General features: G+C 70.2%; 51 protein-coding genes (1 of these 51 only partly in view). 29 read left to right on the forward strand and 22 right to left on the reverse strand.

Annotation, left to right across the window (positions count from 1 at the left end):
- The first annotated feature begins 112 nt into the window (after positions 1-112).
- Genes MFF64_RS03970 through MFF64_RS03985 form a run of 4 tightly spaced genes read left to right on the forward strand, consistent with a single transcriptional unit; the run spans position 113 to position 4,741 of the window.
- Positions 113-259 carry a hypothetical protein gene (locus MFF64_RS03970; protein WP_238189726.1) on the forward strand — a complete coding sequence of 49 codons (147 nt, stop codon included), beginning with the start codon at positions 113-115 and terminating at the stop codon, positions 257-259.
- 52 nt (positions 260-311) lie between these two features.
- Positions 312-1,256 (forward strand): LpxL/LpxP family acyltransferase, encoded by a 945-nt coding sequence (locus MFF64_RS03975; RefSeq protein ID WP_099900061.1) that lies wholly within the window; start codon positions 312-314, stop codon positions 1,254-1,256.
- Positions 1,257-1,277: 21 nt separating this feature from the next.
- Positions 1,278-2,555: an HlyD family secretion protein gene (locus tag MFF64_RS03980; RefSeq protein WP_099900063.1), complete on the forward strand. Its 1,278-nt coding sequence runs from the start codon at positions 1,278-1,280 to the stop codon at positions 2,553-2,555.
- 32 nt (positions 2,556-2,587) lie between these two features.
- A complete protein-coding gene (locus tag MFF64_RS03985; protein ID WP_099900065.1) occupies positions 2,588-4,741 on the forward strand; it encodes a peptidase domain-containing ABC transporter in 2,154 nt (717 codons plus the stop codon).
- Positions 4,742-5,033: 292 nt separating this feature from the next.
- Here the strand turns inward: MFF64_RS03985 and MFF64_RS03990 are convergent, their stop codons facing one another.
- The 3 genes from MFF64_RS03990 to ndk form a co-directional block, all read right to left on the reverse strand.
- The gene (locus MFF64_RS03990) at positions 5,034-5,390 is read right to left on the reverse strand and encodes a hypothetical protein (RefSeq protein WP_099900067.1); all 357 of its coding nucleotides are present in this window, start codon (positions 5,388-5,390) and stop codon (positions 5,034-5,036) included.
- 112 nt (positions 5,391-5,502) lie between these two features.
- Positions 5,503-7,593, reverse strand: a complete 2,091-nt coding sequence (locus tag MFF64_RS03995; protein ID WP_238189728.1) for a molybdopterin-containing oxidoreductase family protein — start codon at positions 7,591-7,593, stop codon at positions 5,503-5,505.
- Positions 7,594-7,677: 84 nt separating this feature from the next.
- Complete coding sequence (gene ndk, locus MFF64_RS04000; protein ID WP_099902765.1) at positions 7,678-8,100, reverse strand: nucleoside-diphosphate kinase; 423 nt, start codon at positions 8,098-8,100, stop codon at positions 7,678-7,680.
- Positions 8,101-8,450: 350 nt separating this feature from the next.
- Here ndk and MFF64_RS04005 point away from each other — a divergent pair, with 350 nt between their 5' ends.
- A complete protein-coding gene (locus MFF64_RS04005) occupies positions 8,451-8,975 on the forward strand; it encodes a DUF2147 domain-containing protein (protein WP_099902767.1) in 525 nt (174 codons plus the stop codon).
- Positions 8,976-8,978: 3 nt separating this feature from the next.
- Here the strand turns inward: MFF64_RS04005 and MFF64_RS04010 are convergent, their stop codons facing one another.
- A complete protein-coding gene (locus MFF64_RS04010) occupies positions 8,979-9,650 on the reverse strand; it encodes a glutathione S-transferase family protein (RefSeq protein WP_238189730.1) in 672 nt (223 codons plus the stop codon).
- Positions 9,651-9,933: 283 nt separating this feature from the next.
- Between MFF64_RS04010 and MFF64_RS04015 the strand changes: the two genes are divergently transcribed.
- Positions 9,934-10,194, forward strand: a complete 261-nt coding sequence (locus tag MFF64_RS04015; protein WP_099901967.1) for a hypothetical protein — start codon at positions 9,934-9,936, stop codon at positions 10,192-10,194.
- Positions 10,195-10,547: 353 nt separating this feature from the next.
- Here the strand turns inward: MFF64_RS04015 and MFF64_RS04020 are convergent, their stop codons facing one another.
- On the reverse strand, positions 10,548-12,194 hold the full coding sequence (locus MFF64_RS04020) for a porin (RefSeq protein WP_238189732.1): 1,647 nt from the start codon (positions 12,192-12,194) through the stop codon (positions 10,548-10,550).
- 1,310 nt (positions 12,195-13,504) lie between these two features.
- On the opposite strand from MFF64_RS04020, the gene MFF64_RS04025 reads away from it, so the two are divergent.
- The 5 genes from MFF64_RS04025 to MFF64_RS04045 all read left to right on the forward strand — a co-directional run bounded on the left by MFF64_RS04025 (position 13,505) and on the right by MFF64_RS04045 (position 18,923).
- Positions 13,505-13,714: a hypothetical protein gene (locus tag MFF64_RS04025; protein WP_099904399.1), complete on the forward strand. Its 210-nt coding sequence runs from the start codon at positions 13,505-13,507 to the stop codon at positions 13,712-13,714.
- A 188-nt stretch (positions 13,715-13,902) separates the two neighbouring features.
- Entirely contained in the window at positions 13,903-14,325 is a 423-nt protein-coding gene (locus MFF64_RS04030) for a hypothetical protein (RefSeq protein ID WP_133123570.1), read from the forward strand.
- 43 nt (positions 14,326-14,368) lie between these two features.
- A complete protein-coding gene (locus MFF64_RS04035) occupies positions 14,369-14,629 on the forward strand; it encodes a hypothetical protein (protein ID WP_099904395.1) in 261 nt (86 codons plus the stop codon).
- A gap of 77 nt (positions 14,630-14,706) precedes the next feature.
- Entirely contained in the window at positions 14,707-17,106 is a 2,400-nt protein-coding gene (locus MFF64_RS04040) for a sensor histidine kinase (protein ID WP_099904393.1), read from the forward strand.
- Between the two features lie 74 nt (positions 17,107-17,180).
- Positions 17,181-18,923, forward strand: a complete 1,743-nt coding sequence (locus tag MFF64_RS04045; protein WP_238189734.1) for an ABC transporter substrate-binding protein — start codon at positions 17,181-17,183, stop codon at positions 18,921-18,923.
- On the opposite strand, the gene MFF64_RS04050 is transcribed toward MFF64_RS04045, so the two are convergent.
- Complete coding sequence (locus tag MFF64_RS04050) at positions 18,896-20,329, reverse strand: protein adenylyltransferase SelO (protein ID WP_099899624.1); 1,434 nt, start codon at positions 20,327-20,329, stop codon at positions 18,896-18,898. The genes MFF64_RS04045 and MFF64_RS04050 overlap by 28 nt on opposite strands.
- 417 nt (positions 20,330-20,746) lie before the next feature.
- On the opposite strand from MFF64_RS04050, the gene MFF64_RS04055 reads away from it, so the two are divergent.
- The 4 genes from MFF64_RS04055 (at position 20,747) to MFF64_RS04070 (ending at position 23,030) form a co-directional block, all read left to right on the forward strand.
- Positions 20,747-21,517: a cold-shock protein gene (locus MFF64_RS04055; protein WP_099899622.1), complete on the forward strand. Its 771-nt coding sequence runs from the start codon at positions 20,747-20,749 to the stop codon at positions 21,515-21,517.
- Between the two features lie 54 nt (positions 21,518-21,571).
- Complete coding sequence (locus MFF64_RS04060) at positions 21,572-21,847, forward strand: hypothetical protein (protein WP_238189736.1); 276 nt, start codon at positions 21,572-21,574, stop codon at positions 21,845-21,847.
- Positions 21,848-22,414: 567 nt separating this feature from the next.
- Positions 22,415-22,615 carry a hypothetical protein gene (locus MFF64_RS04065; RefSeq protein ID WP_099899627.1) on the forward strand — a complete coding sequence of 67 codons (201 nt, stop codon included), beginning with the start codon at positions 22,415-22,417 and terminating at the stop codon, positions 22,613-22,615.
- Positions 22,616-22,766: 151 nt separating this feature from the next.
- The gene (locus MFF64_RS04070; protein WP_099899621.1) at positions 22,767-23,030 is read left to right on the forward strand and encodes a YARHG domain-containing protein; all 264 of its coding nucleotides are present in this window, start codon (positions 22,767-22,769) and stop codon (positions 23,028-23,030) included.
- A gap of 270 nt (positions 23,031-23,300) precedes the next feature.
- Here MFF64_RS04070 and ppa read toward each other — a convergent pair whose 3' ends face one another.
- Together ppa and MFF64_RS04080 are read right to left on the reverse strand one after the other, a co-directional pair.
- Positions 23,301-23,834, reverse strand: a complete 534-nt coding sequence (ppa, locus tag MFF64_RS04075; RefSeq protein WP_048462359.1) for an inorganic diphosphatase — start codon at positions 23,832-23,834, stop codon at positions 23,301-23,303.
- 252 nt (positions 23,835-24,086) lie between these two features.
- Positions 24,087-24,593: a GNAT family N-acetyltransferase gene (locus MFF64_RS04080; protein WP_099899619.1), complete on the reverse strand. Its 507-nt coding sequence runs from the start codon at positions 24,591-24,593 to the stop codon at positions 24,087-24,089.
- Positions 24,594-24,788: 195 nt separating this feature from the next.
- On the opposite strand from MFF64_RS04080, the gene MFF64_RS04085 reads away from it, so the two are divergent.
- Entirely contained in the window at positions 24,789-25,514 is a 726-nt protein-coding gene (locus MFF64_RS04085) for a fused DSP-PTPase phosphatase/NAD kinase-like protein (protein WP_099899617.1), read from the forward strand.
- A gap of 3 nt (positions 25,515-25,517) precedes the next feature.
- Here MFF64_RS04085 and MFF64_RS04090 read toward each other — a convergent pair whose 3' ends face one another.
- Both MFF64_RS04090 and MFF64_RS04095 read right to left on the reverse strand, forming a co-directional pair.
- A complete protein-coding gene (locus tag MFF64_RS04090; protein WP_238189738.1) occupies positions 25,518-26,423 on the reverse strand; it encodes a DMT family transporter in 906 nt (301 codons plus the stop codon).
- Positions 26,420-28,207, reverse strand: coding sequence for an ABC transporter ATP-binding protein (locus MFF64_RS04095; RefSeq protein WP_207767869.1), 1,788 nt, complete (start codon positions 28,205-28,207; stop codon positions 26,420-26,422). The genes MFF64_RS04090 and MFF64_RS04095 overlap by 4 nt, the downstream gene beginning before the upstream one ends.
- Before the next feature lie 194 nt (positions 28,208-28,401).
- On the opposite strand from MFF64_RS04095, the gene MFF64_RS04100 reads away from it, so the two are divergent.
- The gene (locus MFF64_RS04100) at positions 28,402-29,931 is read left to right on the forward strand and encodes a serine protease (RefSeq protein ID WP_238189740.1); all 1,530 of its coding nucleotides are present in this window, start codon (positions 28,402-28,404) and stop codon (positions 29,929-29,931) included.
- A gap of 12 nt (positions 29,932-29,943) precedes the next feature.
- Here MFF64_RS04100 and MFF64_RS04105 read toward each other — a convergent pair whose 3' ends face one another.
- The 3 genes from MFF64_RS04105 to dapA all read right to left on the reverse strand — a co-directional run bounded on the left by MFF64_RS04105 (position 29,944) and on the right by dapA (position 31,672).
- Positions 29,944-30,150, reverse strand: a complete 207-nt coding sequence (locus MFF64_RS04105) for a hypothetical protein (RefSeq protein ID WP_238189742.1) — start codon at positions 30,148-30,150, stop codon at positions 29,944-29,946.
- A 74-nt stretch (positions 30,151-30,224) separates the two neighbouring features.
- Positions 30,225-30,698 (reverse strand): SsrA-binding protein SmpB, encoded by a 474-nt coding sequence (gene smpB, locus MFF64_RS04110; RefSeq protein WP_048428442.1) that lies wholly within the window; start codon positions 30,696-30,698, stop codon positions 30,225-30,227.
- Positions 30,699-30,769: 71 nt separating this feature from the next.
- Complete coding sequence (gene dapA, locus MFF64_RS04115) at positions 30,770-31,672, reverse strand: 4-hydroxy-tetrahydrodipicolinate synthase (RefSeq protein WP_238189745.1); 903 nt, start codon at positions 31,670-31,672, stop codon at positions 30,770-30,772.
- 312 nt (positions 31,673-31,984) lie between these two features.
- Here dapA and MFF64_RS04120 point away from each other — a divergent pair, with 312 nt between their 5' ends.
- A complete protein-coding gene (locus MFF64_RS04120) occupies positions 31,985-34,246 on the forward strand; it encodes a lytic transglycosylase domain-containing protein (protein ID WP_238189747.1) in 2,262 nt (753 codons plus the stop codon).
- A 31-nt stretch (positions 34,247-34,277) separates the two neighbouring features.
- Here MFF64_RS04120 and MFF64_RS04125 read toward each other — a convergent pair whose 3' ends face one another.
- Both MFF64_RS04125 and MFF64_RS04130 read right to left on the reverse strand, forming a co-directional pair.
- Positions 34,278-35,015 carry a Crp/Fnr family transcriptional regulator gene (locus MFF64_RS04125; RefSeq protein WP_099903223.1) on the reverse strand — a complete coding sequence of 246 codons (738 nt, stop codon included), beginning with the start codon at positions 35,013-35,015 and terminating at the stop codon, positions 34,278-34,280.
- Positions 35,016-35,363: 348 nt separating this feature from the next.
- Entirely contained in the window at positions 35,364-36,140 is a 777-nt protein-coding gene (locus MFF64_RS04130; RefSeq protein WP_238189749.1) for an IclR family transcriptional regulator, read from the reverse strand.
- Positions 36,141-36,309: 169 nt separating this feature from the next.
- On the opposite strand from MFF64_RS04130, the gene MFF64_RS04135 reads away from it, so the two are divergent.
- Both MFF64_RS04135 and MFF64_RS04140 read left to right on the forward strand, forming a co-directional pair.
- On the forward strand, positions 36,310-37,170 hold the full coding sequence (locus MFF64_RS04135) for a 2,4-didehydro-3-deoxy-L-rhamnonate hydrolase (RefSeq protein WP_099903270.1): 861 nt from the start codon (positions 36,310-36,312) through the stop codon (positions 37,168-37,170).
- Between the two features lie 3 nt (positions 37,171-37,173).
- Complete coding sequence (locus MFF64_RS04140; RefSeq protein ID WP_099903273.1) at positions 37,174-37,923, forward strand: SDR family NAD(P)-dependent oxidoreductase; 750 nt, start codon at positions 37,174-37,176, stop codon at positions 37,921-37,923.
- Between the two features lie 135 nt (positions 37,924-38,058).
- On the opposite strand, the gene MFF64_RS04145 is transcribed toward MFF64_RS04140, so the two are convergent.
- The 5 genes from MFF64_RS04145 to MFF64_RS04165 form a co-directional block, all read right to left on the reverse strand.
- Positions 38,059-38,808, reverse strand: coding sequence for a proteasome-type protease (locus tag MFF64_RS04145; RefSeq protein WP_099903276.1), 750 nt, complete (start codon positions 38,806-38,808; stop codon positions 38,059-38,061).
- A gap of 170 nt (positions 38,809-38,978) precedes the next feature.
- Positions 38,979-39,845 carry a transglutaminase family protein gene (locus tag MFF64_RS04150; RefSeq protein WP_099900130.1) on the reverse strand — a complete coding sequence of 289 codons (867 nt, stop codon included), beginning with the start codon at positions 39,843-39,845 and terminating at the stop codon, positions 38,979-38,981.
- Positions 39,846-39,974: 129 nt separating this feature from the next.
- Positions 39,975-40,919, reverse strand: a complete 945-nt coding sequence (locus tag MFF64_RS04155) for an alpha-E domain-containing protein (protein ID WP_238189751.1) — start codon at positions 40,917-40,919, stop codon at positions 39,975-39,977.
- An 86-nt stretch (positions 40,920-41,005) separates the two neighbouring features.
- Entirely contained in the window at positions 41,006-42,445 is a 1,440-nt protein-coding gene (locus MFF64_RS04160) for a circularly permuted type 2 ATP-grasp protein (RefSeq protein ID WP_099900132.1), read from the reverse strand.
- A gap of 189 nt (positions 42,446-42,634) precedes the next feature.
- The gene (locus MFF64_RS04165) at positions 42,635-44,440 is read right to left on the reverse strand and encodes an ABC transporter transmembrane domain-containing protein (protein WP_099900134.1); all 1,806 of its coding nucleotides are present in this window, start codon (positions 44,438-44,440) and stop codon (positions 42,635-42,637) included.
- Between the two features lie 213 nt (positions 44,441-44,653).
- Here MFF64_RS04165 and rpmE point away from each other — a divergent pair, with 213 nt between their 5' ends.
- Positions 44,654-44,893, forward strand: coding sequence for a 50S ribosomal protein L31 (gene rpmE / locus MFF64_RS04170; RefSeq protein ID WP_238189917.1), 240 nt, complete (start codon positions 44,654-44,656; stop codon positions 44,891-44,893).
- 108 nt (positions 44,894-45,001) lie between these two features.
- Here rpmE and rcdA read toward each other — a convergent pair whose 3' ends face one another.
- Both rcdA and MFF64_RS04180 read right to left on the reverse strand, forming a co-directional pair.
- A complete protein-coding gene (gene rcdA / locus MFF64_RS04175) occupies positions 45,002-45,526 on the reverse strand; it encodes a protease adaptor protein RcdA (protein ID WP_238189753.1) in 525 nt (174 codons plus the stop codon).
- Between the two features lie 690 nt (positions 45,527-46,216).
- Positions 46,217-46,408, reverse strand: coding sequence for a DUF1192 domain-containing protein (locus tag MFF64_RS04180; RefSeq protein ID WP_099901836.1), 192 nt, complete (start codon positions 46,406-46,408; stop codon positions 46,217-46,219).
- A gap of 210 nt (positions 46,409-46,618) precedes the next feature.
- On the opposite strand from MFF64_RS04180, the gene rpmH reads away from it, so the two are divergent.
- The 8 genes from rpmH to zwf all read left to right on the forward strand — a co-directional run.
- Complete coding sequence (rpmH, locus tag MFF64_RS04185; RefSeq protein ID WP_010300405.1) at positions 46,619-46,753, forward strand: 50S ribosomal protein L34; 135 nt, start codon at positions 46,619-46,621, stop codon at positions 46,751-46,753.
- 46 nt (positions 46,754-46,799) lie between these two features.
- Entirely contained in the window at positions 46,800-47,288 is a 489-nt protein-coding gene (locus tag MFF64_RS04190; protein ID WP_238189755.1) for a ribonuclease P protein component, read from the forward strand.
- 113 nt (positions 47,289-47,401) lie between these two features.
- A complete protein-coding gene (yidC, locus tag MFF64_RS04195) occupies positions 47,402-49,234 on the forward strand; it encodes a membrane protein insertase YidC (protein WP_099899306.1) in 1,833 nt (610 codons plus the stop codon).
- Positions 49,234-49,902 (forward strand): ribosome biogenesis GTP-binding protein YihA/YsxC, encoded by a 669-nt coding sequence (yihA, locus tag MFF64_RS04200; RefSeq protein WP_099899308.1) that lies wholly within the window; start codon positions 49,234-49,236, stop codon positions 49,900-49,902. The genes yidC and yihA overlap by 1 nt, the downstream gene beginning before the upstream one ends.
- Positions 49,899-50,291, forward strand: coding sequence for a DUF423 domain-containing protein (locus MFF64_RS04205; RefSeq protein ID WP_425324291.1), 393 nt, complete (start codon positions 49,899-49,901; stop codon positions 50,289-50,291). Before yihA ends, MFF64_RS04205 begins: the two co-directional genes overlap by 4 nt.
- A gap of 113 nt (positions 50,292-50,404) precedes the next feature.
- Positions 50,405-53,236: a bifunctional transaldolase/phosoglucose isomerase gene (locus MFF64_RS04210; protein WP_099899310.1), complete on the forward strand. Its 2,832-nt coding sequence runs from the start codon at positions 50,405-50,407 to the stop codon at positions 53,234-53,236.
- Positions 53,237-53,347: 111 nt separating this feature from the next.
- Complete coding sequence (gene gnd / locus MFF64_RS04215; RefSeq protein WP_238189758.1) at positions 53,348-54,322, forward strand: phosphogluconate dehydrogenase (NAD(+)-dependent, decarboxylating); 975 nt, start codon at positions 53,348-53,350, stop codon at positions 54,320-54,322.
- Positions 54,319-55,820 carry the 5' portion of a glucose-6-phosphate dehydrogenase gene (gene zwf, locus MFF64_RS04220; protein WP_099899314.1) on the forward strand. It continues 31 nt past the right edge of the window, so 1,502 of the gene's 1,533 nt are visible here — the first part of the coding sequence; its start codon is at positions 54,319-54,321; its stop codon lies beyond the right edge, outside the window. Before gnd ends, zwf begins: the two co-directional genes overlap by 4 nt.

The following is a 55,820-nucleotide window of genomic DNA, read 5'->3' on the forward strand; positions in this document are numbered from 1 at the left end:
GGTCTGCCCGCCCCCGGCCCCGTCCTGCGGCAGCTCCAAGTCCAAGAAGTGCTGATCGTCTCGGCCGCAGCCTGGCCTCGACGACAACACGAACACAGACAGGAGAGACACCATGAAGAAACTCGACATCGCCACCCTCGGCACCGTCGCCGGCGGCACGATCTGCGCCCCCTGCTGCCCGCCGCCGTGCCCCCCGCCGGCTCCGGTCTGCCCGCCCCCGGCCCCGTCCTGCGGCAGCTCCAAGTCCAAGAAGTGCTGAGCCGCCACTAGCGGATCCGTGCGGGGCCGTATCTGAGAGGGCCTGAGTTCTGATGAGTACGACCCCGCACATCCCCTGGACCTACGCGCGCCTGGCGAGCCTGCCGCTGGCTTGGCGCCGGCGCGCCCTGCGCGCCCTCGTTACGGGACGCCGCCTCCTGGCCAGGGACGGGGGCGAACGCTTCGCGGCGACCTTCGAGAGCGTCCTGCGCCTGCCGCGCCGCGAGGCCCTGCGCCTGTCACGCGCGGCCGCCCACCACGACGTCGCCTCCGAGATCGAGTGGTGCGCCCTGCACAAGCGTCCGGTCGACGCGATCCAGCGCGACATCGAGCGGGTGCAGGTCGCCGATCCGGCGGTGATGGAGCGGATCGCCGCCACCGGCCGGCCGGTGATCCTGGCCCCCCTCCACATGGGTGCCTACGTGCTCTGCCTCGCCACCCTGATGGTGCGCCACTTCCCCGGCCGGCCGATGCTGGTCCTGCGCCAGCGCGACGATATGGGGATGGAGACGGAGGTCATCGAGCGGCTGCGCGAGGTCGACGTCGACGTGCGCTTCCTGAATGTCAGCCAGCGGGCCGACTTCCTGTCCGCGGTGCGCTTCGCCCAGAAGGGCGCGGTGATCGTGGTGTTCTGCGATCTGGACCCGTCTTACGGCGCCCCGGCCGAGATGCCGATGTTCGGGCTGCCGTTCCGCTTCGCCTTCGGCACCGACACCCTGGCGCGGCTCACCGGGGCGACCGTGGTGCCGATCGCCACCACCATGGACGACAACGGCGACACGGTCGGCCTCGGCCAGCCCTTCGAGGTGCGCGGGCAAGCGGCCGAGGAGCGGGCTAAAGGAGCCGACATCATGCGCCGGCACATCCAGGCCGCGATCGCAGCCCGGCCGGAGCAGTGGCATCTCTGGCCGATGCTCGCCGATTATTTACCCTCGTCCGCCAGGGTGCAGGACAACTCTCCGGCAGGCGGGGAGACGCCGCACGATCTCGCGGCGTAAGGTCTCGCGAGCGGATGGTCGATGAGCGAACCCGCGGCGCCTTCCTCTGGGGAGGCCAGTTTCCAGCGCCGGCGGATCAGCGGCACCGTCCACCTCCAGCACGACCGCGGCAGCGTCTGGATGGCGTTGTTCTTCGGCGCCATCATCGTGGTCGTCATCGCCGCCCTGTTCCTCGGCCGGCTCGCCCGCTCCGAGTCGGTGCGCGGCTACGTCTCGGCCGCCTCCGGCCTCACCCGCCTCGACGCCCAGGCCGCCGGCATCGTCCGGGAGATCACCGTCAGGCAGGGTGACACCGTCACCCGCGGCCAGCGCCTGATGCAGGTGCAATTGCGCGAGCAGACGACGGGTGGCGTCTCGACCGTCGGCGCCACCCTGCGCAGCCTGCAGGAGCGGCGCACCAGCCTCGCCGCCGAGGAGGCGCGCCTCTCGGCCTATCTCGCGTCGACCCGCGGCGACCGCGACGAGACCGAGCGCAACGTCGCGGCCGTGGTCCGCGCCCTCGACGAGCAGGAGCGCACCCTGAAGGAGGGCCTGGCGCAGCAGGAGGAGATGGTCGCCCGCGTCGAGGCCTACCTCAAGCAGGGCTACGCCACCCGCGAGACCCTCAACGGCCAGCGCCGCGCCGCCCTCGACTATGCCCGACAGCTCGCCGAATTGCGCGCCCGCCGGGCCGAGCTGCGGCAGGGCACCTCCGAGCGCCTGCGCGCCCAGCGCACCGGCGACACCGAGAAGGCGGCCCAGCTCGCCACCACTCGCAACGAGTTGAGCGCCATCGAGGCGCAGATCACCGCGCTCGGCGCCCAGTCGCGCATCGACGTGGTGGCGCCCACCGAAGGCCAGGTCGCCGGCCTCTACGTCCAGCCCGGCGATTCGGTGACCGCCGACCAGGTGGTGGCGATCCTCGGCGACACCCGGGCCGATCCCCTGATCGTGCTCGAAGTGCCGGCCCGGGCGATCGGCCTCGCCAAGGTCGGCCAGGAGGTGGTGCTGAAATACGACGCCTTCCCGTTCAAGACTTTCGGCATCGCCAAGGGCACGATCACGGTGATCTCCGGCACGCCGCTGCGCAACCCGATGCTGGCCTCCGCCGAGGAGGGCGGGGGCGATGCGGCGGCCGCGGCGGCGCGCCAATCGGTCTACCGGGTCGAGGTGCGGCCCGACTCCCGCACCATGCGCGCCTACGGTGCCGACGAGCCGATCCGCATCGGCTCGACGCTCTCGGCCGACATCGTGGTCGAGCGGCGGCGACTGATCGACTGGATGCTCGATCCGATCCGGGCCATGCGCGGCCGGGGATGAGCGGCCGAGGATGAGCGGCAAGGAATGATCCGATGACCGACTGGCTCAAGCGCGCGCTCAGCAAGCGGCGGCGGGTGCGCTCGATCCTGCAGAACGAGGCCAACGAGTGCGGGCTCGCCGCCCTCGCGATGGTGGCGAACTATCACCGCCACGACATCGACCTCGCCTACCTGCGGGCGCTGTTCCCGCTCTCGCGCAACGGCATGACGCTTGCCAGCATCGTGGCGCTCGCCGACAGCCTCGACCTCGACGCCAGCGGCTACGCCCTCGACGGCGTGACCGAGCTGGAGCAGGTGGCGTTGCCGGCGATCCTGCACTGGCGCGGCAACCACTTCGTGGTGCTGGAGACGATCGCACGCGGCAGGTATCACGTCCACGATCCCGAATTCGGCCTGCGCATCTACGAGCGGGCCGATGTCGAGCGGCTGTTCGGCGGCGTCGTGCTCGAATTCGCCCCCCGGATGGATTTCCGGGCGATCAAGGTCGGCGACCGGCTCAAGCTGTTCGACATCCTGCGCAGCGCCCGGGGCCTCGGCGGCACGGTGTGGCAGATCACGCTCGTGTCGGTGGCGATCTCGCTGCTGGGCCTCACCACCCCGGTGCTGCTCCAGATCGCGCTCGACGTGGTGATCCCGCAGGTCGACCTCGACCTGATGCAGATGCTGGCCGCCGGTCTGATCCTGATGATGCTGTTCGAGGCGTTCGGACAGTGGCTGCGCGGCTACATCGCCTTGCGCGCCTCGACGCTGCTGCAACTCCAGTTCACCCGCAACGTCGTCGGCCACGCCCTGCGGCTGCCGCTGAGCTACTTCGAGTTGCGCCATCCGGGCGATTTCGTCACCCGGATCCAGTCGATCGATACGATCCGGACCTTCATGGTCGGGGGCTTGGTCACGTCCTTCGCCGATATCGGTACGTCGTTCCTGCTCGTCGGGCTGATGTACTATTACTCGCCCGTGATGGCGTCGATCACGCTGGCGACGCTCGCCGCCGTGCTGGCGATGCGCTTCGTCACCTTCCCGACGCTGGACCGCGCCACCGCCGGCTCGCTCGAGGCCCGCTCGCAGGAGCAGGCGAGCCTGATCGACGGGCTGCAGCGCATCGGCAGCCTGAAGGCGCATAACAGCACCGAACTCTTCGCCATGAACTGGTTCGAGAGCTTCGCGCGCTTCGCCAATCTCGATTTCCGGGCGAAGAAGGCCGGGCTCGATGCCGAGTTCCTGATGCACGTCGTCATCGCGATCAGCACCGTGGCAACCTTGTATCTCGGCATCACCGGCGTCATCAAGAACACGCTGACGATCGGCACGCTCTACGCCTTCATCGCGCTGCGCACCGACTTCTTCGACCGCGTGAACCACCTCACCTCGAGCCTGCTCCAGCTCGCCGCCCTCAAGGTCCACGTCGCGCGCCTCGACGACGTGATCGGCCAGGCGCCGGAGGAGGGCCTGCACGAGGCGACCTTCCACCGGGCGATCCGCAAGGAGGTCCGGGTCGAGGACGTCACCATCCGGTTCGGCCGGGGCGACGAGCCGATCCTCACCGGCGCCTCCCTGACCATCGATGTCGGCCGCTGCGAGACCATCGCGATCGTCGGCGCCTCTGGCTCGGGCAAGTCCTCGCTGATGCGGATCCTCGCGAGCCTCACCGAGCCCGCCGCCGGCTCCGTCACGATCGACGGCGCCCCCTTGAGCCAGTTCGGCAAGCGCGAGTACCGGGCCAATCTCGGCGTCGTCTTCGCCGATGACGGGCTCTTCGCCGGCACGGTGGCCGACAACCTGTCGCTGTTCGATCCCGCCGTGTCCCACGCCGAGATGGAGGCGGCCCTGATCCGGGTCTCGCTCCGAGAGGAGATCGAGCGGTTGCCGCAGGGCTACGCCACCCATGTCTCGGAGGAGGGGAGCGTGCTCTCCACCGGCCAGCGCCGCCGCCTGCTGCTCGCCCGCGCCCTCTGTCGCCGGCCGCGGCTGATGCTCCTCGACGAGGTGACGGCGAACCTCGACCCGGCGACCGAGACTGCGCTCGTCGAGAGCCTGAAGGGCGTGAAGGCCGCCAAGGTCTTCATCACCCACAGCGAGCGCCTGCTCGACCAGGTCGACCGCGTCTTCCGCATCGAGAACGGCCGCCTCACCGAGGATCCGCGCCCGCCGGCGAAGCCCGGGGCGCCGGTGCCGGAGGCGGCGTGAGCGCCGCTCCTCGGCAGAAGACGGACGATGAAGCAAGAAGTTGTTTTGTTTTCCCCGTCGGCACTGACACGCACCCTGTCATTCCGGTGCCGCGCAGCGGAGCCCGGAATCCAGAACCGCAGATGGTTCAGGAAAGAGCGGATAGTGTGCCGCTTTATCCTGTGCCGACCTAAGCGTCTGGATTCCAGGCTCCGCTGCGTGGCCCCGGAATGACAGGGTGGGTGTCGACTGCATCGAGAGTACGACGACGCTTGAGACGCCGCGAACGCCGTCGTCCGCAGCGCCACGCCGCTCAGACCGGACGCTGCAGCTTGCAGCTGTCGATGGCGCCGAGCGCCTTGGCGCGGGCCGAATCGTTGAAGTAGCCGGTGGTGCGGTAGGACTCGATCTCGGATGCGTTCAGGGCGCGCAGGGTCGTGCGGGCGTAGCAGCCGCAGGGGCGCTCGAAGCTGGTCTCGGCGGTGTTCTGCATCCTGGCCTGGACGACGGCGCAGGCGCGGCGCACCCGGGTCTCGAGCTCCGACGTCGGCGCGGTGCGCAGGGACGGATCGGGCTGGTAGGCCTCGAGCTGCGACGAGGACGCGCCGGCGAGAGCCGCAGTGGCGCCGAGCGCGAGGAGACCGGCGGCGAGGAAGGTGCGGAGACGCATGGCAATGAGGTCCGTTGGGCTGCTTGTCGTCAAGCTCGACCGTTGGACGCCGAAACTCCCCGCCCGCACAAGGGCGGGCGGGCCACACCGAGGATGAAAGACGCGGCGACTGCTACTGCGGCAGGGCCGCGATGGCGACCCGGTTGTCGTGGAAGGCGGCGCCGCCGAACGGGGCCGGGGCGTCGGCCCCCGTCAGGGTGTTGATGCCGCGCCCGTCCGGATAGGCATCGTTGGGCCAGATCGACTCGGCGATCAGCACGCCGCGACGCAGGCCGGAGAACAACGTCGCCCGCAAGGTCACGGCGCCGCGCTCGTTGGAGAGGCGCACCCAGGCCCCTTCTCCGATCCCGAGCGGCCCGGCATCCTCCGGGTGGATCATCACCGTCGGGTGGCGCTCCTTGGCGAGCGAGGTCGGGGTCTCGGTGAAGCTCGAATTGAGGAAGTTGCGCGCGGGACTGGTGGCGAGGCGGAAGGGATGGTCGATCGTCGCGCCCATCAGCGGCGCGTCCCAATGGTCGGGGAGCGGTGGCATCGCCGGCCCGCGCGGCCCGTCCTGCGCCACCGGCACCTTGCTCCAGTCCGGCCGGAAGCGGAAGAGCCGGTCCGGATAGGCGAAGCCGTCGAGGAAGTGGGCCCGCTCGAAGACGGGCTGCACGTCGAGGAAGCCGTCCTCCTCCAGCTCCGCCAGGCTGCCGCGGCGCGAGGCCTTGAGGGTGGCGTCGATCAGCTCGCGCGGGCTCATGGCGAAGCCCGGATGCTCGGCGCCGAGGCGCTGGCCCAAGGCCACGATCACCTCGTGGTTCGAGCGGCACAGGGACGGCGGCTCGATCCGCTTGAGGCCGAGCTGGATGTGCTGCTGGCCGCCGCCGGTATAGAGGTCGTCGTGCTCCAGGAACATCGTGGCGGGCAGGACGAGATCGGCCATCCGGGCGGTCTCGGTCATGAACTGCTCGTGGACGCAGACGAACAGGTCGTCGCGGGCGAATCCCCGCTTCACCAGTTCCTGCTCGGGGGCGACCGAGACCGGATTGGTGTTCTGGATCAGCATCGCGGTCACCGGCGGGCCGTGGCGCAGTGCTTCCGGGTCCCCGGTGAGCACCCGGCCGATCTGCGACTGGTCGAGCATGCGGGTGCCGGGGCGGACGACGTCGAGCCCCTCGATCAGGCGCTTGTTGAGGCCGAACACCCCGCTGTTCGAGTGGAAGGCGCCGCCGCCGCGGTGCTGCCAGGCGCCGGTGACGGCCGGGATGCAGAGCGCGGCGTGCATGTTGGCGGCGCCGTTGCGGCTGCGGGCGAAACCGTAGCCGAGGCGGAAGAACGTGTTCCTGGTACGCCCGACGAGGTGGGCGAAGCGCTCGATCTCCTCCACCGTGAGCCCGGTGATGGCGGCGGCCCAGGCCGGATCGCGGCTCTTCAGGTGGTCCTCCAGCGCCTCCGGACAGTCGGTGTAGCGGGCCATGTAATCGCGATCGGCGAGGCCGTCGCGAAACAGCACGTGCATCACCGCGCAGGCGAGCGCCCCGTCGGTGCCCGGCCGCAGCAGCAGCGCGAGATCCGCTTGGCGCATGGTCGGGTTGTCGTAGATGTCGACGACGACCACTGTGGCGCCCCGGGTCTTGCGGGCGGCCTGGACGTGGGTCATCAGATTGACCTGGGTGTGCACCGGGTTGGTGCCCCAGATCACCACGCAGTCGCTCTCGGCGATCTCGCGCGGATCGACCCCGCCGAGGCGGCCGGTGCCGGCGATGTAGCCCGACCAGGCGAGCGTGGTGCAGATGGTCGAGAACTGGCCCGAATAGCCCTTGGCGTGGCGCAGGCGGTTGATGCCGTCGCGCATCACCAGCCCCATCGTGCCGGCATAGTAGTAGGGCCACACAGCTTCCGGCCCGTGCGCGGCCTCCGCCGCCCGGAACGCCTCGGCCACGCGGTCCAGCGCCTCGTCCCAGCCGATCGGCGCGAACTCCCCCGAGCCCTTCGGGCCGGTGCGGATGAGGGGCTGCATCAGCCGGTCGGGATGGTGGATGCGCTCGGCGTAGCGGGCGACCTTGGCGCAGACGACGCCCGCCGTGTAGCTGTGGCGCGGACTGCCGCGCACCCGGCCGATCGTGGCGCCGTCGATCACCTCGACCTCGAGGGCGCAGACCGACGGGCAGTCGTGCGGGCAGGTGGAGGTCGTCCGCTCGATCCGTGGCTGCGCCGTCACCGCTTCGTCCCCCCATCGAAAAAACCCCCGCCGCGTGGCGGCGAGGGCTGTCAGCCTATCGGCGTTTTCCGGTCGGGGAAACCGTCAGCCGACGATGTCCTTCTCGTCGAAGAACTGCTTGATCTCGATGCCGGCATTCTCGAGGCTGTCCGAGCCGTGGACGGTGTTCTCGCCGACCGACTTGGCGAACTTCTGGCGGATGGTGCCCTCGGCGGCCTGCGCCGGGTTGGTGGCGCCCATCACCTCGCGGTACTTGGCGACGGCGTTCTCGCCCTCGAGCACCTGCACCACGACCGGACCCGAGGTCATGAACTCGACGAGCTCGCCGTAGAACGGGCGCTCGGCATGGACCTCGTAGAACTTCTTGGCCTGGGCGTCGGACATGCGGATGCGGCGCTGGGCGACGATGCGCAGGCCCGCCTCCTCGATCACGGCATTGACCGCGCCGGTGAGGTTCCGGGCGGTGGCATCGGGCTTCAGGATGGAGAAGGTGCGCTCGGTGGCCATGGGAGGTCCGTCAAGAAAGCGGTGGCGTGGGCGGCGGGATGCCGCGCGGGACCGGACCTCGGGGTCCGGCAGCACCGGGCGCGAACGCCCGCGCGCCGGGGCCATGGGGACGCCCGGCGCCGGGCTTATAGCGGTGGGCCGTGCGCCCCTCAAGCGTGGGTGCGGCTCGCGCGGCGATTGCGGCTCTGCCGCAACACGGCCGAAAAATCGCCCCAAAGACCGGGCTCATTGCGCTTCAACGTGACCTTTCGGTTACGCCGCCCGGCCCGAGCCGGGCGGCGACCACCGCCTCTCTCCGCCGCTCGGGCCCTTGGGCCCGGGAGCGGCGCGAACAGCCAGGAGACTCCTGCATGCGTTCGATCCTGATCCCGGCCCTCGCCACCACCCTCCTGTCGGCCGGTGCTGCCGCGGCGGCCCCCGCCGGGGACCCGTCCGGGACCTGGCTCACCGAGGACGGCCGGGCCAAGATCAAGATCGAGAAGTGCGGCCCCAACGCCGCCCATGCCTGCGGCAAGGTGGTGTGGCTGAAGACGCCCCTCAACGATCAGGGCCAGCCGCGCACCGACATCAAGAATCCCGATCCGAAGAAGCGCAACCGCCCGGTGATCGGCCTCACGCTGATGGACGGGCTGAAGCCCGAAGAAGGCGCCTACAAGGGTCAGATCTACAACGCCGAAGAGGGCAAGATCTACGACGTCTCGGTGAGCCGCGAGAGCGCGAGCGAACTCGCCATCTCGGGCTGCATGCTGAAGATCCTGTGCGGTTCGCAGACCTGGACCAAGGCCCCGGACGAGTTCGCCCAGGTCGCGCCGGCGTCGAGCAATGCCGCGCCGGCGAAGGCGAAGCCCGCCGCGGCGAAGCCGGCCGCGAACTGACCGTCAGCCGCGCGGAGCCGGGGCCTCATCCGGGTCCGGCTTGAGCCGAAAGCCGCGCTGGACCCCTGGGCGGGCCTTCATCCGGTCCATCCAGGCGGCGACGTTCGGGAACGCCGCGATGTCCTGGCCCTGGCGCTCCCAGAGCTTGGCCCAGGGCAGGATCGCGATGTCGGCGATGCTGTACTCCTCCCCTGCGACGTAAGGGTGGCGGCCGAGCTGCCCGTCGAGCGTGGCGTAGAGCTTCGTCGTCGCCGCGGTGAAGCGCTCGACCGCGTAGGGAATCTTCTCCGAGGCGTAGATGCGGAAATGGTGGGTCTGGCCGAGGGTCGGCCCGAAATTCGCCGCCTGCCAGAAGAGCCAGATGTCGACCGCGATGCGGGCGCGCTCCTCGGCGGGGTAGAACAACCCGGTCTTGCGGGCGAGGTACTGCAGGATCGCGTTCGATTCGAACACCGTGATCGGGGTGCCGCCGGGCCCGTCCGGGTCGACGATGACCGGGATCTTGCCGTGCGGCGACACGGCCAGGAAGTCCGGTGCGGCCTGCGCGCCCTTGCCGATGTTGATCGGCACCATGCGGTACGGCAGCCCGCATTCCTCGAGCATGATCGAGGCTTTCCAGCCGTTGGGCGTCGTCCAGTAATAGAGGTCGATCGGCGTCGTCGTCACGGCCGACATGCGGCTGGTCCTTCTGGCACGGCGGGGACGGAGGAGCGTCCGTCGCATCGGGCGTCCGGGAGAGGTAAACAGAGCCGGGCCCACCCTGTACAGGGTGAAGGTTGTCTCAATCGACGATCTTGCGACGGTCTTGCACCGGTGTCGTGGCCGAGACCGGCAAGGACCCAGTAAGCGGGCGGCAACGGGAGCCCCGTCTCTTGCCCTTGCGTCAGGCTGTGGCAGTCTCGGCCGCATGCCGGCCGAGCCGGCGTTCCTGCTGCGAGCCCGCCCTATGAGCCCGCCCATGCCGTCTCCCCTCCTCCGCACCGTTCTGGCGGTTCTTCTGGCCGCCGCACCTGCCGCGGCCCTCGGCCAGGCCGCACCAAATCCCGAGTTCGCGCCGCGCCGGGAGCCCAACCTTCGCAGCCTCGCCGCCCGCGAGCGCCAGCGCAAATGCGGCGCCGAGTGGCGCGCCCTGACCCCCCCGGACAAGGCGGCGCAGGGTCCGCGCTGGCCGCAATATTACAGCAAGTGCGTCCGCCGCCTGAAGGAGCAGCGCGCCTGACGCGTCCGCGCGGATCCAGATACCGGGGGAACCGGAGCGACGGCGTCTCTCGGCCCTCGGGTCCATCCGTGACGGTATCCAACGCCCGCCCGCGGGCGACGCCGAGGTTCGACCCCGAGAATTGTTAGATCTTGATGCCCGGGATTTTTTACGGAGAAGATCGATACAACGTGAGGTATGACAGTTGAACTGACCTTGAGATGCTGGTACAAACAGAAATCCTGAGTTTCGAGACCCAGGGCACCTGCAAGGCGCACTCCCAGAGTGCGCCTTTTTTCTTTTATTTTTCTTTTGAAGACGAAAAAAGGGCCCCGGCTCGCGCCGGGACCCCCGATGGCTCGACTTCGATGATATTAGAAGTCGCGCTGGACGCGCATGCGGATCTGGAACGTGTCGGTGGCGCTGGCGGTCGGCAGGGCGACGGCACCGGCGAACGGTACGCCGTTCACGACGCTGGTGACCGAAGCCGCGCTGACGCCCGGAGCCTTGTTCTGGTCGATGACACGGCCGCTCTGCAGGGCGAGGCGGGCGTAGTTGCCCTCGAGGCCGATATCGAGGTCACGCACTGGCGACCAGATCAGGCTGGCGCCCGCGACGATCTGGTTGGTGTCGCGGAGCTGGCTCGAGAAGCCGAAGCCGGCAGCGAACGGGCTCGGCAGCGACGAGGTCGCGAAACCGCCAATCTGGTTCACGAAGCCGAGATTGCCGCGGCTGGCCTTGCCGTACGACACTTCGCCGTAGCTGCCGAACACCGCCGAACGCCATTCCGGAGCCCAGTAGTGCAGGTAGGCCGCGGAGACGGTCCAGGACTTCGAGAGATCGAGCTTGCCGGTGAGCGGATCGACGACCGCGTCGACGAGCGAGGTACCGAGCGAGGTGCCGGCGGCCAGGGACGCGGAGGCGGTGTAGCCGCCGAGCCAGGCGTTGTAGCCGGTATAGCGCAGGGCGCCCTCGCCGTACGAGCCCTGCAGGTAGAGCAGGTCGCCAGCGGCGATGAACGGCAGGTTGACCTTCAGGCCGCCCTGCACGGCCCAGCCGTAGTCGCTGCCCGGGCGGGGAGCCACGGCGCCGGCGGTCGAGAAGCCGGCGAAGGAGCGCACCGACGCCGCGTTGGCGGTGTTGATCTCGTGCACAGCGGCCGAGACCTGTGCCGAACCCCAGGCCGCATCGTAGCGGAGCGCACCGACGAAGTCGGGCAGGCGCTGGCGCTGGACGACGTCGTAGTCGGCGATGACCGGCTGGCCGAAGGCGTTGGTGCCCAGCACCGGGGTGAAGTTGCCCGAACCGGCGGTGAAGACCTGGTAGTTGACGAAGTTCGTGCCGGCCGTGCCGCTGCCGAAGACCGGGGTCTTGCGCAGCAGCGGGTCTTCCATCGACAGCGTCGCCGAGAAGCCCTGGCCGAAGGTCGCGGTGTAGGCGAGCAGGTTGGTCGAGGAGATGTCGGAGCCGAGCGACGAGCCGACGAACTCGAGGTCGTGGGCGTAGAAGTCGAAGAACGAGGCGGCGCGACCGGCGGTGAAGCCGGCGAACTGGATGAAGGCCTTGTCGACGTTCACCGTGGTGACCGAGCGGCCGAAGGTGTCGACGCCCTGGCCCGGGAAGCCGGTGCCGGCGAGACGCTGCGTGCCGGACGCGAGGAACGGACCGGTGCCGTAGGCGAGGTCGAAGCGCACGAAGGCGCGCAGGGTGCCGTAGCCGGTCGCCGTGCGGGCATCGAGGTTCAGACGGCCGAGGCCCTGGAAGCCGGTCAGGTCGCCGCCGCCGACGACGCCGCCGCGGTAGAAGCTCTGCAGGTAGGTGGCCTGGAACCGGGCGCGACCCGAGACGCGCAGGCAGGTGTCGGTGCCCGGGATGTAGAAGAAGCCGGCACCATGCGTCGAGCAGACGCGGACGTACTCGACCGGCGCGGCCTTCTTGATCGGCAGATCGGCGGCTTGCGCACCAGCAACGACGGTCAGGCCAGCGGCCGACCCGAGCAGAAGGCTCTTCACGAGCTTCATTGAGACCTCCAAGATTTCGGACCCGAAAGGGGTGAACGACTCTGTTCCGAAGACCTCTTCGGCCTCGAGACCATGTCCCTCTTATGCCCCCGAAGATTCAGCCGCCGCATAAGTCCGGCCGAACCGCACCTGACTTCATGCGGTGCGGGTGAACAATCTTTCATGACGCCGAGTTGATCAACCGCGTCCAAGATCTAACAATCTGTTGAGATCGCCATCACGAGAGAATGTGGCAGAATCACCACATTGTGACTTCTGACCATCTTAGATTTATCTTTTGAACTAACAAAGTTTTCCAAGCTCTTACATATCGTATCGAATCATCCTCTTGCGTCATGGCTATGTGCTAACATAGCAGACTCTCGGTACATTTTTTCGAATTTATATAAGTATAATTTTGTTAGTTCAACAATAATAGAGTATATTACGAAGCAGTTTGAGGCATAGACATGTCTGTTGTGTTTTTATAAAGTCTTTCGAGGGGGATCTTGGGGTAAGATCCGAGCTTCCCGGCGTCGCCCGCGCGGCCTAGGCAACCGCCGCTTCCGCGGCAAGCCGCCCTCCCGCATGGCGGCCGGCCTTCCGGCTTGATGGGGGTGGCTGCGAATCGATGTGCAACCCCATCAAGGGGAAGGGCATGCCCAAGGCGACGGGCAGCCTCGCCGCCGGATCCCTCCGCCATGGGCTTCGCCGCGTGGCGCCCGTCATCGGCGGCCTCTCCGCCGCAGATTTCGGCCCGGTCTACGGCTTGGCGCTGTTCGTTCCGGATGGGCTGCGGGCCCGGAGAGTGTCGCCGGACCTCACGCCGCTGACGGCGATCCTGCGGCAGGCCGGGGCGGGCTTCCCCGGCGGCGTCTCCTGTTCGCTGCCTCCATCGCGGCCACCGGCGCCGCGACGGCGAACAGTCTTCACCTCGGCGCGTCGGATGACATCCCGAACACCGTCTGGAGTGGCGAGCCGACCGCCGGCGAGAACCGGACGGCGTTGTCGTTCGTCGAACACGACGCGCTCCTGGCCCTGAAGAGGTTGCCGGCTCACCGGGGCGGACCTTCGGGGCGGAGCGGCGAACGGCGCGAAGACCGAATGGCCGCCCATCCATCGAGGCGTTGGATCTCTCCTCTCCCACCCCGGAGAGGGGATCCGCACCAGTTCGGGGCACCGGCGCACCTGCGCGGCGCGCTCTGCCCAGGAGCCATCCCGGACCTCTCTGCAAAGGCTCCTCCCAAGCCGCCTCTTGCCTTCAGTTTTTAGTTGTTCTAATTAGCAAGTGGCGGGGCCGGGCGACGGCTCACCGGACGGGAGAGATCACGATGGCGACCATCCAGGGCGCGGCCTGCAGCAGCTGCCGCTATTTCGACGATCACAAGCTCAACGGCGCCGCCGCCACCGGCGACCAGGGCCTGTGCCGTTACAACCCGCCGGTCAGCCAGCCGGAGCCGCAGGGCCACGGCCTATGGCCGGTCGTCGCCGGCCAGGACTGGTGCGGCCACTTCACCGCCGAGCAGACCCCGGCCGAGTGATCCGAATGATCCGGTCGCGATTTGCGACGGGACCAAGCTTTCCCTGACAATGTCCGTCCTCCTCTCCCGCCGGAGAGGGGGATTTTTCTCGCGCGTGTTGTGCCGCGAAATGTTTCGTCCAGTGCAGCGGACGAAACACGATGTGCCCCGACCGAGCCGAATCGGCACTCCGAAGCAAAATCGCGGACATGCATCGCGCCTATACCGCCCCGCACAAGAGCCCGGAAATAACGGGCTGCGAGGAGGCGAAGATGGTCGTGGCGCGGGTGATCCTGATGAGTGCGATGCTGACGGTCGGCATCGTCGAGATGACGAAGACGACGCCGCCGCGCATGGCCGCGGACACCTTGGCCGAGGAAACCTTGGCCGATGTGGCGCGCAAGGCGGCCCCCGTCGCGGCTCCCGCGGAGGCGGTCCGGGTGGCCCCGGTCTCGACGGCGCCCGCGTCCGACCGCGCCTGCACGGAGGTGGTCTGGCCCTACCGGCCCGAATCCTGTCTGCGGCCGGAGAGTGCCTCGCAGGAGGCTGGGCCGCGCCGGCCGGTGCGGGTGATCCAGGAGCAGCGCCCGGCAACGCCCGTCCGGATGCCGGGCCGGGTGTCGGTCGGCTGACGCGCGGAACCGATGCGACGAGGCCATCGATCGCGAGACCGTCATGCCGCATTTCAGCGCCGATCTCCTGGACGCAGTCCTGCACGGCGATCCCGCCGAGCTGGAGGCGCTGCGCGCCTTCCTCGGCGCGGGGCCGGACCGCTGCGCCGGCCGGCGGCCGGCTCCCCTGCCCATTCCCCGTCCGGCGATGTCGGTACCGACGGGCATCGCCCGGCAGAGGCGGCAGGCCTTCGAGGCCCGGGCGATGAAGCGCCGTCCGGGCCCGGTCTCCGGGACCCGCCTGCGGCCGCCGATGCCGGGGTGAGTGCCACCGACGCCCCCGGCGCTGGCAGACCTTGAGAAATAATGCATAGTCGGCGCCCGCGGCGGAACGGGGCCACGATGAGGGTCGGCCACAAGATCTTCCTGGTCGGCGGTCTGCCGATCGCCATCGCGGCGCTGATCGCGCTCGCGGGCTGGCTCCTGCTCGCCCAGGCCGGGAAGGCGCGCGACGGCGCCGTGCTGGCGGGCGCGATCTACCGCACCCTGACTCTGTCGACGACGGTGCGCGACGAGTTCGTGGCGGCGCGCCCGGCCGAGCGCACCGACCACGCCGAGCGCTTCGCCCGCCTGACGGCGGAGTCGGCCGGCTCCCTCGACGACCTGCGCCGCTTCGCCCGCACCCCGGACCAGGCGGCCCGGATCGAGGCGGCCCGCGACGCACTCAAGGACTCGATCGAGCAGATGCAGGCCCTGGTGCGGATCACCCGGGAGAATGACGGGCTGATCGCCGAGATGGCGTCCCGGGCCGACGCCCTGGTGAGCCTCGCCGATCAGGCCCGGGACCGGCAGCGGGCCGCCAATACCGACCTCGTCGTCTCCCTCACCGACAAGGCCGCCACCCTGCGGCAGGTCCGGGACGTGGTCGGCGCGGTCAACGAGCTGCGCGCCCTGGTGTCGCAGGCCGAGATCGAAGCCGCGCGCGGGGCCGGCCCGGTGCGGTCTGGCGGAGCCGGCGGCGCGCCTCCGTCGATGGTTCAGGTGCGCAACGCGGCCCGCGACCTCGCGGCGGCGCTGAAGGGCGACCGGCGCGAGGGCGAGGCCGAGGAGCTGCTGATCCTGGCCGCCGCCTACGAGGCCTGGCGTGGGGCCGAGGAGCCGCGCCCCCTCGCCGCGGGCGGCGCGGTCCCGGACCATGCGCCGCTCCCCTCCCCGGTCAACGTCCTCGACGAGTGGTGCGAGCGGATCCTCAAGATCGACGGATCGGCCCAGCGCGCCCTGCACGACGAGGTCACGCAGCTCCTCTCCTACGCGGTGCAGGCCAACGAGACCGAGCAGGCGACCCAGAATATCGCGCTGGAGACCCTCAAGCTGGGCCAGCGCACCGCCGAGGCCCTGCGCCGGCGCGACGTGCCGGCGGCGGCCGCGATGCTGGAGGACGGGCGGCGTCTGTCCGAGACCGCCGCCGCCCTCCCGATCTCGCCGCTGATCCAGGGCGAGATGATCGAGGCGATCGACGGCTGGCGCGAGCGCCTCGGCACCACGGTCGAGGGCCTGCGCCGGCAGAACGAGGGCATCGCCGCGATGGATGGCCTCGCCGCGGTGATCGGCGAGACCGCCCGCAGCCTCAACGAGGTCTTCATCGACGACGCCGACCGCCTCGGCACCTTCCTGCTCCGGCTGCTGCTGGTCGGCGCCGGCGCTGGCCTGGTGGTCGGCTCGACGGTCGGCCTCGCGGCGGCGCATTCGATCACCGGGCCCCTGCGCCAGCTCCAGCGCAGCATGCTGGCCCTCGCCGCCGATCCGGGCCGGCGCGATGTCGGGGCCGCATTCGGGCGGCGGCGCGACGAGCTCGGCGACATGGCCCGCGCCACCGCGATGTTCGTCGAGGAGATCGGCCGGCGCGAGCGGGCCTTGCGCCGGGCCAAGGAGGAGGCCGACCGGACCCTGGCCGAGCTGCGCCAGACCCAGTCCGACCTGATCCAGGCCGAGAAGCTCGCGTCGCTCGGCCAGCTCGTCGCCGGGGTGGCGCACGAGATCAACACGCCGCTCGGCATCGCGCTCACCACCGCGACGCTGGTGCGCGACGAGGCGCGGGATTTCGGCGAGGTCGCGAAGACCGGTCAGCTCTCGCGCTCTCGCCTCTCCCACTTCGTCGAGCGGATGCACGAGGGCTCGCACCTGCTCACCGCCAACCTCGCCCGGGCGGCGGATCTCGTCCACAGCTTCAAGCAGGTCGCGGTCGACCGGGTGAGCGACGAACACCGTCGCTTCGCCTTGCGCGAATGGCTGGGCGAATTGCTGCGCAGCCTAGGGCCGCTCCTGCGCCGGGGCGGGCACCGCCTCGAGCTGGAGGCGCGAGACGGGTTCGAGGGCGAGGAGTTCGAGGTCGATACCCATCCGGGGGCGCTCGCCCAGGTCATCACCAACCTGGTCAAGAACGCGGTGGTGCACGCCTTCGCGGAGGGCGTGCCGGGGCGCATCGTGGTCGCGGTCTCCCGGGTCGGGGTCCCTCCTGAGAGCAGCTGGGTGCGCCTCGAGGTACGCGACGACGGACGCGGCATCGCGGCGACGGACCGGGAGCGCATCTTCGACCCGTTCTTCACCACCGCCCGCCACCGCGGTAGCTCGGGGCTGGGCATGCACATCGTCTACAACCTCGTCACCGGGCAGCTGCAGGGCCGCATTTCGGTGGAGAGCCGAGAGGGGAGCGGGACGGTGGTACGGGTCGAGTTCCCGGCCCGCCTCGCGCGGGCAGCATCCGCGCGGGCGGCCGTGGAGAGCCGCGTGGCGGCGCAATGAGGAGCTGTGCCGCTTGGGGGGATGACCCCGTTCGGCGTGGACCGACACCAAGCACGATCATGCTGCGAGGAGCGATGCCCGGTCAGAATCGACGACTCGGAACACGGGGCCGGGCCGCGGGCCGGCGGTTCCCGGGGCTTCTTCGCGCCGCATCGGCTCTTTGTGCCGCCGTCCTGGCCCCCCTCTGGCTCGCCACGCTGCCGGCCGCCGCCAGGACGTTGGTCTTCTGCTCCGAGGGCAATCCCGAGTCGCTCAATCCGCAGCTCGTCACCACCACGACGGGGATGGACGCGGCCTGGCCGGTCTTCGATACCCTCGTGGCGTTCGAGCCGGGCACCACCACGATCCGCCCGAGCCTCGCCGAATCCTGGACGATCTCGCCGGACGGGCGCGATTACACCTTCAGCTTGCGCCAGGGCGTCACCTTCCACCGCAACGCCAGGTTCAAACCGACGCGGCCGCTCGCGGCCGAGGACGTGGTGTTCTCGATCACCCGGCAGTGGCGGTCGGACCACCCGTACCATCGGGTTTCCGGGGGCCAGTACGCGTATTTCCGAGATCTCGGCCTTCCCGAGCTGATCGAGGCGGTCGAGGCGCTCGATCCCCGCACGGTGCGCATCCGCCTGCGCGAGGCCGACGCCACCTTCCTGCCGAACATCGCCATGGCCCTCGGGGCGATCCAGTCGGCGGAATACGCCGCGACGCTTCTGGCCGCCGGCGAGCAGGAGCGCTTCGACCGCGAGCCGGTCGGCACCGGTCCGTTCAGCTTCGTGGCGTTCCAGCCCGACGTCGCGCTGCGCTACCGCGTCTTTTCGGAGCACTGGGGCGGGCGCCAGCCGATCGACAGCTTGGTCTTCTCGATCACCCCCAACGCGGCGGTGCGGCTGGCCAAGGTCCGGGCCGGCGAGTGCCACCTGATGCCCTTCCCCAACCCGTCCGACCTCGATGCGATCCGGGCCGATCCGGCGCTGACCCTGATGCGGGAGGAGGAGCTGAACATCGGCTACCTCGCCCTCAACGTGACCAAGCCGCCCTTCGACGACCTGCGGGTGCGCCGCGCCGTCGCGATGGCGATCGACAAGGCGGCGATCGTGGCGGGGATCTACGGCCCGGGCGGCACGGCGGCCCGCTCGCCCCTGCCGCCGAACCTCTGGGGGCACGACCCGACGCTCAAGGACCCGCCCCTCGACCGGCCGGCGGCGCAGAAGCTGCTGGCCGAGGCGGGCTTCCCCTCCGGCTTCGAGGCCGAGCTGTGGTACCCGCCGGTGAGCCGGGCCTACAATCCCAACGGCCGGCGCGTCGCCGACATGATCCAGTCCGACCTCGCCCGCATCGGCGTGCGGCTGCGGCTGCTCACCGACGAGTGGAGCGCCTACCGGGCCAAGATGCTGGCGGGCGTGCCGGCGATGGCCCTGTTCGGCTGGACCGCCGACAACGGCGACCCGGACAACTTCCTCGGCGTGCTGCTCGGCTGCATCCCGGCCCGGCCCGGCGGCAGCAACGTCGCCCGCTGGTGCGATCCCGCCTTCGACGCCCTGGTGACCCGGGCCCGCCGCCTGCCCGATCAGGATGCCCGGGCCGCGCTCTACCGGCAGGCTCAAGGCATCTTCGCGCGCGAGGTGCCGTGGGTGCCGATCGCCCATTCGGCGGTGTTCGTCGCCGCCCGGCGCGAGGTGACGGGTTACCGCATGGACCCTCTCGGCCGGCACCTGTTCCGGGGCGTCGGCCTGAGCGGCCCGGAATCCCGCGGAATCGAATCCCGCGGGGGCTTGGAGCCGCGCCCGCGGCCTCAGGGAGCGGCCGGTCCCGTGCCGTAGGCCTGCGCCATCTCGCCGATTGCCGCGAGCTTGGCGTGGTAGGCCGACCAGTCGTCCGCCGCCGCGATCGGCGCCCACAGGGCCTCGACCTCGTCGATCAGCATCGTGCAGGGCTTGAGTCCGGCGAAGTACGGGTGGTCGAGTCGGGCCGCCGGATCGGGCGAGAGCGCTTCGAGCGCCCGACGCACGCGTGCGAAGCCGTCCCCTGCATAATGCGCGGCGGCCGGGCTGCGGGCGGCCCGCGCCTCGCTCGCCAATCCGCCGTACCAGTCGAAGAAAGCCTGCTCGAACGGCGCCCGGCTGGTCTGCAGGAAGGCCCAGAACGCGCCCACGAGCGCGTGCATCGCCGCCTCGTCGGCCGGCACCGCGAGGCCGAGGCGGCGCAGGATCGCGTGCGCGAAGGCCTCCTGCAGGGCTGGGCCGTAGGCATCCATGGCCGCACCGAGCCGCGCCTCGTCGGAGAGCGGCAGCAGGCATTCGGCGAGGCGCGCGAGGTTCCATCCCAAGGCCTCCGGCTGGCGTCCGAAGGCGTAGAGGCCATACTCGTCGAAATAGGCGGCGGTGAAGGCCGGGTCGTTGACGGGAGCGAAGCGCCAGGGGCCGTAATCGAAGCTCTCGCCGGTCACGTTGATGTTGTCGGTGTTGAGCACGCCGTGGACGAAACCCGCTGCCATCCACTGCGCGCCCATGCGGGCGACGCGGCGGCAGACATCGGTGAGGAACGCCGCGGCCCGGTCGGCCGGATCGTCGCGCCACGCCTCGGGCCGGTAGGTGCGGACCGTGTGGTCGAGGAGCCGCAGCAGGTTGTCGGCGTCGCCGTGGGCGCGGAAGCGCTGGAAGGTGCCGATGCGGATATGCGAGTGGCTGAGCCGCACCAGCACCGAGGAGCGGGTCGGCGACGGCTCGTCGCCGCGGGCCAGCGCCTCCCCAGTCTCGATCAGGCTGAACGACTTCGAGGTCTCGACGCCGAGCGCCTCGAGCATCGTGGTGGCCAGTACCTCGCGTACCCCGCCCTTGAGCGTCAGGCGACCGTCCGCGGTGCGCGACCACGGCGTCTGGCCGCTGCCCTTCGTTCCGAGATCGAGCAGGCGCCCGTCGATCAAGTCGTGCAGCTGCGCGAACAGGAACCCCCGGCCATCGCCGAGCTCCGGGTTGTAGCTGCGGAACTGGTGGCCGTGGTAGCGCAGGGCCAGCGGCTCGGGAAAGCTGCCGGGCAGCGGCGCGAAGCGGCCGAAATGCGCGATCCACTCCGCGTCCGTGAGGTCGCCGAGGCCGACCCGCTCGGCCCAGGGCTGGTTGCGGTGGCGCAGGATATGGGCCGGGAAGCGGGCAGGCGCGACGACGTCGTAGAAGTCGGGACCGAGATCGGCGTGACGGCGCGACGGTCGAAGGGTATGGGCCGGCATCGGGACCTCGGTGGATGGAACAACGGGGTGGGCGGGCAACGCGTCGCAGCCCTGACAGGGTCCCGCGCGGTTCCGTCCCGTGGCATCGACCCTATCCGCAGGGCCGTCGCCCACGAGGCGCGAGCCGGTGCTCGCGCGCGCGAATCCGTGCTCATACGCCACACTGGTGCATGATGGACACGGGGAAAAGATGCCGAATCGGGCTGTCAATCCGCGCCGTGACGTGAGAAAGTAGCCCCGTCATCGCCACGCGTGGCAGATCCGCCTTGCGGTACGGTCTGAGTTGCGTCAGGAGTGTGGCGGTCATCTTGGTCACCGCAACCGGGAATGGAACGATCCCGAGGCGTCCGCTGTCAGGCACAGAGCGCTCCGGGGTACAAGGGTGGTCGGCGGTTTTTACGTTTTGGCGAGCTTCTAATGGGACGTGGTCGTGATTTCAGGGAGCCGCGCCGTCGCGGCTTCGACGAGGGTGGTGGCGAGCCGCGGTGGCCTGACCAGGCGCCGCAGGGCAGCAGCTACGGCGGTGGCTATGGTGGCGGTGGCGGCGGCTACGGCGGCGGCGGTGGTGGTTACGGCGGCGGCGGCTTCGGCGGCGGCGGCGGTGGCTTCGACCGCGGCGGATCGCGCGGAGCTGCTCCCTCTGGGCCGGAGCGTGATGCGACGGTCAAGTGGTTCAACAAGGAGAAGGGCTTCGGCTTCGTCGAACTCGGCGACGGTTCGGGCGATGCCTTCCTCCACATCCGCGCCGTCGAGGCGGCTGGCCACGCCGATCTGATGCCGGGCACCCGCCTGACCGTTCAGACCGCGCAGGGCCAGAAGGGCCCGCAGGTGACCAACATCACCAGCGTGGATACCAGCACCGCCGAGGCTCCGGTCCGTCGCGATCCCCGTCCGCCGCGCAGCGGCGGTTTCGGTGGCGGCGGCTTCGGCGACCGTCCCGAGCGCGGTGGCGGCGGTGGCCGCTTCGCCTCCGGTCCGTCGACCGAGATGAGCGGCACCGTGAAGTGGTACGATCCCGCGAAGGGCTTCGGCTTCGTCTCGGTGAATGACGGCGGCAAGGATGTCTTCATCCACCGCTCGGCGCTCGCCCGTGCCGGCCTCGAGTCTCTCGCCGAGGGTCAGCCCGTGACCATGGGCGTGGTCGAGGGCATGAAGGGCCGCGAGGCGCAGAGCATCAGCGTGGACTGATCGTCGGTGCGCTCTCGCACGGATAATCGATCGAGACGGGTGGAGCGGTGGCCCTTGGCCATCGCTCCTTTCCGTCTGCGCACCGCCCTTTTGGGCATTACCCTGGCGGGCACCCTCTTCGGCCCGGCTGCGGCCGAGGACTTCACCGGCTTCTATGCCGGGATCAATGCCGGCTACGGCTGGAGCAAGGAGCGGCATGAGGGCGTGACTACCGGCACGCCCCTCCCCACCTGGGACCGGCGGCGAGCGACAGACGGCCTACCGCCGAGCGCCGCCCGGGCCGCCGACCGCAATCCGGCTCTGTCCGGGGCGAGGAGCGGCGCGCGCTAAGCGCGCAGCACAGGGAGCCCGCGAGGCGCCAGCTCGTCCGGCGCTGTGGCCTGACATTCGTGCGGGTGCCGCCCGGCGATCGTCATGGCGGTCGCGCGGATCGACGTCCTGCTTCAGAGGACCGCTATCCCCGCGAGAAGCGCGAGCCACAGGACGATTCGGTGGAGATCGCCGCCGCCGAGATCGTCATCGCTGTTCGTTTCAGGGCCGCCATCCTCGGTCCTCACCCGGCAGATGCCGGGAGGTACGGTGAGGATATCGATCGATCGGCGGCGCAGTCGCGGATCTCGAGTCGCCCGGAGGGAGGGCGAGGTTGACGGCGGCGCCGGTGACGTCCGTCCGGGCGTCCGGGCTCGCAGCGTGACCCCGCAGGCCTGATGGTCATCGACGCGGATGCGACAGTGTCTGCCCATCGCGTCGGCCCTCGTTCGCAACCGGCGGGATCGGCGGCTGCGATCAAAAAATGCTGTAGGGCGATGCCGTCGCGAGACAAGCGGAGGCGTGCGGAACCGCCGCGCTTGTGGCATGGTGCCGGCCGAACCCAATCGGGCTCGGGACCGCTTCACCATGACTACCGTTCACGACGTTACCCCGGACCAGCTGCGCGGGCTGGAAGCCGCCGGCGAGGCCGCGCTCAATGCCGCGCTCGGCCGCCTCTCGGCCCGCGAGCGCGAGGCCTACTGGGCCTCGGTGCGCCGCGCCTACAACGCGCCCTACAACGACGCGGTGAAGAAGCCGCGGGCGGGGAGCGCGGCCGCGCGGCTTTGAGGACCGGCTCTGCACATCGCAGGCGGTCGCGCCCCTGACCGCCTGAGGCGACCGGGCGGATGCTGCGACGGCAGACGGATCGTCGCTGCCGGTCGCATTTCTCTCAGTTCTCGTCGCGGTTTGCCTCGGTCCTTCAAGACAGGTTCGCTTCATGAAGAAAACCGCGATCGCTGCCCTGCTGTGTCTGGCCGGCGCAACTCCCGGCCTGGCGCAGTCATGCGACGAGTTCTGGTATCAGAGAAACATGATCTACAAGGAGGCGGGCTACTGCTTCAGGACCGCCAAGGCGATCCGGAGCTTCGGCAATGCCGGCTGCCGGTACGACGATCAGGCCGACGTGCCTCTGTCCGCGCGGCTGCGCGCCGAGATCGCCGAGATCGCGTCCATGGAGCGGGCCATGAGGTGTGCGCCTTAATGGATGCGCCTGCCTGGAGATGATCTTCGGGCGGATGATGGGGAGAGCCGATGGAGAAAGCGGTGCGTGCAGGTTGCGCGCATCAACCCTCCCCTTTCCTCGGCGGTGGAGAGAGCACAGCGGGACGCAGTCCGCCGAGCGGCGCGACGCTGCTCTTGGTAGCGCCGGTCAGTCCGGTTCGGTCGCGTCCGGAGGCGGCGCGGCGTCCCCCTCCCGCGCCCCTCTGCGTGGGGCACCCTCCCCCGCAGAGGGGGAGGGTTCAGGCGCGCCTCACTTCGCCTTCTTGGCCCGCTCGATGCCCTCGAGGATCAGGCGCTGCGCCTCGGCCTTGTCGCCCCAGCGCACGATCTTCACCCACTTGCCGGGCTCGAGATCCTTGTAGTGCTCGAAGAAGTGCTGGATCTGGTGGATCGTGATGTCGGGCAGGTCGGTGTAGTTCTCGATCCGGTCGTAGCGCTTGGTCAGGTTGCGCGACGGGACGGCGATGATCTTCTCGTCCTCGCCGGCATTGTCCTCCATCACCAGCACGCCGACCGGGCGCACGCTCATGACGGCGCCGGGAACGATCGCCCGGGTGTTGGCGATCAGCACGTCGCACGGGTCGCCGTCGCCCGACAGGGTGTGGGGAATGAAGCCGTAGTTCCCCGGATAGTGCATCGCGGTGTAGAGGAACCGGTCGACGATCAGCGTCCCGGCTTCCTTGTCCATCTCGTACTTGATCGGCTCGCCGCCGACCGGAACCTCGATCACGACGTTGACGTCTTCGGGCGGGTTCTTGCCGATGGAGATGGCATCGAGGCGCATGAGCAGACTCCCTGCAAGGGCGAGAGCGCCCCTGAATGGCGCGGTCCTTAGAGGGCCGCGGGCGCCCGCACAAGCGCCGGGATGCAACGGCGGCCGTGACAGTCGAGGACAAGTTCCGCCGTGGCCGGGCCGCGGGCGATGACCGTCGCTCCCAAGCCCATTGCTGCGGATGACCATCGATTGGGCAGACGACTGTGGCGGCGATCAACCAGGAGGCATCGGCCGCGTCCACCGAGGCCGCGCCCTGCCTCGTCAGCCGAACAGGTAGGCGACCTTGTGCAGGTCGGCCCCGGTGATGCGGTCGCGGGCCTCGGCCACCACGCGCCCGCCCATCCGCTCGTAGAAGTCCCGCGCCCGGTCGTTCTCCGTGAGCGACCACACTGCGACCCGGCGCACGTCCCGGTCGGCGAGGTCGTTGCGGACCGCCCTGAAGAGCCGGGTGCCGTAGCCGAGGCCCTGGTAGGTCGGCGCGAGGTAGATCTCGTCGATCTCGCCCTCGGCCTTGAGGGACCGGTCGCGGCAGCGGCCGTAGGAGACGTAGCCGATGACGCTCTCGCCCACCTCCAGCACCACCAGCGGCCGGTTGCGGCCGATGGTGGAGCGCCACCAGCGCGGCCCGCGCCGCGCCAGCATCCGGTCGAGGGCGACGCCCGGGATGATGCCCTGATAGGCCTCGCGCCAGGCGGCGTCGAAGATCTCCGACAGCATCCCGGCATCCTGTTCCCGGGCCCGGCGAATGCTGACGACCTGAGTGCTCACGGTCTTCCCCCTCGATTGTTAGCCGACGGATCGCGTCCCTACGATGCGGGGGAGACGTCGCAAGCGCAATGCCAGGCTTGCGCGCCGGCTCATCTGCGGCCCCGTCGTTGCGGCCGGGTCACGCGGCTGCTAGAGCGGCACGCTGCCCGCCCTCGCGACTCGCGTTCTTCCCTTAAGTCAGGCGCCCGCCCCTTCGTGCTCAACCGCTTCCTCCCGCCCGAGACCCGCTACGCCCGCCGCATGGCCCGCATCGCCCGCTGGGAGCAGCCGATCGCCGGCCCGGGCGGACGCCTGCGCGCCTGGGCCAACATGCTGCTGATCGACCACGGCGTGATCCGCCTGGCCTATCTCAACCGCCACCGGATCGGGCGCGGAATGGTCTGGCGCTCGGCTCAGCCGGCGCCGCACGACCTCGCCTGGTTCCGGCGCCAGGGCGTGCGCACGATCATCTCGCTGCGCGGCGGGCGCGAGCACGGCTCCTGGCAGCTCCAGCGCGAGGCCTGCGAGCGGGAGGGGCTGGCCCTCGTCGAGTTCGTGATGCGCTCGCGCGAGGCGCCCGACAAGGCGACGCTGCTCGCCGCCAGGGACTTCTTCGCCGGCCTCGCCTATCCGGCGGTGCTGCACTGCAAGTCCGGCGCCGACCGGGCCGGCCTCGCCGCCGCCCTCTACCTGATCCTGCACGAGGGCCGGCCGGTGCGCGAGGCGGCGCGTCAGCTCTCGGCGAAGTTCGGCCATTTCCGCTTCGCCAAGACCGGCATCCTCGACGCGTTCTTCGAGCGCTACCTCACCGAGGGCGAGCCGAAGGGCCTGAGTTTCCTCGACTGGGTCGAGCACGTCTACGACCCGGAGGCGCTCAAGCGCGACTTCCGCGCCGGGTTGTGGTCGGACCTGCTGGTGGACCGGCTGCTGCGGCGGGAGTGAGGCTCACCCCCGCGTCGTCAGCAGCACCCCCGCTCCGATCGCCAGGATGGCGCCGATATGGAGCGGGTCGGGCACCTCGCCGAGGACGGGGATCGCCAGCAGGGTCGCGATCACCGGCACCAGGGCGGTGAAGGCCGGGGTGCGCCGGCCGATCAGCGCCAGCGAGCGGTTGAAGGCGATCAGGGCCACCACGCTCACCAGCACCCCCTGATAGACGGCCTGGATCGCGATCTCCGCCGGCGCCGCCTCCGCGAGGTGCGACAGGCCCGCGGCGAGATAGAGCGGAATGTAGGTGAGAAGCGAGCCGACGCAGATCAACGCCGTCGCCTCCAAAGCCGTGAGACGGGAGCGGCGCATCCGCACCGTGCCGGCAGCCCACAGGAGGGCGGCGGTGAGGAGCAGAGCGTAGCCGAACAGCTCGTCGGCATCGCGAAAGCCCCCCGCCAGGGTGAGCGCCCCGGCGGCGATCAGCCCGAGGCCGGCGAGGGCGAAGCGGCCCGGCCGGTCGCGCAGCACCAGCGCGCCGAGCAGAGCGGCGAAGAGCGGCATCGTGCCGGGCGTCAGCGCCGCGCCGTGGCCGGCGGGCGCGTAGCGCAGGGCGATCGAGATCAGCAGCGCGAACGGCGCGCCCTGCGCCACGTAGAGGAAGGCCGCGTCGACGAGCGCCGTCCGGCCGAGGCCGCGCAGCCGCAGCAGCAGCACCGGCAGCAGCACGAGGCCACCGATGCCGAAGCGGAGCGCCACGAGGTCGGCGGGCCCGAGCACGCCTCCCGCCCCCACCGTCCGGCGGGTGATGACGAACCAGCCGCCCCACAGGCTGACGGCGAGGAGGGCGAAGGCGACACCCTCGGCGAGGCGTCGCCCGGACGGCGCGTCGGCCGCGGTCGCCTCCGGCGTCCCGGGCCTCACGACGCCTGCGCCGCGGAGGCGGGCTCCCGGTCGTCGGCGAGCTGGAGCCGGTGCAGCCGCGCATAGGTGCCGCCGCGCGCGATCAGCGCGGCGTGGCTGCCGGTCTCGGCGACCCGGCCGGCTTCCATCGCGACGATGAGGTCGGCGTCGCGCACCGTCGAGAGGCGGTGGGCGATGACCAGGGTGGTGCGGCCGCGCATCAGCCGGGTCAGGGCCGCCTGGACGAGCTGCTCGGACTCGGCGTCGAGGGCCGAGGTCGCCTCGTCGAGGAGCAGGATCGGCGCATCGCGCAAGAAGGCGCGGGCGAGCGCGATGCGCTGCCGCTCGCCGCCCGAGAGCCGGTTGCCGGCGGGCCCGACCCGGAAATCGTAGCCCTCCGCCCGCGCGGTGATGAAGCCGTGCGCCGCCGCGGCCACCGCCGCCGCCTCGATCTCGTCCCGGCTGGCGCCCTCGCGGCCGAAGGCGATGTTCTGCGCGATGGTATCGTCGAACAGCACCACCTCCTGCGACACCACCGCGACGGCGCGGCGCAGGGAGGCCAGCGTCACGTCGCGCACGTCCTGCCCGTCGATCGTGACCCGGCCCTCGCTCACGTCGTAGAGCCGCGGCACCAGGGACAGCAGGGTCGACTTGCCGGACCCCGAGCGGCCGACGAGCGCCGTGGTGCACCCCGCCGGCACCGTGAGGTCGATGCCCTCGAGCGCCGGTGCGTCGTCGCGGTAGCGGAAGCGCACGCCCTCGAACCGCACCTCGCCGCCGGCGACGTGCAGGGCCGGCGCTCCCGGCTTCTCCCGGATCGTCGGCGCCTCGTCCATCAGCGCGAAGGTCCGAGACAGGGCGGCCAAGGCCTCCTGCAGGATGGCGTTGAGGTTGCCGAGCGCCCGGGCCGGCTGGGCGGCGAGGAGGAGCGCCGCGACGTAGCCGGTGAAGTCGCCCACCGTCTTCTCGCCCGCGAGGATGCGATGGCCGATGAAGGCGAGCACGCCCGCCACCGCGAGCCCGCCACCCACTTCGAGCAGCGGATCGAGCCGGCCGCGGGCATTGGCGGCCTTCATCTTCAGGCGGCGCACCTCGTCGAGGGCGTCGCGGGTGCGGCCCTTGAGGTAGCCCTCGAGGCCGTAGGTCTTGGCGACCCGGGCGCCGGCCAAGCTCTCGCTGATCAGGCTCGCGGTGACGCCGACCTGCTCCTGGGTCGAGGTCGAGACCCGGCGCAGCTTCTTGCCGATGCGGGCGATCGGCCCGGCGATGAACGGTACCGTGACCCCGGCGACGATCGTCAGCCAGGGATCCATCCACACCATGGCGCAGACAAGGGCGATGAGCATCGCCACATCGCGCAGGAGCACGGTGGAGATGCGCGTCAGCGCCTCCTTGATGAAGGCGAAGTCGGTGGTGAAGCGCTGGGTCAGGCTCGCCGGGCTCTCGCGGCCGAGCTGGGCCAGGTCCTGCTCGATCATGTGGCCGTAGAGCGCCGCCTGCATGTCGGCCTCGATCCGGGTGACGACCCGGTTGGTCAGCACCGTCTGGCCGAGCAGCGCGAAGCCGCGTATGGCGGTGACGGCGATCACCAGGATGGGCCCGTAGGCGAGCGCGCCGGCATCCTTGGCGTCGAAGGCGTCGAAGGCGGCCTTGATCAACGTGGGGTAGAAGCCGGTGGCGGCGCCGATCACCGCGATCAGCACCAGCACGATGGCGAGCGTGCCGGCATGCGGCCGCAGCCAGTCGCGCCACAGCCGGAGAAGCAGCGGCAGCATGTCGCCGGAGAGGAGGGGGCGCCGCGCCATGATGCTCGCTTCGTCCTGAATTGAGGACGTCGCGCTAGCACGGGGGTCGGGCCGGCGGCAATTCGGCGCCGTGCGGGGCTGGGCTGCGGCCGCGTGCGAAAGTTGCCTGCGATTGAACAATTGCCGCCTGCATGTCAATTTCGTGTCAAAACTTGGGCGTGCAGATTGCGCCGCGACACGGAGGCTCGACGATCTTGGCCCTGCATCGCGCTCACTGGACCATCCTCGCCATCGGTCTCGCGCTGTCGGGCCCGGCTCCGGCCTTCGCCCAGTCGCCCCCCGGTTACGCCGAGGCGGACTCGCGCTTCGCCTTCCTGGAGACCGAGCGGCGGGTACGGGTGCAATCCCTCCTGACCGCCGCCGGCTACTGGACCGGCATGCCCAACGTCACCTTCGGGCGGCGGCTGTTCGAGGCGATCGCGCAGTTCCAGGGCGAGAACGGCTTCCGGCCGACCGGCTGGCTCGACGGCGCGCAACTCGCGCGGCTGCGGATGCTGGCAACGCCGAAGCTCGCGCTCTGGGGCCTGCGCACGATCGCGCATCCCTTCCGCCCGGTCGCGATCTGGGCGCCGATGGGCCTCGGACTCACCGCCGAGCGCACGCCCCGCGGCCTCGACCTGAAGGACCCGACGCGGCGGCTCTCGCTCGCCTACAATTACCTGCCGAGCGTCACGGTAGCGGATTCGTACGCCTACACGGTCGAGAAGTTCCAGCGGGAGGGCGCCACCCTGCATTACAAGGTGCTGCGGCCGGATTTCTTCGCGATCTCGGCCTCGCAGGACGGCACCGACATCTACATGCGCTACCACCAGGACGGGCCGGGCGCGCTCGGCTTCGTCCTGCGCTGGGAGACGCGGGCGACCGATCTCGCCGCCGAGCGCATCGCGGTCCTGCTATCCGCCTCCCTGTGGTCGGCGATGACACCGGACGCGCCCTTCATCCCGCTGCCCGAGCTTGGCACCCCCGATTCCCGCGCCGTCGCCCTGCCACCGGTCCAGACCATGCCGCCTGCCGTGCCGCCGGTTCAGGCGCCCCCGCAATCTCCTCCGGTGGTCGCCGCCGTGCCGCCCGTCACCCCGCCGAGCCCGCCCGCCGTGAAGCCGCGCGACAGTTCCGGCACCGGCTTCTTCGTCGGCCGAGGGGGCGAAGTGCTGACCAACGCGCACGTGGTTGAGGAATGCGGGCGGGTCGAAGTCCGTGGCCCGCTTGGGACCGTTCCGGCCCAGGTCGTCGCCCGTGACGCCGCCAACGACCTCGCCATCCTGCGCACCGGCCTGACACCGCCGAAGGTCGCGGCCTTGCGCATGGGTATCCGCCTCGGCGAGCCGGTGGCGGCGTTCGGCTATCCCCTCGCCGGCATGCTCTCGACCTCGGGCAACTTCACTCTCGGCAACGTGACCGCGCTCACCGGGCTCGGCGACAATACCAGCTACCTGCAGGTCTCGGCGCCGGTGCAGCCGGGCAATTCCGGCGGCCCGCTCCTCGACGGCAACGGCAACTTCGTCGGCGTGGTGACGGCGAAGCTCAACGCCCTCAAGGTGATGGTGGCGACGAACGGCGACATCCCGCAGAACGTCAACTTCGCCCTCAAGGGTGCGGTGGCGGCGACCTTCCTCGAGAGCAACGGCGTCGCCTTCACGGTCGGGGCGGCCGCGGCCCCGATGGCGCCGGCCGACCTCGCCGACCACGCCAAGGCGATGAGCGTCTTCGTCGCCTGCCGGTGAACGCCACAATTCCTACTGCATCACCGCGATGGCGGCGTGGATCAGGGTCGCTCCGCCGATGGGGGCGAGGAACCAGAGCAGCACGTTGACGACGATTATCCAGATCAGCACCCGCTCCTGGTGCCCGGTCAGCCGCGGCTGGGGTGGGCGCGGCGGCGGTTCCCAGGACGGCCGCCATCCTCCCTCGACGAACATCGGCGCCTCCGCGCTGGTCTTCATGTCCGGGAGCTAGGAGTGATGGCCGGCGGTGTAAGTGCGGCGTGTTGTGCCTCGGGCGCCAGGATGCCCCGTGCTCAACCCTTGTCGCGCATCAGCCGCGCCTTGTCGCGCTGCCAGTCGCGCTCCTTGGCGGTCTCGCGCTTGTCGTGGAGCTTCTTGCCGCGGCCGAGGCCCAGCTCGACCTTCGCCCGGCCGCGCTCGTTGAAGTAGATCTTCAGCGGCACCACCGTGTAGCCCTCGCGCTGGGTCGCGCCGATGAACTTGTCGATCTGGCGCCGGTGCAGCAGCAAGCGGCGGGGCCGCTTGGTGTCGTGGTTGAAGCGGTTCGCCTCGAGGTATTCGGGGATGTAGGCGTTGAACAGCAGCAGGTCGTTGCCGGAGGGGCCGGCGAAGGCCTCGCCGATCGTCGCCTTGCCGCCGCGCAGGGACTTCACCTCGGTCCCCGTCAGCGCGATGCCCGCCTCGACCGTGTCGGTGATCTCGTAGTTGAAGCGGGCCTTCCGGTTGTCGGCGACGACGCGGTTCTTCGGCTCGGGTTTCTTGGCCATCGGGCGGGTCGAAGGTCCTGGGGGCGGGTGGCGGGAGCCCGGAGGCTCCCGGCATCGAGATATGGCGCAGGTCAGCCGTTGGTGAGGCCGGCGTGGCGAAGCGCCCCGTCGACGAGGCTCCGCGTCCCCTCGCCCACCGGCACCATCGGCAGGCGCACGTCCTCGCGCATCAGCCCGAGACGGGCGAGCGCGTACTTCGTCGGCGACGGGTTGGTCTCGGCGAACAGGTGGGTGTGGAGCGGCATCAGCCGGTCCTGGAGCGCGAGCGCGGCGCGATAGTCGCCCGACAGGCAGGCCTCCTGGAAGTCGGCGCAGAGGCGCGGCGCGACGTTCGAGGTCACCGAGATGGTGCCGTGGCCGCCATGCGCCATGAATCCCAGGGCGGTCGCATCTTCGCCAGAAAGTTGGACGAAGTCTTCGCCCATGGCTTGGCGTTGCAGGCTGACCCGGGCGACGTTGGCGGTGGCATCCTTCACCCCGGCGATGTTCGGCAGCTCGTAGAGCCGCTTCATGGTGTCGACGCTCATGTCGATCACCGAGCGACCGGGGATGTTGTAGATCAAGATGGGAATGCCGACCGCATCGTTGACCGCCTTGAAGTGCTGGTACAGCCCTTCCTGGGTCGGCTTGTTGTAATAGGGCGTGACGATGAGCAGCGCGTCAGCCCCGGCCTTCTCCGCATGACGGGACCGCTCGATCGCCTCCGCGGTGGAGTTGGAGCCGGCGCCGGCGACCACCGGCACCTTGCCGGCGGCCTCGTCGATGCAGGCTTCGACCACCCGGTCGTGCTCGGCGTGGCTGAGCGTCGGGCTCTCGCCGGTCGTGCCGGTGGGCACCAGACCGTGGGTGCCGTTCTCGATCTGCCAGGCCACGAAGGCCCGGAAGGCGTGCTCGTCGAAGGCGCCGTCGCGGAACGGCGTCACCAGGGCGGTGAGCGAGCCCCTCAGGCGCTGCGAGATCTGCGTCGACGTCATGCTGGCGTTCCTCGCCCGGTCGGGGCGGCGCCCCCGGGATCTCTGGTTGGGAGGCCGGCCCGCATGAGGATCACCAAGGGGACCACAGCCTCGGGGGACCAATCGTGGGGGACCAACTCGGCCGTCCGGCGTCCGACACATAGGGCCTCAGGCGCCTGCGCGCAAACGCTCCCGCGCCCGGTCCGTCGCGCGCAAACGCTCAGCCAGTCCCTCGCGTTCCGGCATGACCGGGCGCCAGGGTTAAACGCTTCTTAACGCGGCGCTCCCACCATGGGCGTCCGGTCATTCGAGCTCTTTAGGGGAACGGGAACCATGCTGCTCTCGCCTCGACGGCGCCGCCTCGCGGTCCTCGCCCTCACGGTGTCCGGCGCCGCGCTGACCTCGCTGTCGGCGCTCGGCGGCTCGACGGTGGCGCCGCCGCCGGACGCTCCGGCTCCCGCCGCGACCCTGCCCGCGGCGGTCACCCGCGCGGTCGAGCGGACCGACGAGGACGGCCTGCGCCCGGGCGCGGCGGTGGAGCGGCTGCCCGCGACGGCCGCAGCCTTCGCCGCCGCCGATCCGGAGGTGCCGATCCCCTTCCCCGCTCCGGACGCGGCGATCAACCCCCCTGCACCGGTGCCGAGCGTGCCCGATCCGGGCCGGCCTTTGCTCGGCACCGAGGTCGACGGCCCGGCCCTGCGCGGCGCGGTCGAGGCTTACCGGCGCGGCCAGGTCAGCGAGGGCGACCGGATCCGCGACGGGCTCAAGGACCCGGCCGCCCGCGCCCTCCTCGATTGGGCGGCGATCCGCGCCGGGGCCGGCATCGGCTTCGAGCGCACCGTCGCGTTCATCCGCGACAACCCGGACTGGCCGGTGGGCGCCATGGTGCGCCGGCGCGCCGAGGAGGCTTTGCTCTCGCAGCGCAAGTCCCCCTCCCTGGTCCGGGCCTACTTCGCCGCCCGCCGGCCGCAGAGCGCGCCGGGCAAGTTCGCCTTGGCGCTGGCCTTCAAGGCCGACGGGCTCCCTGAGGACGCCGCCGGCCTGGTCCGCGACCTGTGGCGCGAGGACAATTTCGGCCGCACCCTGGAGCTGAAGGTGCTCGACGCCTTCCCGGGCACGATCGGCGAGGTCGAGCACCGCTACCGCATGGAGCGGGCGCTGATGCGGGAGGACTGGGACACCGCCGGCCGCGCCGCCTCCTACGCCGGCAAGGCCTACGGCACGCTGGTGCGGGCCCGCCGCGCCGTCGAGGCGAAGGCCTCGAATGCCGGGTCGGCCCTCGACGCCGTGCCGCCGAGCCTGCGCCAGGATTCCTCATACCTCTACTCCCGCGCCCAGTACCTGCGCCGCCTCGACAAGCCGGCGGAGGCTGCCGCCGTGATGGCTCAGGCGCCGCGCAACCCGGAGGTCCTGGCCGATCCCGACGAGTGGTGGATCGAGCGCCGCATCGTCGCGCGCAAGCTCCTCGATGCCGGCGACGCCAAGTCGGCCTACGCGGTCGCCGCCGGCCACAGCGCCCGCTCGGTCGAGAAGCGCATCGAGGCCGAGTTCCACGCCGGCTGGATCGCCCTGCGCTTCCTCGACGACGCGGCCCTCGGCGCCAGGCACTTCGCGGCCGCCGCGGCGATCGCCGAGACGCCGATCTCGGTGGCGCGGGCCGCCTATTGGCAGGGCCGCGCCGCCGAAGGCATGGGCCAGGCCGCCGAGGCGCGCGCCTTCTACGAGCGCGCGAGCGCCCAGCCGATCGCTTATTACGGCCAGCTCGCCCGGGCGAAGCTCGGCCAGTCGTCCCTCGCCCTCCGCCCGTGCAGCACCCTCGACGAGGCCGCCCGCACCGCCTTCGAGAACCGCAACGCCGTGCGGGCCCTGCGCCTGCTGGCGGCCTCGGGCCTCAAGGAGCTGATGCTCCCGCTCTACATGGACTTCGCCCAGCGCCTGACCGAGCCGGCGGAGCTCAACGCGCTCGGCGACGTCGCGACGTCGCTCAACGATCCCCGCGCCCTGGTGGCGATCGGCAAGACCGCGGTGCAGCGGGGCCTTCCCCTCGACCGCCACGCCTACCCGACCAACGGCATCCCGGCCTACGAGGCCTCCGCGGCCGTGCCGCAGGTCGAGCGCGCGATGGTCTTCGCGATCGCCCGGCAGGAGAGCCAGTTCGACCCGCGGGCGCAGTCCAGCGTCGGGGCCCGCGGGCTGATGCAGATGATGCCGGCCACCGCCCAGCGCACCGCCCGCCGGGTCAGCGCCGCCTTCGACACCGACCGCCTGACCAGCGACCCGGCCTACAATGCCCGCCTGGGCCAGGCCCATCTCGGCGAGCTGATGGAGGATTGGCGCGGCTCCTACATCCTCGCCTTCGCCGCCTACAATGCCGGCGGCGGCAACGTGAAGAAATGGATCGACGCCTACGGCGATCCGCGCAACCCGAGCGTCGACCCTGTCGACTGGGTCGAGCGCATCCCCTTCACCGAGACCCGCAACTACGTCCAGCGGGTGACCGAGAACCTGCAGGTCTACCGCAACCGCCTGGCCGAAGCGGGGGACGGGCGCAGTGCGCTGCTGATCGCGGATGATCTGAAGCGCGGGATGCGGTGAGCTCCCGACCGGGGATCGTTGATCTAGGACGCTAACATCTCGCGTCGAACCGCTCCCCCTCGTAATCCAGGTGCAGGTAATCCGGATCGAACCGGGCGACGGCCGTCAGGGTGTCGATGTCCGGAATGGCGAGCTGCTTGTCGCGCCAGTCGATCAGGCCGGCCTGGCGCAGCTCGCGCAGGGTGCGGTTGACGTGCACGGCCGAGAGGCCGAGCGCGTCGGCGAGCTCGACCTGGGTGATCGGCAACTCGCAGCGGCCATCGCGCACCCGACCGACCGCCTGCTGGCGGACGAACACTTCGCAGAGAACGTGGGCGACGCGCTCCAGCGCGGTGCGCCGGCCGATATTGACCAGCCATTCGCGGTGGATCGCGGCCGTCACCAGGACCTCCCACCACAGCGCCCGGGTCAGGCGCGGATCGGCGTTCAGCATCTCCTGGAGCAGGTCGCGCGAGATCTTGGCCGCCACCACCGGGGTGAGCGTGCCAAGGGCGTGGTCCATGCGGCGCAGGATGAAGATGTTGAGGTCGCAGAGGTCGCCCGGCAGCAGGAACGACATGATCTGGCGGCTGCCATCGGCGAGCTGCTTGTAGCGGCAGACCCAGCCGGCGAGGATGAGGTTGACGTCGCGCGGCTCCTCGCCCTCGGCGATGATGTCCTGGTGCGTATCGTAGTTGACGATCCGGGCGGTGGCGGCCTGTTGCAGGAGGCGCTTGTCCGCGTCGCTCAGGCGGGAGAATCGTTCGAGCTTCCGGATCAGCGGATTCATCGTGCACCCCTCCGGCCCGCGGCTCGGCAGCGCGAGTTTCCCGTCGTTCCAGGCGGAAAGTTAGCGTCTGTCGCGGTTCAGTAAAGCGCCCGGCCGACCGCTCGTACGAGTCAGGCGCCATCTTGGGGTCCTGACGCCTGACCTCGCGACCGCCCCTGTCTCCCTTGCGGGAGGACGTCGGTTGACCGGTGCTTCACCGGAGGTCGGAAGGGCCCCCGAACCGGGACGCACTGTCGCAGTGACGAGGGCGGCGGAAAGGACGTCCGGCTCGGCCTCGTCAGACGGAGACACGCTCTGGTCAGGGCAGCAGCGACCGTGTCCTTCCTGCCGCCCGCCGGCCTGCGCCGGCTACCCCGCCCATCCGAGATCCCGGCTGATCGCGTCGGCGATCGCCCGGACCGTCTCGGCCAGGGCCTCCATCCGGGCCTCGTTCATGTACTGCACCGTGCTCGTCACGCTGAACGCTGCGACGATCGCGCCGCCCGCGTCCCGGATCGGGCCGGCGACGCAGCGCACCTCGGGTTCGTTCTCCTCGCGGTCATAGGCGATGCCCCGCGCCGCGTAGGTCCGCATCCGCGCGAGCCACGTCTCCAGGTCCGGGCTGTGGCCGCCCCGCGCCGCGCCGAGGCGGTGGAAGCCCCGCCAGCGCGCCTCGCCGAGATCGAGGATCAGCGCCTTGCCGAGGCCGGTCGACCAGACCGGCTGGCGCTCGCCGACCCGCGAACTGATCTCGATGCGCCGACGCCCCGGCAGCTTGTCGAGGTAGAGCGCCCAGTCACCCTCCAGCACGCCGAGATGGATGGTGTCGCCGCATTCCGCCGACAGGCGCTCGAGATGGGGCCGCGCCACCCGGGTCACCGGCGCCGCCTGCTGGGCACGGAAACCCAGTTCGAGGAGCTTGGGGCCCAACGCGTAGCCGTCCCGCGGCGCGAAGGTGAGGTAGCGCTGCTCGACGAGGGCCGCGGCGAGGCGGTGGGTGGTGCTGCGGGTCGTGCCGAGCGACGCCGACAAGGCGGCGAGGTCCCGCGCGCCGCCCGCCACCGCTTCCAGGATGGCGAGACCGCGCAGAAGCGTCTGGCTCCCCGGCGCCGCGCCCGCCTCCGCGGTTGACGGCTTCGATGTCATCCGCGTATCGTCCCACATACAAGAACAAGATCCCGATATATGGGATCGAATGGTGCGGCGCCAGGGCCGCGCGGAGGAAACCGAAATCGAGCCTCCGTCTCGCCCTGCCCGCGCCCGCAAACCTGCGCGCCGTCAGGCGTGCGCTCGGATTCCAAGGAGGTTCGACCCGATGAAGCTGTTGCGCTACGGCCCCGCGGGCCAGGAGAAGCCCGGCCTGCTCGACGCGGAGGGCCGCATCCGCGACCTGTCCGGCCACCTGCCCGATCTGGGCCCCGAGGCACTGAGCCCCGAGGCCCTGGCCCGCCTCGCGGCGATCGATACTGGCAGCCTGCCGGTGGTCGACGGCGAACCGCGTCTCGGCACGCCGGTGGCGAATGTGGGCAAGTTCATCGCCATCGGGCTCAACTTCGCCGATCACGCCGCCGAATCGAACCTGCCGGTGCCGAAGGAGCCGATCGTCTTCACCAAGGCGATCAGCTCGCTGTCGGGCCCGAACGACGCGGTGATGCTGCCGAAGGATTCGGTGAAGAGCGACTGGGAGGTCGAACTCGGCATCGTGATCGGACGGCGTGCGTCCTACGTCGAGGAGTCGCAGGCGCTCGACTACGTGGCCGGCTACTGCCTCGTCAACGACGTCTCGGAGCGCGAGTACCAGATCGAGCGCGGCGGCACCTGGGACAAGGGCAAGGGCTGCGACACCTTCGGGCCGGTCGGCCCCTGGCTCGTCACCTCGGACGAGGTCGGCGATCCGCAGAGCCTCGACATGTGGCTCGACCTCAACGGGCGCCGCATGCAGACCGGCAACACCCGCACGATGATCTTCACCTGCGCGCAGATCGTCGCTTACGTCAGCCGCTTCATGACCCTGATGCCCGGCGACATCATCACCACCGGCACGCCCCCCGGCGTCGGCATGGGGATGAAGCCCGAGCCGGTCTTCCTGAAGGCCGGGGACGTGATGACGCTCGGCATCGAGAAGCTCGGTGAGCAGCGTCAGGACGTGACCGCCTGGCAGCGCCGGGAAGGCTGACCCATGACCTTCCCGAACCGCTTCGAGGGCCGCACCGCCCTCGTCACCGGCGGCGCCTCCGGCATCGGCCTCGCGGTCGCCGCGCGGCTCAGGGCCGAGGGCGCGACGGTCGCCATCTGGGACCTGAACGCGGAGGCGCTGGCGAAGGCCAAGGCCGAGAGCGGCGCCGCCGACACCCGGGCTCTCGACATCGCGGACGCCGCTGCCGTCGATTCCGCGATGCGCGAGACCCTGGCGGTCCTCGGCGGCCGCCTCGACGTGCTGGTCTGCAGCGCCGGCATCACCGGGCCGAACACGACCTTGCGCGACTATCCGGTCGATGCCTGGCAGCGGGTGATCGACGTCAACCTGAACGGGTTGTTCTACTGCAACCGTGCCGCGGTGCCGGCGATGGAGGCGGGCGGCTACGGCCGCATCGTCAACGTCGCGTCAATCGCCGGCAAGGAGGGCAACCCCAACGCCTCGGCCTACTCGGCTTCCAAGGCCGGGGTGATCGGGCTGACGAAATCGCTCGGCAAGGAACTGGCGAAGTCGGAGATCCGGGTGAACTGCGTCACGCCGGCGGCGGTGCGCACCGCGATCTTCGACCAGATGACGCAACAGCACATCGACTTCATGCTGTCGAAGATCCCGATCGGCCGCTTCGGGGCAATCGACGAGGTGACGTCGCTGATCTGCTTCCTGGCGAGCGAGGAGGCGTCGTTCTCCACCGGCGCGGTGTTCGACGTGTCGGGGGGACGGGCGACGTATTGAGCGTCCGTCACAGTGCCGCCGGCTGACTGCCGGCGGCGATCCCGCGTCCATCTCTCAGGATCTGGTTGACCCGCCTCCCCCATGAGTCACCTCAGAATGAGGTGAGTGGGTGGGGCAGGCCCGAATGCTTCCGCCCTACTTCGTTCCCGGTCCGTAGGGCGGCCGCGGGATCGCCCGGTGGGCCGCCCTCAGGGCCGCTGACCAGCGCTCGCGCAGGTCGTGGAAATAGGGCTCTCCGGCCTCGATCCGGTGCAGCACCTCGGTATCGCAGGTGTTGCGGCGGATCACCGTGAGGTCGATCGGCAGGCCGACGCCGAGATTCGACCGCATGGTCGAATCCATCGAGACCAGGCCGACCTTCAGGGCGTCGTAGATGTCGGTGCGGAAGGTCACCGCCCGGTCGAGGATCGGCTTGCCGTACTTGTGCTCGCCGATTTGCAGGAACGGCGCGTCCTGGCTGCAGGCGATGAAGTTGCCGGCCGAGTAGATCATGTAGAGCCGCATCGGCCCGTCGCCGATCTGGCCGCCGAACAGGAACGAGACCTCGAAGCGCAGTTGTGCCGCCTCGAAGCCGGCGCGCTCGATCGCCCGCACCTTGCGGATCGCGCGGCCGATGAGCTGCGCGGCGCGGAACATCGTCGGCGCGTCGTAGATCGTCTCCGGCTTGCCGGTATTGGGGTCCTCGACCCCCTCGGTCAGAAGCGAGAGCACCGACTGCGTCACCGAGAGGTTGCCGGCCGAGGCGAGCGCCAGCACCCGCTCGCCGGGCTTCGTGAACATGTGGAGCTTACGGTAGGTCGAGATGTCGTCGAGCCCCGCATTCGTGCGGGTATCGGCGATCATGACGAGACCCTCTTCCACCAGGATCCCGACGCAATAGGTCATCGCTCACCGCCCCCCGGCGATCTCAGGCGCAACGGTCCGTCACCGCGCGCGGCGCCACCCTGACGCAGCCGCCCCCCCGAATCCAGCCCAAACCGCTGCCCCGAGGTGAGGTGGCCCGCGCCTATCGCGGCGAAGCCACAGGGGCGCTACTCTCGGGCCTACCCTTGAGCCTACTCTTGGGCCTGCACCTGCTGGTCCTGAGCCTTCTGCCCTTGCGCCTGCCGGGCCTGCGCGTGGGCGTCGTCGACCCGTACCTTGACCGTCATGGTCTCGGTGCCGCCGCCGGTGCGGCTGCCGCGGACCGGGGCGGCGTCGAGGTAGTCGAGGCCGATCGCCACCCGCAGATGCGCCTCGGTTACCGCGATGCCGTGGGCGGGATCGAACCCGACCCAGCCGAGATCCGGCACCCGGGCCTCGACCCAGGCGTGGCCGGCCTCCTGCACCGCCGTACCGGGCCGCCAGCAATAGCCCGAGACGTAGCGCACCGGGATCTCGAGGTGGCGCGCCGCCGCGATGAAGACGTGGGCGAGGTCCTGCCCCACCCCCTTGCGCAAGGCGAAGGCCTCGGCCGCGGTGGTGGCGGCGCCGGTCGGGCCGGGGGCGTAATCGACCGCCTGGTGAACGGCGGCGAGAAGGCGATGCAGCCGGTCGAGCCGGTCGGTGCCCCCGCCCACCGCCTCGTCGGCGAAGGTCTGGATCGCCTCGTCGGCGACGGCGAATCGCGATTCGCGCAAGTAGAACGGGTCCGGCAGCCACTCGGAGACGCCGCGCATCACCCCGTGGGTCTCGCTGGTCTCGATCTCGCCGGTGACCCGGATGGTCAGCGTCTCCTCGGGACAATCGGCGCTGAAGACGTGGACGATGTTGCCAAAGCCGTCCTCGCGCCGGCTCAGGCGGCCGTCCACGGTCGGCTCGATGCGCCAGGCACGGACGTGCTGGCCATCATGGTCCCGCGGTGTCAGCCGCAGCATCTGGATCAGCCCCTTGGCCGGGCTGTCGTATTGGTAAACCGTCTCGTGGACGACGCGGATGCGCATGGTGTCGCGATGCTCGCTGTCACGCCAAAGCTGGGCCGTGCGAGGCGGTCATACACCGTCCCGCCGATGGGCGAAACCTTGCGGGTGAAACCCTGCGGGCGCTGTGGACGGACCCCCGAGGAGCGAAGCTCAGCCCAGATACTGCTCGACCACCGCCGCCCCGAGGCGGTTGTTCTCGGCGATGAAGTCCTGGATGAATTCGTGCAGGCCGGAGCTGAAGATCTCGTCCACCGAGAGGTCGTCGAGCTTGGCCAGCATGCCGCGGGCAAGGCGCTGGCTCGGGCCGCGGCGGCCATAGGCGTCGGCGATGCGGTCGAGGTTGCGCACCAGCATCTCGTAGCAATTGGCGAGGGAGCGCGGCATCTCCCGGTTGAGGATCAGCAGGTCGGCCACCAGCCAGGGCTTGATGCTCTCGCGGTAGACCCAGTGATAGGCGGTGAGCGCCGAGACCTCGCGCAGGATCGTGGTCCACTGGAAGTAGTCGAGGCTGCCGCCAACCCGCTCGGTCTCGGGCAGGAGCACGTGGTACTTCACGTCGAGGATGCGGGCGGTGTTGTCGGCGCGCTCGATGGCGATGCCGAGCCGCGTGAACCAGTACGCGTCGTTGCGCAGCATCGTGCGGTAGGCCGAGCCGTCGAAGGCGAGCGACACGCCCTTCACCCAGTCGAGGAAGCGCGCGAATTCCTCCCGGGTCATGTCCCGGCCCTCGAAGCTGCGCAGATGCAGGAAGGCCTCGTTGATCGCCTCCCACATCTCGCTCGTCAGCGCGGTGCGCACGCTGCGGGCGTTCTCCCGGGCGGTCTGCAGGCAGGATCGGATCGAGGACGGGTTGTTGGGGCTGAAGGCCAGGAAGTCGCGGACGGTGTGCTCGTTGACGCTGTCGTAGAGCGGGCGGAACAGCTCGATGTTGCCGGCCGAGGCGAGCGCCGATTCCCACTCGTTGGTGTCGCTGCCGCCGTAATTGGCCGGCAGGGCGGAGAGGCGCAGGGCCGCGTCGAGAATGCGGGCGACGAAGTCGGCGCGCTCGGCGTAGCGCGAGAGCCAGTACAGGTTGTCGGCGGTGCGGGAGAGCATGGCGGGGCTTGAGGCTCACGCTGTGACAGTGCGGGCGGACCAGGCCGGGCGTCCGGCTCGGTCCGGTTCTCGGGGTGGACGGCCGTTCAGCCGTCGAGCACCCAGGTGTCCTTGGTGCCGCCGCCCTGGCTCGAATTGACCACGAGCGAGCCTTCCTTCAGCGCCACCCGGGTCAGGCCGCCCGGCACGATGCGGATGTCGTCGGCGCCCGAGAGCACGAAGGGCCGCAGGTCGACGTGGCGGGGCGCGACGCCGGAGGCGACGAAGGTCGGGCAGGTCGAGAGGGCCAGCGTCGGCTGGGCGATGAAGCCGTCCGGCGCGTGGCGCAGCTTGCGGCCGAACTCCTCGATCTCGCGCTTGGTGGCGTGCGGGCCGACCAGCATGCCGTAGCCGCCCGAGCCATTGACCTCCTTGACCACGAGGTCGCCGAGATTCGACAGCACGTAGTTGAGCGCGTCCTTCTCGCGGCAGCGCCAAGTCGGCACGTTGTGCAGGATCGGCTCCTCGCCTGTGAAGAAGCGCACGATCTCCGGCATGTAGCTGTAGACCGCCTTGTCGTCCGCGATGCCGGTGCCGACGGCGTTGGCGAGCGTGACGCTGCCGCTCTGGTAGGCGCTCATCAGCCCCGGCACCCCCAGCACCGAATCGGGCCGGAACACCAGGGGGTCAAGGAAGTCGTCGTCGATGCGCCGGTAGATCACGTCGACGCGGCGCGGCCCCTCCGTGGTCCGCATGTAGACCACGTCGTCCTTGGTGAAGAGGTCGGACGCCTCGACGAGGTCGACGCCGAGCTTGTCGGCCAGGAACGAGTGCTCGTAGAAGGCCGAGTTGAAGCGGCCGGGCGTCAGCAGCACCACGCTCGGGTCGCGGGCGGCGCTCATCGGCGCCAGGCTGCGCAAGGTCGCGAGCAACGCGTCCGGATAGGCCTCGACCGGGGAGACCCGGTGCTTGGAGAACAGTTCGGGGAAGAGCCGCAGCATCACCTCGCGGTTCTCCAGCATGTAGGAGACCCCGGACGGCGTGCGGGCATTGTCCTCCAGCACGAAGAACTGGTCCTCGCCGGTGCGCACGATGTCGATGCCGGCGATGTGGACGTACTTGCCGTGCGGCACCTCGAAGTCCCGCATCTCCAGCCGGTAATGCGGGTTGCGGTAGACGAGGTCGCCCGGAATGATCCCGGCCTTGATGCATTCCTGCGGGCCGTAGACGTCAGCCAGGAACATGTTGAGCGCGGTGACGCGCTGCTTGAGGCCGCGCTCGAGGAAACCCCATTCGGGCTTGGTCAGCACCCGGGGGATGATGTCGAACGGGATCAGCCGCTCGGTCGATTCGTTGTCGCCATAGACCGCGAAGGTGATCCCGATCCGGCGGAAGAACAATTCGGCCTGGCTGCGCCGCGTGTCGAAATGCTCGGGCGGAGTACTGTCGAGCCAGGCCTTGAGCGCCGCGTACGCCTCGCGCACGGCGGCCGGGCTCAGTCCGCTCTCCTGAGTTCCCGTCATCTCATCGAACGCGCTGAGCGGCATGGGCGTCCCTCTGTTTGCCCCGAAGCTAGACGCAAGACGGGGGCCAAGGCAAAGGAAATGCGTCCTGCGCACGGCGCTGCCCCCAACTCCTCGCGCAAGGTCAGGCGGCATGGTGCGGGACGCGCCGCGTTCGGCACGAACTTGCTCAAATTTTCGGCACAGGGGCCGACGGCGTGAGGAGTCGGGGTCTCACACTTCTGCCCCCTGCCGCTCTGCCGCCAGGTCCACCCCGGCGCCGAACTGCAACGCCGCCAGCTGCGCGTAGAGACCGCTGCGGGCCAGCAGCGCGTCGTGGCTGCCCTGCTCGGCGATGCGGCCGTCCTCCAGCACCAGGATGCGGTCGGCGGCCCGGATCGTGGCGAGGCGGTGGGCGATGACGAGGGTGGTGCGGCCCTTCATCAGCACGTCGAGGGCCGCCTGCACTGCCCGCTCGCTCTCGGCGTCGAGGGCGGAGGTCGCCTCGTCGAGGAGCAGGATCGGAGCATCCTTGAGGATCGCCCGCGCGATGGCGATGCGCTGGCGCTGGCCGCCCGACAGGGTGACGCCGCGCTCGCCGACTAAGGTGGCGTAGCCCTGCGGCAGGGCGCGGATGAAGCCGTCGGCGTAGGCCTGGGCCGCCGCGCGCTCCACCTCGGCCTCGCTGGCCTCCGGCCGGCCGTAGCGGATATTGTCGAGGATGCTGCCGCTGAACACGGTCGGATCCTGCGGGACCAGGGCCATGCGGGCGCGCAGCGCTTCGGGCTCGACCGCGTCGACCGGCACGCCGTCGACCCTGACCTCGCCGGATTCAGGATCGTAGAAGCGCAGCAGCAGCTGCAGCACTGTGCTCTTGCCGGCGCCCGAGGGCCCGACGAGGGCCACGCGCTCGCCCGGCGCCACCGTGAAGCTGAGATCGTGCAGGGCGGCATGGTCGGGCCGGGTCGGATAATGGAAGCGCACCCGCTCGAAGGCGATCTCGCCCCGGGGCGGTTGCGGCAGGGCGCGGGGCCGGTCCGGCGCGCCGATCGCCGGCACGGTGTCGAGGATCTCGCCCAAGCGCTCGGCGGCGCCGGCGGCGAGCGTCAACTCGCCGTAGACCTCCGAGAGCTGGCCGAGCGCGCTGGCCCCGAACACCGCGTAGAGCACGAATTGCGACAATTGCCCGGCCGAGATCGTGCCGGCCGCGACCCCTTGCGCGCCGTACCACAGGACGCCGACGACGCTGGCCGAGATCAGGAAGATCGCTACGCCGGTGAGCAGCGCCCGCGCCCGGGCCGAGCTGCGGGAGGCCAGGAACGCCTCCTCGGAGGCGGCGGCGAAGCGGGCGGCGGTGGCCGGGGCCATGCCGAAGGCCTGCATGGTGCGCACCGCCCCCACCGCCTCGGTGGCGAAGGCCGAGGCATCGGCGAGCCGGTCCTGCGCGGCACGGGAGCGCCGCCGCACCCCGCGGCCCGACAGGATCAGCGGGAAGACGATGAGCGGGATCGCGGCGAGCACCAGAACCGAGAGCCTGGGGCTAGTCCAGACCATCATGCCGACCGCGCCGGCGAACAGGAACAGGTTGCGCAGGAGGATCGAGAGCGAGACGCCGAAGACGGACTTCACCTGCCCGGCGTCGGCCGTGAGGCGCGAGACCAGCTCGCCGCTGCGCGCCCGGTCGAAGAAGGCGGGGTCGAGGGTCGTGAGGCGGGAGAAGACTGCGGCGCGCAGGTCCGCCACCACCCGCTCGCCCAGCGTCACCACGCAGTAGTACCGGGCGGCGCTCGCCAGGGCCAGAACCGCCACCACCCCGATCAGGGCGCCGAAATAGGCGTCGATCATCCCGACCTCGCCGTGGGCGAAACCGAGATCGACCACCCGGCGCACCGCCACGGGCACCGTCAGGGTCGCGCCCGAGGCCGCGATCAGCGCCACGATCGCGGCGGCGATCCGGCCCTTGTAGCGCGCCGCGAAGGGGAAGAGGGGCTTCAATGCCCCCAATGAGGCGCGGGGACGGGCGGTGTCGGAACGTGCCATCTGAACTGTCGTGCTGTCCGGGGTACGGCGCTTGTTTGGCGCACGGAGGTGAGGTATAGGCCGCCGCTCATCCGATTACGCGCGATCAATGGCCGCGGCCCGAGGCGGAGCGTTCGGCGCGGGTCGCACTCTTAGGAATTCGTCATGGCAAAGCAAGCAGCCCCCGCCGCCAAGCAGGCGGTCCCCGCCGGCAAGTCGGTCGCGACCCCCAAGGTGGCCCGCACCGCGACCGAGCACCCGGACTACCACTACATCAAGGTGGTGCTGACCGACGGCAGCTCGTTCACGACCCGCTCGACCTACGGCAAGGAGGGCGACACCCTCAACCTCGATATCGACCCGAGCACGCACCCGGCCTGGACCGGCGGCGAGCAGAAGCTGATGGACCGTGGCGGCCGCCTGTCCCGCTTCAACTCGCGCTTCGCCGGCATCTCGTTCGGCGGCAAGAAGTAAGCGGCACGATCTCGAAGCCTCGCGCGAAAAAAGCCCCGGCCGTGAGGCCGGGGCTTTTTTCGTGCCGGGGTATCGGGCGGAGGAGGGCGCGCCCTCCCCGCCTCGTCGTCAGCCGAACGCCACGCGCAGCATGTCGTGCTGCGCGAAGACCGGGCTCACCCGCGGCTCGGGGGTCGGGCGGTCGTCGGAGATCAGGCGGTCGAGGTGGAGGATGCGCGCGTGCAGCCGCTTCGACTGGGCAATCAGGGCCTGAAGCGACAGCGGCAGCTCGGCGACCAGGACCGGGGCGCTCTCGTTCGGCTCGGCGGTCGAGAGCCGCACCCGGGTCTTCTCCTCGGCGGCCTCGCTCAGGCTCAGCTCGCCCTCGGACACGGCGCGCTGCACGAGGAGCCAGGACGCGATCTGCATCAGCCGGGTGGTGAGCCGCATGCTCTCGCTGGCATAGGTCAGGGCTGCGTGACGGGCGAGCAGGCGCGATTCGTCGCGTCCGGGACCGTCGAGATAGGCCGCGGTCTCCTCCACGAGGGTCATGCCCTCGCGAAACAGCATCTTGAAGCTCTCGGAGGCCACGAAAGTCTCGCCGAACCGCACGGTGGGCTGCTCGTCCCGAAACATCACGTCCATCACGCCCATGATCCCTCCTGTGCCACCGCGACGCCGGTCCCGCCTCGATGCGGGACATTCACGGTGCGCTCGGGCTGTCTGGCGCAACGATAGCGCCACTCGGCGGGCCGCGCGCCGTCAACGAATGGTTAACCTTAACGTCAACGCCGATGGGGGACGGACGATCCCGGGGAAAGCGGGAAAAACGCGGGAACCGGTGCCGGGAGAGGCGAAAAAAAGAAAGCCGCCCCACGGGGGCGGCTGAAAGAGTCGTACAGGGAGGCATCAAACAGAGTGGACAGAGACCACTCGACATCCAGAAAGCTGGACTGCGTTGGTTATCACCCGGAAGGCTTAAAAAATGGTTAACGCGAATGGTGAGGGATGGCGGAAGCGTTGGCGGCGCAAGCGGGTGGCGGGGTGATGGCGTGCTGGTCGTGGCGCGCGCAGGGATCCATTTGAAGCAGGCAGATGACGCTTGCAGCCCCTCCGCGTCCCTCCCGTGCGGGCTGGCTGAGAAATTCAGATTGACGCGGGATCCCCTCCCCCGGGGTTAGGGGGGCCGGATAGATCATCGAGCGTTACGCAGCGCCACCCCCACCTCCATCTCCTGCCCGCGAGCTCGACCCATCACGGGCGAGCCCGGGATGGGCGGGATCGGCGGGGGAGGAGAGGCGCACTCTCCTGAAACGGGACGCCCTGCCCCCAACCCGTCCCACTTCAGAACTTGAACGCCGCCCGGGCCGCCTCCTGCGAGGCCTGCTTGCGCCGCTTGTCCTCCTCGAGCCGGGCGATCTCTCGGCGCAGGATCTCGATCCGCTCGTCGAGGTCGGAGACGGACAGGGCGGCGAGGTCCTGCCCGATCTGATGGGCGGCCTGCGGCGGCTTCCGGCTCTCGGCGTCGTCGAACATCGGCGTCTCCCTCGCGCGTTCGCGGGTGCCCTCCACGGCCCCGGGTGCGATCCTTAACGCGATTGACTCGCGGGGACCATTCCGCCATACACCGGCGCGACGTGACCGCGCCCCATTCGGGCGCGGTTCGCTTTCGCCAAGACATTCTGGACCACGAGGGCCTCGGCAGCGCGACGCGTGCGGCCGGCCCCGGCCTTCGGAGAACGAGCCGTGAAGAGAACCTATCAACCGTCGAAGCTCGTGCGCAAGCGCCGCCACGGCTTCCGTGCCCGCATGGCCACCGTCGGCGGCCGCAAGGTGATCGCGGCCCGCCGCGCCCGCGGCCGCAAGCGCCTGTCGGCGTAAGGCGCCTCGCGGTGCCCGAGAGCGCCGCGTTGATCGGAGCGCCGCGATGACCGGTGCTTCGCCGCCGATCGGCCGGATCACCCGGCGCCCGGACTATCTGGCGGCGGCCAAGGGCCGCCGTTTTCATACCGAGCGCCTGACGGCACAGGGCCGCCTGCGGGACGATGGACCGCCGGGCGGTCTGCGCGTGGGCTTCACGGTGACGAAGCGCGAGGGCCATGCCACCGAGCGCAACCGCATCCGCCGACGGCTCAAGGTCGCGGCGCAGATCGCGGCGGTGCAGGCCGGGCCGGCGCAGCGGGACAAGGCGGCCGACGTGGTGCTGATCGGCCGGCGCGACGCCCTGGCGGCGCCCTTCGCGCAGCTGGTCGAGGATGTCCGCCAGGCCCTCGGGGTGGTGACGAAGCCGCGGGCGCCGAAACCTCCTGCGGAAGGCGGGCAGCCCGCCCGCCATGCGGGACGGGGCAGGCGCGGTCCGGGCGGACCGGGGAAGGCCGCGGGATCGGGGCCGAAACTCCCGGAACGGAATTCGTGAGGCGATCCCGGGCAGCCGGAATCGCCTCGTCGTGTTGGTCGTGAGGGCCGGATCGCGCGGGCTGCCAGGTCCGCTCCCGGCCCCCCTCTTTTGGCGGCAGGCGTCGCGGGTCCATGGGTAACGACAAGACGAACATGATCATCGCCGTCGTGCTGTCGCTGGCGGTGCTGCTCGGCTGGAACTACTTCGTCAGCGCGCCGCAGGTCGAGCGCCAGCGCCAGGAGCAGGCGGCCCGGCAGGCGCAGGCGGCGAAGGACGGTCCGGCGGCGAGCCCCCGCGAGGGCGGCCCCGCGGCGCCGCTGCCCGGCACCCTGCCGGGCGCGCCGGCCGGCAGCCCGGCGCTCGCGGCGAGCCGCGCCGAGGCGCTGGCCCGCTCGCCCCGGGTGCGCATCGACACCCCGGCACTCGCCGGCTCGGTGGCGCTCAAGGGCGGCCGCATCGACGACGTGCTCTTGAAGAACTACCACGAGACCGTCGACAACAGCTCGCCGCGCATCGAGCTGCTCTCGCCGACCGGCTCGGCCAACCCGTACTACGCCGAGTTCGGCTGGGTCGGCCAGGGCGCCGGCCCGCTGCCGACCGGCGACACGCTCTGGACCGCCGAGGGCGACGCGCTCACGCCGCAGAAGCCCCTGGTGCTGACCTGGGACAACGGCGCCGGCCTCACCTTCCGCCGCACCATCTCGGTCGACGACAAGTTCATGTTCACGGTCGCCGATGCGGTCGAGAACAAGGGCGGCAACGCCGTCACCCTCTACCCGTACGGCCTCGTCTCGCGCTGGGGCAAGCCGCACACGCAAGGCTACTACGTGCTGCACGAGGGCCTGATCGGCGTGCTCGGCGACCAGGGCCTGCAGGAATTCACCTACGACAAGCTCGCCAAGGAGAACCCCCTCGGCGCGCCCGGCACCCGGGGCCATTCCTGGACCGGCGTGACCGGCGGCTTCCTCGGCATCACCGACAAGTACTGGGCCGCCACCACCATCCCGGACCAGAAGACCCCCTATACCGGCTCGTTCACCGAGCGGGACGAGGGCGCCACCAAGGTCTACCAGGCGAGCAGCCTCGGCGAGGCCCGCGCGCTCGCGCCCGGCGCCACCGTCACGTCGGAGCAGCACCTCTTCGCCGGCGCCAAGGAGGTCGGGACCATCGACGGCTACGAGAAGTCGCTCGGCATCAAGCGCTTCGACCTGCTGATCGACTGGGGCTGGTTCTACTTCATCACCAAGCCGATGTTCAAGGCGCTGGACTTCTTCTACCGGCTGCTCGGCAACTTCGGCGTCTCGATCCTGGTCGTCACCTTCATCCTGAAGCTGTTCTTCCTGCCGATCGCCAACCGCTCCTACGTCTCGATGGCCAAGATGAAGGCCGTGCAGCCCGAGATGACCGCCATCCGCGAGCGCTACGCCGACGACAAGGTGAAGCAGCAGCAGGCGATGATGGAGCTGTACAAGAAGGAGAAGATCAACCCGGTCGCCGGCTGCTGGCCGGTGCTGGTGCAGATCCCGGTCTTCTTCGCGCTCTACAAGGTGCTGTTCGTCACCATCGAGATGCGGCACGCGCCGTTCTTCGGCTGGATCCGCGACCTGGCGGCCCCGGACCCGACCTCGCTGTTCAACCTGTTCGGCCTCCTGCCGTTCACGCCCCCGGATATCCTCCACCTCGGCATCTGGCCGCTCATCATGGGCGTGACGATGTTCGTGCAGATGAAGATGAATCCCACGCCCCCGGACCCGGTCCAGGCGCAGGTCTTCACCTTCATGCCGATCATCTTCACCTTCATGCTCGGCTCGTTCCCAGCCGGCCTGGTGATCTACTGGGCCTGGAACAACACCCTGTCGGTGATCCAGCAATACGTGATCATGCGGCGCAACGGGGTGAAGGTGGAACTCTGGGACAACCTGCGCTCGACATTCTCGCGCACGCCAAAGGCTGCGAAGAGCTGATGCAGGGCAGCGCCAAATCCGAGGCCGAGAAGGCGGCCGCCCTGCGCGAAGCGGGGCGGCTGCTCTTCGCGGGCTCCGCCGACTTCTTCCACGCCGCCGACAAGCTCGCGATCCTGCCACCGATGCGGGGTCACGAGATCGCCTTCGCTGGCCGCTCCAATGTCGGCAAGTCGAGCCTGATCAACGCGCTCACCGGTCGCAACGCCCTGGCGCGCACCTCGCACACGCCGGGGCGGACCCAGCAGCTCAACTTCTTCGACATAGGCGGCGGCAAGCTCGTTCTCGTCGATATGCCGGGCTACGGCTACGCCGCAGTCGAGAAGGCCAAGGTCGCGGCCTGGACCGAGCTGATCCACGATTACCTGCGCGGCCGGGCCAACCTCGCCCGTGTCTACGTGCTGATCGACTCGCGCCACGGCATCAAGCCGAACGACGCCGAGGTGCTGGACGGCCTCGACAAGGCAGCCGTCTCCTACCAGATCGTGCTCACCAAGGCGGACGCGCTCAAGAAGGGCGAGATCGACGCGAGGCTCAGTGCCACTGCCGCGGCGATCGCCCGGCGGCCGGCCGCCTACCCGGAGATCATCCTGACCTCGAGCCGGACCGACGATGGCGTCGCGGATCTCCGCGCCAGCATCGCCCGACTGCTCGCCGAGCGCGGCGAATGATGCAGTCCGCCGACAGGATCCCCGCCGCCGACCGGGCCTTGATCGCGCTGGCCGGCCTCGCCGGGGCGCTCGGCGTGGTGCTGTCGGCGGCGGCCGCCCACATCGCGGGGGCGACGAGCCTCGCGACGGCCGCGCAGTTCCTCCTCTTCCACGCCCCTGCCCTCCTGAGCCTCGCCCTGCTCGCGGGCAGCGGGCGGGCGCATCCGGTCCCGGCGCGGATCGCCGGCTTCGCCCTCGCGCTCGGCCTCGCGCTGTTCTCCGGCGACCTCTCGGTCCGGGCGCTCCTGCAGGTGCCGCTATTCCCGATGGCCGCGCCGAGCGGCGGGATGATCCTGATCCTCGGCTGGGTGCTGGTCGCCGTCGCGGCGTTCTGGCCGGCGAAGCGCTGACACGCGGCCCCACGCGTCCTTTCTCGGCGAACTGCCAAGCTTCTCCCGGCCCGCCCCCCTGGACAGAACCCACCTGCGGTCCACATCTGCGACAACCACGCGGAGACCCAGGCATGAACCCGCTCAAGAAGCTGCACGCCGAACAGGACCAAGCCGTCTGGCTCGATTTCGTGGCCCGGGGGTTCGTCCAGGAGGGCGGGCTCAAGCGCCTGGTCGACGAGGATGGCTTGCGCGGCGTCACCTCGAACCCGGCGATCTTCGAGAAGGCGATCGGCCACTCCGACGAGTACGACGACGCCCTCAGGGCGGCCGGCGACGAACGGGTGATCGACCTCTACGAGGGATTGGCCATCGCCGATATCCAGGCCGCGGCGGATGTGCTGCGCCCGGTCTACGACGCGAGCGGGGGCCAGGACGGCTTCGTCAGCCTGGAGGTGTCGCCCTATCTGGCGCTGAACACCGGCGAGACGCTGGCCGAGGCCCGCCGGCTGCACAAGGCAGTGGCCCGCGACAACCTGATGGTGAAGGTGCCGGCCACTCCGGAGGGCATCCCAGCGATCCGCGACCTCACGGCGGACGGCATCAACATCAACGTCACGCTGCTCTTCGCGCAAGGCGCCTACGAGCAGGTGGCGAAAGCCTACATCGAGGGCCTGGAACAATTCGCGGCGAGCGGCGGCGACATCGGTCGGATTGCCAGCGTCGCGAGCTTCTTCATCAGCCGCATCGACGCGGCGGTGGACAAGCTGCTGGACGAGAAGATCGCCGCCGCCAACGACCCGGACGAGAAGGCGGCGCTCGAAGGCCTCAAGGGCAAGGTCGCGATCGCCAACGCCAAGCTCGCCTATCAGCGCTACAAGCGCCTGTTCGCGGGCGATCGCTGGCAGAAGCTGGCGGACAAGGGCGCCCATCCGCAGCGACTGCTCTGGGCCTCCACCGGCGTCAAGAACAAGGCCTATTCCGACGTGCTCTACGTCGAAGAGCTGATCGGCCCCAACACCGTCAACACCATCCCGCCGGCGACGATGGACGCGTTCCGCGACCACGGCACGGTGCGGGCGAGCCTGGAAGAGGGCGTGGACGAGGCCGAGCGCGTGCTCGCTCACCTCGCCAGGACCGGGATCGACCTCGACGCGGTGGCACGCCAGCTCGTCGAGGAGGGCGTGCAGCTCTTCGTCGACGCCGCCGACAAGGTGCTGGGCGCCGTCGCGGGCAAGCGCCAGAAATTCCTGGGAGAAGGCCTCGACCGGCAGGCTTTGGCGCTCGGCAGCCTCGACGAGCCGCTGAGGAAGGCCATCGAGACCTGGCGCAAGGACGGTCTGGTGCGCCGCCTGTGGCAGCGCGACGCGACGGTGTGGAGCGGCGCCGACGAGGCGAAGTGGCTCGGCTGGCTCACCATCGTGGAGGACGAGGCATCGAAGGCCGCCGATTACGCGGCGTTCGGGACGGAAGTGAAGCAGGAGGGCTTCACCGACGCGGTGGTGCTCGGCATGGGCGGCTCCAGCCTCGGGCCGGAGGTGCTGGCCGAGACCTTCGGGCCGCAAGCGGGCTTCCCGCGCCTGCGCATCCTCGATTCGACCGATCCGGACGAAGTCCGGGCGGTCGAGGCCGCCGTGAATCTCGAGCGCACCCTGTTCATCGTCGCCTCGAAGTCGGGCTCCACCCTCGAGCCCAACGTCTTCCGCGATTACTTCCTCGGCCGGATGCGCGACGTGGTCGGCCGCGACAAGGCCGGCCGCCATTTCGTCGCCGTGACCGATCCGGGCTCGGCGATGGAGAAGGCCGCGAAGGAGGACGGCTTCCGGCGGATCTTCTACGGCGTGCCCCAGATCGGCGGGCGGTACTCGGTGCTCTCGGCCTTCGGCCTGGTGCCCGCCGCGGCCATGGGCCTCGACGTCGCGGCCTTCCTGGAGAGTGCCCGCACCATGGTGCGCTCCTGCGGTTCCGACGTGCCGCCGGACCTGAATCCGGGCGTGCAGCTCGGCCTCGCGATGGGGACCGCCGCGGTCGAGCAGGGCCGCGACAAGGTCACGCTCATCGCCTCGCCCGGCATCGACACCTTCGGGGCCTGGGCCGAGCAGCTGATCGCCGAGTCGACCGGCAAGGAGGGCAAGGGGCTCATCCCGATCGACAACGAGCCGCTCGCCGCCCCCGCCGCCTACGGCAAGGACCGGTTCTTCGTCTACCTGCGCCTCGACGAAGGCGCCGACGCGGACCAGGACGCGGCCGTCAAGGCGATCGAGGAGGCCGGGCACCCGGTGGTGCGGATCGCGCTGGCCTCGAAGGCGAGCCTGCCGCAGGAATTCTTCCGCTTCGAGATCGCCACGGCTGTGGCGGGCGCGGTGCTCGGCATCAACCCGTTCGACCAGCCCGATGTCGAGGCGAGCAAGATCAAGACCCGCGAGCTGTTCTCGGCCGCCGAGACGAACGGCGCGCTGCCGGGCGAGACGCCGGTGGCGGAGGATGACGGGCTTGCCCTCTACACCGACGCGGCCAATGCCGAGTCCTTGCGCAACGCGGGTGCCGGCGCGGACCCGGAGAGCTGGATCAAGGCGCAGGTCGGGCGCGTCGGCGCGGGCGACTACATCGCGCTCCTGGCCTACGTCACCCGCAACCCCGAGCATCTGAAGCCGCTCCAGGAGGCCCGGGTGGCGCTCCGTGCGGCCAAGCACGTCGCGACCTGCGCCGAGTTCGGGCCGCGCTTCCTCCACTCGACCGGCCAGGCCTACAAGGGCGGACCGGACAGCGGCGTCTTCCTGCAGATCACCTCGGAAGCCCCCGACCTCGCCATCCCCGGCCGCAGCCTCGGCTTCGCCACGGTGATCGCCGCGCAGGCGCGGGGCGATTTCGGCGTGCTCTCCGAGCGCGGCCGCCGGGCGCTGCGCGTCCACATCAAGGGTGACGTGGCCAAGGGGCTCGACCGGCTGAAGTCAGCGCTTAGTTAGGACGGACACCCGGTCCCCCTCTCCCCTGCGGAAGAGGGGGACCGGGCTGGAGATATCGGGCCCCACGCCCACGGGTCGCCGGCCCCGGCCTCGCCGGCGAGGAGTGACGCGATGCAACTCGGCATGGTCGGTCTCGGTCGGATGGGCGGCAACATCGTCCGGCGGCTCCTGCGCAACGGCCATACGGCCGTGGTGTTCGACCAGGATCCAAAGGCCGTGGCGGCCCTGGTGCAGGAGGGCGCGGTCGGCGCCGACAGCCTCGAGGACTTCGTCGCGAAGCTCGATGTGCCCCGGACGGCCTGGGTGATGCTGCCGGCGGGCGACCCGACCGAAGTCACCGTCATGAAGATCGCCGGGCTGATGCAGCCGGACGACGTGATCATCGACGGCGGCAACTCGTTCTACAAGGACGACATCCGCCGCGCGGCCGTGCTCAATGAGAAGGGTCTGCACTACGTCGATGTCGGCACCTCCGGCGGCGTCTGGGGGCTCGACCGCGGCTACTGCATGATGATCGGCGGCCACAAGGAGGCGGTCGACCGGCTCGATCCGATCTTCTCGACCCTGGCGCCGGGCCTCGGCGAGGTGCCGCGGACCCCGGGCCGCGACGGCCGCGACCCGCGCGCCGAGCACGGCTACATCCACGCCGGCCCAAGCGGCGCCGGCCATTTCGTCAAGATGATCCATAACGGCATCGAGTACGGCCTGATGCAGGCCTATGCCGAGGGCTTCGACATCCTCAAGCACGCCAATTCGTCGGAGTTGCCGGAGGCGCAGCGCTTCGACCTCAACATCGGCGACATCGCGGAAGTCTGGCGCCGGGGCAGCGTGGTTTCGTCCTGGCTCCTCGACCTCACCGCCACGGCGCTCGCCAGCGACGAGAACCTCGACGCCTTCTCGGGCCACGTCGCCGATTCGGGCGAGGGGCGTTGGACGCTGAACGCCGCGATCGAGGAGGCGGTGCCGGCCCATGTGCTCTCCGCCGCTCTCTACGCCCGGTTCCGCTCGCGCCAGAGCGCGACCTACGCCGACAAGCTGCTCTCGGCGATGCGCAAGGGCTTCGGTGGCCACCAGGAGCCGAAATGACGAGTTCCATGGCCGAGGGGGCCGCGCCCCCGCCCGCCTGCACCCTGGTGATCTTCGGGGCGACCGGCGACCTCACCCACCGGCTGCTGATGCCGGCGCTCTACAATCTCGGCCGCTGGGGCCTGTTGCCGAAGGACTTTTCCGTCATCGGCGTCAGCCGCTCGGAGATGTCGTCGGACGAGTTCCGCTCCGAGCTGAGCGAGACCGTGCGCGGCTTCATCACCGCCAAGGGCGGCGAGGCCGGCGGCGGGGCATTCGACGAGGGCGTGTGGAACGCGCTCGTCGAACGGGTGCATTACCGGTCGGGCGACCTGTCCGAGGCCGCTTCCTTCGAGGAGCTGAAGGGCGCGATCGCGGAGATCTCGGGCCGGGAGGACGGCGGCAACGTGCTGTTCTACCTCGCGGTCGCCGCCAGCCTGTTCGGGCCGACGATCGCGAAGCTCGGCGAGGCCGGCCTGACCGAGGAGGGCGAGGATCGCTGGCGCCGGGTCATCATCGAGAAGCCGTTCGGCCACGACCTGCCCTCGGCGGAGACGCTCGACGCCGACATCCTGAAGGTCTTGTCCGAGGATCAGATCTTCCGCATCGACCACTTCCTCGGCAAGGAGACGGTGCAGAACATCATGGCGTTCCGGTTCGGCAACGGCCTGTTCGAGCCGCTGTGGAACCGCGACCACATCGACCACGTCCAGATCACCGTGGCGGAGACGGTCGGCGTCGAGGGCCGGGGGAAGTTCTACGAGGCTACCGGCGCGTTGCGCGACATGGTGCCGAACCACCTGTTCCAGCTCTACACGCTGGTGGCGATGGAGCCGCCGATCTCGTTCGAGGCCGAGGCCGTGCGCGACAAGAAGGAGGAGGTGCTGCTCGCCACCCCGTCCGCGCGCCCCGAAGATGCCGTGCGGGGGCGCTACACGGCGGGAGAGGTCCAGGGCAAGGCGGTGACGGATTACCGCGAAGAGCCCGACGTCGCAGCCGACAGCGGCACCGAGACCTTCGTCGCCCTGAAGCTCGGCATCGACAACTGGCGCTGGGCCGGGGTGCCGTTCTATCTCCGCACCGGCAAGGCGATGACCCGGCGCGACACCGAGATCGCGATCCGCTTCAAGCAGGCGCCGCTCTCGCTGTTCAAGGGCACCAACGTGCGCGAGGAGGTGCCGAACTGGCTGGTGCTGCAACTCCAGCCCGACGAGGGCATTTCGCTGCAATTCGGCGCCAAGGTCCCGGGCCCGGCGGTGCGCCTCGGCAGCGTCGACATGCGGTTCTGCTACAAGGACTACTTCAAGACCGAGCCCAGCACCGGCTACGAGACCCTGATCTACGACGCGATGATCGGCGACCCGACGCTGTTCCAGCGCGCCGACATGATCGAGGCGGGGTGGCGCATCGTGCAGCCGGTCCTCGACGCCGCCGAGAAGCGCGAGCTTCAGACCATCCCCTACGAGGCCGGCAGCGCTGGACCGAAAGAAGCGGACGAGCTGTTGACTCGCGACGGGCG

Source organism: Methylobacterium frigidaeris (assembly GCF_022179185.1).
Lineage (GTDB): Bacteria > Pseudomonadota > Alphaproteobacteria > Rhizobiales > Beijerinckiaceae > Methylobacterium > Methylobacterium frigidaeris.

Bases quoted from the DNA above. Each gene is read 5' to 3' on its own strand.
- MFF64_RS04030 (WP_133123570.1), top strand. From the start codon at position 13,903: ATGCATCGCGCCTATACCGCCCCGCACAAGAGCCCGGAAATAACGGGC.
- MFF64_RS03985 (WP_099900065.1), top strand. From the start codon at position 2,588: ATGACCGACTGGCTCAAGCGCGCGCTCAGCAAGCGGCGGCGGGTGCGC.
- ppa (WP_048462359.1), bottom strand. From the start codon at position 23,834: ATGCGCCTCGATGCCATCTCCATCGGCAAGAACCCGCCCGAAGACGTC.
- MFF64_RS04055 (WP_099899622.1), top strand. From the start codon at position 20,747: ATGGGACGTGGTCGTGATTTCAGGGAGCCGCGCCGTCGCGGCTTCGAC.
- MFF64_RS04130 (WP_238189749.1), bottom strand. From the start codon at position 36,140: ATGACATCGAAGCCGTCAACCGCGGAGGCGGGCGCGGCGCCGGGGAGC.
- MFF64_RS04140 (WP_099903273.1), top strand. From the start codon at position 37,174: ATGACCTTCCCGAACCGCTTCGAGGGCCGCACCGCCCTCGTCACCGGC.
- MFF64_RS04125 (WP_099903223.1), bottom strand. From the start codon at position 35,015: ATGAATCCGCTGATCCGGAAGCTCGAACGATTCTCCCGCCTGAGCGAC.
- MFF64_RS04045 (WP_238189734.1), top strand. From the start codon at position 17,181: ATGCCCGGTCAGAATCGACGACTCGGAACACGGGGCCGGGCCGCGGGC.
- MFF64_RS04105 (WP_238189742.1), bottom strand. From the start codon at position 30,150: ATGAAGACCAGCGCGGAGGCGCCGATGTTCGTCGAGGGAGGATGGCGG.
- MFF64_RS04165 (WP_099900134.1), bottom strand. From the start codon at position 44,440: ATGGCACGTTCCGACACCGCCCGTCCCCGCGCCTCATTGGGGGCATTG.
- MFF64_RS04150 (WP_099900130.1), bottom strand. From the start codon at position 39,845: ATGCGCATCCGCGTCGTCCACGAGACGGTTTACCAATACGACAGCCCG.
- MFF64_RS04155 (WP_238189751.1), bottom strand. From the start codon at position 40,919: ATGCTCTCCCGCACCGCCGACAACCTGTACTGGCTCTCGCGCTACGCC.
- dapA (WP_238189745.1), bottom strand. From the start codon at position 31,672: ATGACGTCGACGCAGATCTCGCAGCGCCTGAGGGGCTCGCTCACCGCC.
- MFF64_RS04010 (WP_238189730.1), bottom strand. From the start codon at position 9,650: ATGTCGGCCGTGACGACGACGCCGATCGACCTCTATTACTGGACGACG.
- MFF64_RS03970 (WP_238189726.1), top strand. From the start codon at position 113: ATGAAGAAACTCGACATCGCCACCCTCGGCACCGTCGCCGGCGGCACG.
- MFF64_RS04050 (WP_099899624.1), bottom strand. From the start codon at position 20,329: ATGCCGGCCCATACCCTTCGACCGTCGCGCCGTCACGCCGATCTCGGT.
- MFF64_RS04025 (WP_099904399.1), top strand. From the start codon at position 13,505: ATGGCGACCATCCAGGGCGCGGCCTGCAGCAGCTGCCGCTATTTCGAC.
- MFF64_RS04070 (WP_099899621.1), top strand. From the start codon at position 22,767: ATGAAGAAAACCGCGATCGCTGCCCTGCTGTGTCTGGCCGGCGCAACT.
- smpB (WP_048428442.1), bottom strand. From the start codon at position 30,698: ATGGCCAAGAAACCCGAGCCGAAGAACCGCGTCGTCGCCGACAACCGG.
- MFF64_RS04095 (WP_207767869.1), bottom strand. From the start codon at position 28,207: ATGGCGCGGCGCCCCCTCCTCTCCGGCGACATGCTGCCGCTGCTTCTC.
- MFF64_RS04135 (WP_099903270.1), top strand. From the start codon at position 36,310: ATGAAGCTGTTGCGCTACGGCCCCGCGGGCCAGGAGAAGCCCGGCCTG.
- MFF64_RS04040 (WP_099904393.1), top strand. From the start codon at position 14,707: ATGAGGGTCGGCCACAAGATCTTCCTGGTCGGCGGTCTGCCGATCGCC.
- MFF64_RS04145 (WP_099903276.1), bottom strand. From the start codon at position 38,808: ATGACCTATTGCGTCGGGATCCTGGTGGAAGAGGGTCTCGTCATGATC.
- ndk (WP_099902765.1), bottom strand. From the start codon at position 8,100: ATGGCCACCGAGCGCACCTTCTCCATCCTGAAGCCCGATGCCACCGCC.
- yidC (WP_099899306.1), top strand. From the start codon at position 47,402: ATGGGTAACGACAAGACGAACATGATCATCGCCGTCGTGCTGTCGCTG.
- MFF64_RS03980 (WP_099900063.1), top strand. From the start codon at position 1,278: ATGAGCGAACCCGCGGCGCCTTCCTCTGGGGAGGCCAGTTTCCAGCGC.
- MFF64_RS04020 (WP_238189732.1), bottom strand. From the start codon at position 12,194: ATGAAGCTCGTGAAGAGCCTTCTGCTCGGGTCGGCCGCTGGCCTGACC.
- yihA (WP_099899308.1), top strand. From the start codon at position 49,234: ATGCAGGGCAGCGCCAAATCCGAGGCCGAGAAGGCGGCCGCCCTGCGC.
- MFF64_RS04035 (WP_099904395.1), top strand. From the start codon at position 14,369: ATGCCGCATTTCAGCGCCGATCTCCTGGACGCAGTCCTGCACGGCGAT.
- MFF64_RS04015 (WP_099901967.1), top strand. From the start codon at position 9,934: ATGCCGTCTCCCCTCCTCCGCACCGTTCTGGCGGTTCTTCTGGCCGCC.
- MFF64_RS04205 (WP_425324291.1), top strand. From the start codon at position 49,899: ATGATGCAGTCCGCCGACAGGATCCCCGCCGCCGACCGGGCCTTGATC.
- MFF64_RS03975 (WP_099900061.1), top strand. From the start codon at position 312: ATGAGTACGACCCCGCACATCCCCTGGACCTACGCGCGCCTGGCGAGC.
- MFF64_RS04005 (WP_099902767.1), top strand. From the start codon at position 8,451: ATGCGTTCGATCCTGATCCCGGCCCTCGCCACCACCCTCCTGTCGGCC.
- rcdA (WP_238189753.1), bottom strand. From the start codon at position 45,526: ATGGGCGTGATGGACGTGATGTTTCGGGACGAGCAGCCCACCGTGCGG.
- MFF64_RS04160 (WP_099900132.1), bottom strand. From the start codon at position 42,445: ATGCCGCTCAGCGCGTTCGATGAGATGACGGGAACTCAGGAGAGCGGA.
- gnd (WP_238189758.1), top strand. From the start codon at position 53,348: ATGCAACTCGGCATGGTCGGTCTCGGTCGGATGGGCGGCAACATCGTC.
- MFF64_RS04210 (WP_099899310.1), top strand. From the start codon at position 50,405: ATGAACCCGCTCAAGAAGCTGCACGCCGAACAGGACCAAGCCGTCTGG.
- MFF64_RS03990 (WP_099900067.1), bottom strand. From the start codon at position 5,390: ATGCGTCTCCGCACCTTCCTCGCCGCCGGTCTCCTCGCGCTCGGCGCC.
- MFF64_RS04180 (WP_099901836.1), bottom strand. From the start codon at position 46,408: ATGTTCGACGACGCCGAGAGCCGGAAGCCGCCGCAGGCCGCCCATCAG.
- MFF64_RS04190 (WP_238189755.1), top strand. From the start codon at position 46,800: ATGACCGGTGCTTCGCCGCCGATCGGCCGGATCACCCGGCGCCCGGAC.
- MFF64_RS04065 (WP_099899627.1), top strand. From the start codon at position 22,415: ATGACTACCGTTCACGACGTTACCCCGGACCAGCTGCGCGGGCTGGAA.
- MFF64_RS04120 (WP_238189747.1), top strand. From the start codon at position 31,985: ATGCTGCTCTCGCCTCGACGGCGCCGCCTCGCGGTCCTCGCCCTCACG.